Origin of the sequence: Streptomyces sp. NPDC020807 (genome assembly GCF_040641575.1) — a bacterium.
Classification (GTDB): Bacteria; Actinomycetota; Actinomycetes; order Streptomycetales; family Streptomycetaceae; genus Streptomyces.
Genome location: NZ_JBFADU010000011.1, coordinates 113,395 through 169,777 on the forward strand (window position 1 = coordinate 113,395; position 56,383 = coordinate 169,777).

At 73.6% G+C, this 56,383-nt stretch carries 54 protein-coding genes (1 of these 54 cut by a window edge); 41 read left to right on the plus strand and 13 right to left on the minus strand.

Going from position 1 to position 56,383, the window contains the following annotated elements; all coding sequences use genetic code 11:
* Positions 1-37 precede the first annotated feature (37 nt).
* Positions 38-1,846, plus strand: coding sequence for a hypothetical protein (locus AB0G79_RS18575; RefSeq protein WP_360807618.1), 1,809 nt, complete (start codon positions 38-40; stop codon positions 1,844-1,846).
* 15 nt (positions 1,847-1,861) lie between these two features.
* Here AB0G79_RS18575 and AB0G79_RS18580 read toward each other — a convergent pair whose 3' ends face one another.
* The 3 genes from AB0G79_RS18580 to AB0G79_RS18590 all read right to left on the minus strand — a co-directional run bounded on the left by AB0G79_RS18580 (position 1,862) and on the right by AB0G79_RS18590 (position 5,752).
* The gene (locus AB0G79_RS18580) at positions 1,862-3,010 is read right to left on the minus strand and encodes a GDSL-type esterase/lipase family protein (RefSeq protein ID WP_360807620.1); all 1,149 of its coding nucleotides are present in this window, start codon (positions 3,008-3,010) and stop codon (positions 1,862-1,864) included.
* 243 nt (positions 3,011-3,253) lie between these two features.
* Positions 3,254-4,876: a malate synthase A gene (gene aceB / locus AB0G79_RS18585; protein WP_360807623.1), complete on the minus strand. Its 1,623-nt coding sequence runs from the start codon at positions 4,874-4,876 to the stop codon at positions 3,254-3,256.
* Between the two features lie 225 nt (positions 4,877-5,101).
* Positions 5,102-5,752 carry a nucleotidyltransferase family protein gene (locus AB0G79_RS18590; RefSeq protein WP_360807625.1) on the minus strand — a complete coding sequence of 217 codons (651 nt, stop codon included), beginning with the start codon at positions 5,750-5,752 and terminating at the stop codon, positions 5,102-5,104.
* A gap of 141 nt (positions 5,753-5,893) precedes the next feature.
* Here AB0G79_RS18590 and AB0G79_RS18595 point away from each other — a divergent pair, with 141 nt between their 5' ends.
* The 7 genes from AB0G79_RS18595 to AB0G79_RS18625 all read left to right on the plus strand — a co-directional run bounded on the left by AB0G79_RS18595 (position 5,894) and on the right by AB0G79_RS18625 (position 12,609).
* A complete protein-coding gene (locus tag AB0G79_RS18595) occupies positions 5,894-6,211 on the plus strand; it encodes a DUF5955 family protein (protein WP_360807627.1) in 318 nt (105 codons plus the stop codon).
* Between the two features lie 137 nt (positions 6,212-6,348).
* Complete coding sequence (locus AB0G79_RS18600) at positions 6,349-9,030, plus strand: LuxR C-terminal-related transcriptional regulator (protein ID WP_360807629.1); 2,682 nt, start codon at positions 6,349-6,351, stop codon at positions 9,028-9,030.
* A 159-nt stretch (positions 9,031-9,189) separates the two neighbouring features.
* Complete coding sequence (locus tag AB0G79_RS18605) at positions 9,190-10,896, plus strand: MFS transporter (protein WP_360807631.1); 1,707 nt, start codon at positions 9,190-9,192, stop codon at positions 10,894-10,896.
* 106 nt (positions 10,897-11,002) lie between these two features.
* Positions 11,003-11,200 carry a hypothetical protein gene (locus AB0G79_RS18610; protein WP_360807633.1) on the plus strand — a complete coding sequence of 66 codons (198 nt, stop codon included), beginning with the start codon at positions 11,003-11,005 and terminating at the stop codon, positions 11,198-11,200.
* 58 nt (positions 11,201-11,258) lie between these two features.
* Positions 11,259-11,717, plus strand: coding sequence for an SHOCT domain-containing protein (locus tag AB0G79_RS18615; RefSeq protein ID WP_360807635.1), 459 nt, complete (start codon positions 11,259-11,261; stop codon positions 11,715-11,717).
* Between the two features lie 28 nt (positions 11,718-11,745).
* Positions 11,746-12,168 (plus strand): hypothetical protein, encoded by a 423-nt coding sequence (locus tag AB0G79_RS18620; protein WP_360807637.1) that lies wholly within the window; start codon positions 11,746-11,748, stop codon positions 12,166-12,168.
* Positions 12,169-12,348: 180 nt separating this feature from the next.
* Positions 12,349-12,609: a hypothetical protein gene (locus AB0G79_RS18625; RefSeq protein ID WP_360807639.1), complete on the plus strand. Its 261-nt coding sequence runs from the start codon at positions 12,349-12,351 to the stop codon at positions 12,607-12,609.
* On the opposite strand, the gene AB0G79_RS18630 is transcribed toward AB0G79_RS18625, so the two are convergent.
* Complete coding sequence (locus AB0G79_RS18630; RefSeq protein WP_360807641.1) at positions 12,599-13,237, minus strand: response regulator transcription factor; 639 nt, start codon at positions 13,235-13,237, stop codon at positions 12,599-12,601. The two genes, AB0G79_RS18625 and AB0G79_RS18630, sit on opposite strands and share 11 nt — an antisense overlap.
* A complete protein-coding gene (locus AB0G79_RS18635; protein ID WP_360807785.1) occupies positions 13,234-14,373 on the minus strand; it encodes a sensor histidine kinase in 1,140 nt (379 codons plus the stop codon). The genes AB0G79_RS18630 and AB0G79_RS18635 overlap by 4 nt, the downstream gene beginning before the upstream one ends.
* Before the next feature lie 256 nt (positions 14,374-14,629).
* Here AB0G79_RS18635 and AB0G79_RS18640 point away from each other — a divergent pair, with 256 nt between their 5' ends.
* On the plus strand, positions 14,630-15,715 hold the full coding sequence (locus AB0G79_RS18640; protein ID WP_360807643.1) for an ABC transporter permease: 1,086 nt from the start codon (positions 14,630-14,632) through the stop codon (positions 15,713-15,715).
* Positions 15,712-16,392 carry an ABC transporter ATP-binding protein gene (locus AB0G79_RS18645; RefSeq protein WP_360807645.1) on the plus strand — a complete coding sequence of 227 codons (681 nt, stop codon included), beginning with the start codon at positions 15,712-15,714 and terminating at the stop codon, positions 16,390-16,392. Before AB0G79_RS18640 ends, AB0G79_RS18645 begins: the two co-directional genes overlap by 4 nt.
* A gap of 25 nt (positions 16,393-16,417) precedes the next feature.
* Here AB0G79_RS18645 and AB0G79_RS18650 read toward each other — a convergent pair whose 3' ends face one another.
* On the minus strand, positions 16,418-16,945 hold the full coding sequence (locus AB0G79_RS18650; protein WP_360807647.1) for a DUF6223 family protein: 528 nt from the start codon (positions 16,943-16,945) through the stop codon (positions 16,418-16,420).
* A 112-nt stretch (positions 16,946-17,057) separates the two neighbouring features.
* On the opposite strand from AB0G79_RS18650, the gene AB0G79_RS18655 reads away from it, so the two are divergent.
* A complete protein-coding gene (locus AB0G79_RS18655; RefSeq protein WP_360807649.1) occupies positions 17,058-18,209 on the plus strand; it encodes a histidine kinase in 1,152 nt (383 codons plus the stop codon).
* Positions 18,206-18,880, plus strand: a complete 675-nt coding sequence (locus AB0G79_RS18660) for a response regulator transcription factor (RefSeq protein ID WP_360807651.1) — start codon at positions 18,206-18,208, stop codon at positions 18,878-18,880. The genes AB0G79_RS18655 and AB0G79_RS18660 overlap by 4 nt, the downstream gene beginning before the upstream one ends.
* Positions 18,881-18,911: 31 nt before the next feature.
* On the opposite strand, the gene AB0G79_RS18665 is transcribed toward AB0G79_RS18660, so the two are convergent.
* The gene (locus AB0G79_RS18665) at positions 18,912-19,721 is read right to left on the minus strand and encodes an IclR family transcriptional regulator (protein WP_360807653.1); all 810 of its coding nucleotides are present in this window, start codon (positions 19,719-19,721) and stop codon (positions 18,912-18,914) included.
* A 245-nt stretch (positions 19,722-19,966) separates the two neighbouring features.
* Between AB0G79_RS18665 and allB the strand changes: the two genes are divergently transcribed.
* The 3 genes from allB to AB0G79_RS18680 all read left to right on the plus strand — a co-directional run bounded on the left by allB (position 19,967) and on the right by AB0G79_RS18680 (position 23,547).
* Positions 19,967-21,301 carry an allantoinase AllB gene (gene allB / locus AB0G79_RS18670; RefSeq protein WP_360807655.1) on the plus strand — a complete coding sequence of 445 codons (1,335 nt, stop codon included), beginning with the start codon at positions 19,967-19,969 and terminating at the stop codon, positions 21,299-21,301.
* A 1-nt stretch (position 21,302) separates the two neighbouring features.
* Complete coding sequence (alc, locus tag AB0G79_RS18675) at positions 21,303-22,418, plus strand: allantoicase (protein ID WP_360807657.1); 1,116 nt, start codon at positions 21,303-21,305, stop codon at positions 22,416-22,418.
* Positions 22,419-22,617: 199 nt separating this feature from the next.
* Positions 22,618-23,547 (plus strand): DMT family transporter, encoded by a 930-nt coding sequence (locus tag AB0G79_RS18680; protein WP_360807659.1) that lies wholly within the window; start codon positions 22,618-22,620, stop codon positions 23,545-23,547.
* A gap of 4 nt (positions 23,548-23,551) precedes the next feature.
* On the opposite strand, the gene AB0G79_RS18685 is transcribed toward AB0G79_RS18680, so the two are convergent.
* Positions 23,552-24,499: a LysR substrate-binding domain-containing protein gene (locus AB0G79_RS18685; RefSeq protein ID WP_360807661.1), complete on the minus strand. Its 948-nt coding sequence runs from the start codon at positions 24,497-24,499 to the stop codon at positions 23,552-23,554.
* Positions 24,500-24,676: 177 nt separating this feature from the next.
* On the opposite strand from AB0G79_RS18685, the gene AB0G79_RS18690 reads away from it, so the two are divergent.
* The 12 genes from AB0G79_RS18690 to AB0G79_RS18745 all read left to right on the plus strand — a co-directional run bounded on the left by AB0G79_RS18690 (position 24,677) and on the right by AB0G79_RS18745 (position 37,516).
* Positions 24,677-26,092, plus strand: coding sequence for a 2-hydroxymuconic semialdehyde dehydrogenase (locus AB0G79_RS18690; RefSeq protein ID WP_360807663.1), 1,416 nt, complete (start codon positions 24,677-24,679; stop codon positions 26,090-26,092).
* Positions 26,093-26,097: 5 nt separating this feature from the next.
* A complete protein-coding gene (locus AB0G79_RS18695; RefSeq protein WP_360807787.1) occupies positions 26,098-26,919 on the plus strand; it encodes a fumarylacetoacetate hydrolase family protein in 822 nt (273 codons plus the stop codon).
* Positions 26,916-27,686: a fumarylacetoacetate hydrolase family protein gene (locus tag AB0G79_RS18700; RefSeq protein WP_360807665.1), complete on the plus strand. Its 771-nt coding sequence runs from the start codon at positions 26,916-26,918 to the stop codon at positions 27,684-27,686. The genes AB0G79_RS18695 and AB0G79_RS18700 overlap by 4 nt, the downstream gene beginning before the upstream one ends.
* Complete coding sequence (locus AB0G79_RS18705; protein ID WP_360807667.1) at positions 27,683-28,114, plus strand: RidA family protein; 432 nt, start codon at positions 27,683-27,685, stop codon at positions 28,112-28,114. The genes AB0G79_RS18700 and AB0G79_RS18705 overlap by 4 nt, the downstream gene beginning before the upstream one ends.
* On the plus strand, positions 28,111-28,683 hold the full coding sequence (locus AB0G79_RS18710) for a 3-hydroxyanthranilate 3,4-dioxygenase (protein ID WP_360807669.1): 573 nt from the start codon (positions 28,111-28,113) through the stop codon (positions 28,681-28,683). Before AB0G79_RS18705 ends, AB0G79_RS18710 begins: the two co-directional genes overlap by 4 nt.
* Positions 28,680-29,738 (plus strand): amidohydrolase family protein, encoded by a 1,059-nt coding sequence (locus tag AB0G79_RS18715; RefSeq protein WP_360807671.1) that lies wholly within the window; start codon positions 28,680-28,682, stop codon positions 29,736-29,738. The genes AB0G79_RS18710 and AB0G79_RS18715 overlap by 4 nt, the downstream gene beginning before the upstream one ends.
* Positions 29,735-30,667 carry an acetaldehyde dehydrogenase (acetylating) gene (locus AB0G79_RS18720; protein ID WP_360807673.1) on the plus strand — a complete coding sequence of 311 codons (933 nt, stop codon included), beginning with the start codon at positions 29,735-29,737 and terminating at the stop codon, positions 30,665-30,667. The genes AB0G79_RS18715 and AB0G79_RS18720 overlap by 4 nt, the downstream gene beginning before the upstream one ends.
* Positions 30,664-31,692: a 4-hydroxy-2-oxovalerate aldolase gene (dmpG, locus tag AB0G79_RS18725; RefSeq protein ID WP_360807675.1), complete on the plus strand. Its 1,029-nt coding sequence runs from the start codon at positions 30,664-30,666 to the stop codon at positions 31,690-31,692. Before AB0G79_RS18720 ends, dmpG begins: the two co-directional genes overlap by 4 nt.
* 5 nt (positions 31,693-31,697) lie before the next feature.
* Positions 31,698-33,020: a kynureninase gene (gene kynU / locus AB0G79_RS18730; protein ID WP_360807677.1), complete on the plus strand. Its 1,323-nt coding sequence runs from the start codon at positions 31,698-31,700 to the stop codon at positions 33,018-33,020.
* Between the two features lie 205 nt (positions 33,021-33,225).
* Positions 33,226-34,992, plus strand: coding sequence for a hypothetical protein (locus AB0G79_RS18735; protein WP_360807679.1), 1,767 nt, complete (start codon positions 33,226-33,228; stop codon positions 34,990-34,992).
* A gap of 36 nt (positions 34,993-35,028) precedes the next feature.
* Positions 35,029-36,447, plus strand: coding sequence for an amino acid permease (locus tag AB0G79_RS18740; RefSeq protein ID WP_360807681.1), 1,419 nt, complete (start codon positions 35,029-35,031; stop codon positions 36,445-36,447).
* Positions 36,448-36,613: 166 nt separating this feature from the next.
* Positions 36,614-37,516, plus strand: a complete 903-nt coding sequence (locus AB0G79_RS18745) for an NAD-dependent protein deacetylase (RefSeq protein ID WP_360807683.1) — start codon at positions 36,614-36,616, stop codon at positions 37,514-37,516.
* Here the strand turns inward: AB0G79_RS18745 and AB0G79_RS18750 are convergent.
* Positions 37,485-37,709 (minus strand): hypothetical protein, encoded by a 225-nt coding sequence (locus AB0G79_RS18750; protein WP_360807685.1) that lies wholly within the window; start codon positions 37,707-37,709, stop codon positions 37,485-37,487. The genes AB0G79_RS18745 and AB0G79_RS18750 overlap by 32 nt on opposite strands.
* 145 nt (positions 37,710-37,854) lie before the next feature.
* Between AB0G79_RS18750 and AB0G79_RS18755 the strand changes: the two genes are divergently transcribed.
* The 4 genes from AB0G79_RS18755 to AB0G79_RS18770 all read left to right on the plus strand — a co-directional run bounded on the left by AB0G79_RS18755 (position 37,855) and on the right by AB0G79_RS18770 (position 41,470).
* Positions 37,855-39,093 carry a histidine kinase gene (locus AB0G79_RS18755; RefSeq protein ID WP_360807687.1) on the plus strand — a complete coding sequence of 413 codons (1,239 nt, stop codon included), beginning with the start codon at positions 37,855-37,857 and terminating at the stop codon, positions 39,091-39,093.
* The gene (locus tag AB0G79_RS18760; protein WP_360807689.1) at positions 39,090-39,773 is read left to right on the plus strand and encodes a response regulator transcription factor; all 684 of its coding nucleotides are present in this window, start codon (positions 39,090-39,092) and stop codon (positions 39,771-39,773) included. The genes AB0G79_RS18755 and AB0G79_RS18760 overlap by 4 nt, the downstream gene beginning before the upstream one ends.
* A gap of 17 nt (positions 39,774-39,790) precedes the next feature.
* Positions 39,791-40,993 carry a cytochrome P450 gene (locus AB0G79_RS18765; protein WP_360807691.1) on the plus strand — a complete coding sequence of 401 codons (1,203 nt, stop codon included), beginning with the start codon at positions 39,791-39,793 and terminating at the stop codon, positions 40,991-40,993.
* Between the two features lie 84 nt (positions 40,994-41,077).
* Entirely contained in the window at positions 41,078-41,470 is a 393-nt protein-coding gene (locus AB0G79_RS18770; RefSeq protein ID WP_360807789.1) for a PaaI family thioesterase, read from the plus strand.
* Here the strand turns inward: AB0G79_RS18770 and AB0G79_RS18775 are convergent.
* On the minus strand, positions 41,459-42,493 hold the full coding sequence (locus AB0G79_RS18775; RefSeq protein ID WP_360807693.1) for a Gfo/Idh/MocA family oxidoreductase: 1,035 nt from the start codon (positions 42,491-42,493) through the stop codon (positions 41,459-41,461). The genes AB0G79_RS18770 and AB0G79_RS18775 overlap by 12 nt on opposite strands.
* A gap of 171 nt (positions 42,494-42,664) precedes the next feature.
* On the opposite strand from AB0G79_RS18775, the gene AB0G79_RS18780 reads away from it, so the two are divergent.
* The 5 genes from AB0G79_RS18780 to AB0G79_RS18800 are packed head-to-tail and all read left to right on the plus strand — an operon-like array spanning position 42,665 to position 47,392.
* Positions 42,665-43,684 carry a sugar ABC transporter substrate-binding protein gene (locus AB0G79_RS18780; protein ID WP_360807695.1) on the plus strand — a complete coding sequence of 340 codons (1,020 nt, stop codon included), beginning with the start codon at positions 42,665-42,667 and terminating at the stop codon, positions 43,682-43,684.
* A complete protein-coding gene (locus AB0G79_RS18785; protein ID WP_360807696.1) occupies positions 43,681-44,748 on the plus strand; it encodes an ABC transporter permease in 1,068 nt (355 codons plus the stop codon). The genes AB0G79_RS18780 and AB0G79_RS18785 overlap by 4 nt, the downstream gene beginning before the upstream one ends.
* A complete protein-coding gene (locus AB0G79_RS18790) occupies positions 44,745-45,554 on the plus strand; it encodes an ATP-binding cassette domain-containing protein (protein ID WP_360807698.1) in 810 nt (269 codons plus the stop codon). The genes AB0G79_RS18785 and AB0G79_RS18790 overlap by 4 nt, the downstream gene beginning before the upstream one ends.
* Before the next feature lie 57 nt (positions 45,555-45,611).
* A complete protein-coding gene (locus tag AB0G79_RS18795) occupies positions 45,612-46,817 on the plus strand; it encodes an ROK family glucokinase (RefSeq protein ID WP_360807700.1) in 1,206 nt (401 codons plus the stop codon).
* Positions 46,814-47,392: a hypothetical protein gene (locus AB0G79_RS18800; RefSeq protein WP_360807702.1), complete on the plus strand. Its 579-nt coding sequence runs from the start codon at positions 46,814-46,816 to the stop codon at positions 47,390-47,392. Before AB0G79_RS18795 ends, AB0G79_RS18800 begins: the two co-directional genes overlap by 4 nt.
* Positions 47,393-47,399: 7 nt before the next feature.
* Here the strand turns inward: AB0G79_RS18800 and AB0G79_RS18805 are convergent, their stop codons facing one another.
* The 3 genes from AB0G79_RS18805 to AB0G79_RS18815 form a co-directional block, all read right to left on the minus strand.
* On the minus strand, positions 47,400-48,272 hold the full coding sequence (locus tag AB0G79_RS18805; RefSeq protein ID WP_360807704.1) for a DUF4436 family protein: 873 nt from the start codon (positions 48,270-48,272) through the stop codon (positions 47,400-47,402).
* Positions 48,273-48,316: 44 nt separating this feature from the next.
* Positions 48,317-49,498 (minus strand): agmatine deiminase family protein, encoded by a 1,182-nt coding sequence (locus tag AB0G79_RS18810; protein WP_360807706.1) that lies wholly within the window; start codon positions 49,496-49,498, stop codon positions 48,317-48,319.
* 163 nt (positions 49,499-49,661) lie between these two features.
* Positions 49,662-50,213 (minus strand): TetR/AcrR family transcriptional regulator, encoded by a 552-nt coding sequence (locus AB0G79_RS18815; RefSeq protein WP_360807708.1) that lies wholly within the window; start codon positions 50,211-50,213, stop codon positions 49,662-49,664.
* A 142-nt stretch (positions 50,214-50,355) separates the two neighbouring features.
* Between AB0G79_RS18815 and AB0G79_RS18820 the strand changes: the two genes are divergently transcribed.
* From AB0G79_RS18820 to AB0G79_RS18840, 5 genes are all read left to right on the plus strand, one after another.
* On the plus strand, positions 50,356-51,921 hold the full coding sequence (locus tag AB0G79_RS18820; RefSeq protein WP_360807710.1) for a serine/threonine-protein kinase: 1,566 nt from the start codon (positions 50,356-50,358) through the stop codon (positions 51,919-51,921).
* Between the two features lie 197 nt (positions 51,922-52,118).
* Complete coding sequence (locus AB0G79_RS18825) at positions 52,119-53,279, plus strand: agmatine deiminase family protein (protein ID WP_360807712.1); 1,161 nt, start codon at positions 52,119-52,121, stop codon at positions 53,277-53,279.
* A 250-nt stretch (positions 53,280-53,529) separates the two neighbouring features.
* Positions 53,530-54,111, plus strand: a complete 582-nt coding sequence (locus AB0G79_RS18830; RefSeq protein ID WP_360807714.1) for a helix-turn-helix domain-containing protein — start codon at positions 53,530-53,532, stop codon at positions 54,109-54,111.
* A 377-nt stretch (positions 54,112-54,488) separates the two neighbouring features.
* Positions 54,489-55,502 (plus strand): agmatine deiminase family protein, encoded by a 1,014-nt coding sequence (locus AB0G79_RS18835; RefSeq protein WP_360807716.1) that lies wholly within the window; start codon positions 54,489-54,491, stop codon positions 55,500-55,502.
* 246 nt (positions 55,503-55,748) lie between these two features.
* Positions 55,749-56,383, plus strand: the start of a protein-coding gene (locus AB0G79_RS18840) for an ABC transporter substrate-binding protein (protein WP_360807718.1). Its footprint extends 1,060 nt past the window's final position; the window shows 635 of its 1,695 coding nt (coding positions 1-635); its start codon is at positions 55,749-55,751; its stop codon lies off the right edge, out of view.

Here is a 56,383-nt window from a genome sequence, read left to right on the forward strand (position 1 = left end):
CCGTCGGAATCGTGTCCCCGGAATTACCCTGGGAAGCGTGGCCGGGACCGTTCTCACCAACACCGGGCTCGACGGCTTCCTCGACGGAGCGGCCGAGCGCCGGGACCCCGCGTTCGTGCGGGCCGCCGAAGCGGTCCTCGGTCTGCTCGCGCTGCGCGGCGCCGACCGGACCTCCGGGGTGCCGGAGCCGACGCCCGCGCTCGTACGGCACCTGCTCGTCGAGGACCTGCCGACGTTCGTGTACGCGCCGCCGGGCGAGCTCGCGGCCTACCCCGCCGTGCTCCACCGCCTCGCCGCCCGCTTCGACGGGCAGGGCGGCGAGCGGGTCGCCGCCGTCGTCGCGGAGGCCGCGCCCGACTTCGAACGGGCCATGAACGACCCCGGCAACCTCACCTGGCACCGCTGGTACGCCTCCCTCCTGCGCACCTGCGGCACCGACCTCGCCGACCCCGACGACGTACGCCGCCGGCTCGCCGCCCTCGACGGCGCGCCGCTGCCCGACGGGGTCCGCCGGGCCGACCTCATGGGGCGTACGGCCCTCGCCGACGTCCTGCTCGCCGAGGCCCTCACCCGGGCGTACGTACGCGACGCCGAGAACGCCCCGGCCGCGGGCCCGCTCCTCACCGACCACGCCGTCGCCACCGGCGTCGGGCAGGTCGCCGCCGCGCTCCTCGACCGGTGGACCGCCGCCGGACTCGCCGAACAGCTCGCCGGTCCGTACGCCCGCTACGCCCCCGGTCCCGACGCCTTCCCCCACCTCGTCCTCGCCGACGCCCTCCTCGACGAACACCTCGACTACCACGGCGACCCCGCCGCGCCCGTGCCCCCGCCGTCCGTGCCGGAGCACCCGGCCGCGCCCGGGGCCGTCGAGGAGGACGCCGACGCGCTCACCGCCGCCGTCGAGGGCCTCGCGGACGGCGCGTTCGACCCGTACGGCGGAGAGGCGCCCCACCTGCTGTACGTCGTCTACCAGCGCGGCTGCTCGGCCGACTCGATCGCCCGCAAGGCCGCCGAGTACGAGGACTGGGCCGTCGACCCGGCTCTGGAGGACCAGCCCGTCGCCGTTCCCGAGAACGCCTCGGACGTCTCGCACGCGTACGCGCTGCCGCCCCTCGACGAACTCGGTCGCCTCCTGGGCTCGCCGGGGCTGACCGAGGACGACCGCGACCTGCTCGACGGGCACGCCCGCTCCCTCGCCGGCGTCGTCGACCGGCTCGCCTCCACCGGACTCCTCTTCCGCGCCGGGGACGCCTTCGGGCTCACCCCGCGCGGCACCGGCGTCCTGCGCTACCTCCTCCGCGTCCGCGGCATCGCCGCCCCCGACGCCACCGAGGCCGCGGCCTGGACCGCGCCGGAGCTGGTCGCCGCCGCCGCGGGCTGGCCCGCCGCGCCCGCCGCGCGCGTGCTCGCCGACTGGCTCCACGCGCGCGGGGACAGCCCCGAGGCCTGGTCCGCGCTCCTCGCCGCCCTCGGCACCGCCCACGGGGGCGGCTCCGACGCGGCCGACGCCCGGGCGCTGTTCGGCGTCCTGGACACGGCCGCCGCACCCGCCGACGCCCTGCGCGGAGCCCTCCGGGACCCCGCGATCGGGGCGTACGCCCACGAGGCCCTGCGCGCCAGGGGCGAACCCGCCGACCACCTCCAGGTCCCCCTTTCCGCCCGCGCCCTGCGCGTCCTCGACGGACTGCCCGGCAAGAAGGGGCCCCTGGAGTCCCGCCGCGCCGCCTTCGACGCGGAGGCCGCCGCCTGGCCCGGTGGCTCGGCCTCCCTCGTACGGGCGATGGCCGAGGCGGACCCGCACGAGACGGCGCGGGTCCTGGGCCCCCTCGGCATCACCGTGCCCTGAGGGACCGTACGAGGGTCACCCGGCGGTCAGGTACATCCCCGACGCCCCCGCGCCCGCCGTGTTCCGGCAGCTGTGGTTGCCCGTCGGCGCCGCGTGGACGAGCGCGAGGCACCGGCCGAGCGCCTGCTGCCCGTACGCGTTCGGGTGCATCGACTCCTGGACGAGCCCCTGCGTGCTCTGGCTGTCGATCCACCGCGCCCACTCGCTCGTCGTCGCCGACGCGGGCACGGTCGACGAGACCTGCTTGCTCGACTTCGCGCAGACCTCGCGGCCCTGGAGGGCGTCCCGCAGGTCCATGAACTGCACGCCCTTCGCCGCCGCGACGCCCTTCAGCCGGTTCGCGAGCTGCGGGACCAGGGAGTCGCGGGCCCAGTCGGAGTCCTTGTCCCAGAAGGGACATCCACCCGTGTTCGTACGGGACCAGCCGCTCTCGCCGTACCGGTTCTCGGCGGCGCGCGGGATGGGGGAGGGGTACGACTGGAGCACGATCCGGTAGTCCGATGCGGCATACCCCGCGCCCGTCATGACGGCCCTGATCTCGTCGATCGAACGGCCGACGTCGGCCATCACGCCGTTGATCCGGGAGTCGACCAGGGCCTGCTGGTCGTCGTGGCAGTACGAGTACCAGACGATGTAGTCGGTCGCGCAGGTGGTGATGATGTCGGCGAAGCCGAGGTCGTTGCCGCCGATGGAGAGCGCGATGAGCTTCACGTCGTTGGCCGCGGCGACGGCCGCCAGCTGGTCCGCCTGCGGGGCCTCGCCCCGGTAGGCCTGACCGCCCTGGGAGGCGCGGATGACGTTCTTGGTGGTCGCGCCCGAACAGGCGAGGTTGACGAGCGAACTCGCGAGCGCGCCCGCGCTCCTGACCTCGGCGGTGTCCGAGCGGTGGCAGCCGCCGGCGGTCGCTCCGTACACCCTGGAGGGGTCGTACCCGCTGCCCGTCCAGGCGCGGTCGGTGCCGTTGCGGCTGCCGGAGTTGGTGAGGCTGTTGCCGAACCAGCGCCCGGCCTCGCCGGAGATGTAGCTGTCGCCCATGGCGACGACGGCGCTGGGCCCGCCGCCCGGGGAGGCGTGGGCGGCGGGCGCGGTCGCGACGGCGGCTATCCCGGCGGCGGTACACAGAGCCAGGAGTGCGCGCAGCGCACGGTGGGGGGAAGAAGGCATGGCTGTGCTCCTGCGGTATGCGCGCCGCGAAGCGCGCAGTGACGTGGGGGACAGCCATCGGCGCCGGTGGCTTGGCCGAATTCCACATGCCGCGGCTTGTTACCGCTAGGTAGCCGACCGTCTCGGTTGTGTCACGTCACCTGTGGGCCGCCAGGGGCCGCCAGGACGCGACGCGGCCTCGCCCCCGGAGCTGTGCGTTCACCGGGGGCGGGGCCGTGAGCGTGAGGTGCGGCCGCTGTGCGGTCAGCCGACCAGCTGCTCGTAGGCGGGGAGCGTCAGGAAGTCCGCGTAGTCCGCGTCGAGGGAGACGTGCAGGAGCAGGTCGTGGGCCTGCTGCCACTTGCCGGCCGCGTAGGCCTCCTCGCCGACCTCCGCGCGGATCGCGGCGAGCTCCTCGGCCGCGACCTGGCGGGCCAGCTCGGGGGTGGCCGCCTCGCCGTTCTCGAAGACGACGCCGGCGTTGATCCACTGCCAGATCTGCGAGCGCGAGATCTCGGCGGTGGCCGCGTCCTCCATCAGGTTGAAGATGGCGACGGCGCCGAGGCCGCGGAGCCACGCCTCGATGTAGCGGATGCCGACCTGGACGGCGCTGACGAGGCCCGCGTAGGTGGGCTTGGCGTCCAGGGAGTCGATGGCGATCAGGTCGCCGGGCGCCACCGAGACGTCCTCGCGGAGGCGGTCCTTCTGGTTGGGCCTGTCGCCGAGGACGGCGTCGAAGGAGGCCATCGCGATCGGGACCAGGTCCGGGTGGGCGACCCAGGAGCCGTCGAAGCCGTCGCCGGCCTCGCGGTCCTTGTCGGCCTTCACCTTCTCGAACGCGACCTTGTTGACCTCGGCGTCCTTGCGGGACGGGATGAACGCCGCCATGCCGCCGATCGCGTGCGCGCCGCGCTTGTGGCAGGTGCGGACGAGGAGTTCGGTGTAGGCGCGCATGAACGGGGCCGTCATCGTGACCGCGTTGCGGTCCGGGAGGACGAACTTGGCGCCGCCGTCACGGAAGTTCTTGACGATGGAGAAGAGGTAGTCCCAGCGGCCGGCGTTGAGGCCCGCGGCGTGGTCGCGGAGCTCGTAGAGGATCTCCTCCATCTCGTACGCGGCCGTGATCGTCTCGATGAGGACCGTGGCGCGGACGGTGCCCTGCGGGATGCCGACGTAGTCCTGGGCGAAGACGAAGACGTCGTTCCAGAGGCGGGCCTCCAGGTGCGACTCGGTCTTCGGCAGGTAGAAGTACGGGCCCTTGCCGAGGTCGATCAGGCGCTGCGCGTTGTGGAAGAAGTACAGCCCGAAGTCGACGAGCGCGCCGGGCACCGGCCGTCCGTCGAAGGCGAGGTGACGCTCCTCCAGGTGCCAGCCGCGGGGGCGCATGACGACCGTGGCGAGCTCGTCGGCGGCCTTGAGCGCGTACGACTTGCCGGACCTCGGGTCCGTGAAGTCGATGTTCCGGGTGTACGCGTCGATCAGGTTGACCTGACCCAGGATCACGTTCTCCCAGGTCGGCGCGGAGGCGTCCTCGAAGTCCGCGAGCCAGACCCTCGCGCCGGAGTTGAGCGCGTTGATCGTCATCTTGCGGTCGGTCGGACCGGTGATCTCGACGCGGCGGTCGTTCAGGGCCGCCGGGGCGGGCGCGACCCTCCAGGAGTCGTCGGCGCGGATCGCGGCGGTCTCCGGCAGGAAGTCCAGGGTGGACGTGCGGGCGATCTCGGCGCGGCGCTCCGCCCGGCGGGCGAGGAGCTCGTCCCGGCGCGGGGTGAACCGCCGGTGCAGTTCGGCGACGAAGGCGAGGGCCGCCTCGGTGAGCACCTCCTCCTGGCGGGGGAGGGGCTCGGCATCGACGACGGCCAGGGGGGACGGCGCGGGTGCGGACATGAACTGTCACTTCCTTCGCGGACTTCACGGGCGGTGCCAGACGGCCGCCGGGCGTCACGGGACGGCACGGAGTGCCGCAGGCGCCGAGATACGGCCGTGAGCGCCGTTTCGGGAAACAAGCGCTTCTGAACAGTGGATACTAGTTTCCTCATGGTGGAAGTTCAATGGTTTGTTGATGTCGAGATTCTTCGGGTCGACAGACCATGGCGCCGCGTGCCAGGCCCTTCACCCAAGGTGCGCCAGATCCGCCGGCGTGTCGATGTCGTACGGCTCCGCCACGTCCCCGCACTCCACCGGCGTGATCTCCGCCCGGCGCGCCCCCAGGTAGTCCCGCGCGCCCCGGTCGCCCACCGCCCCCTCGGCGATCCCGGCCCAGTGCCCCGCGCCGAACAGCACCGGGTGGCCGCGCTCCCCGCCGTACGCGGCCGCCGCGAGCGTGTCGCGCGAGCGGTACGCGGCCAGGACCCGGGCCACCGCGGCGGGACCGATCCCCGGCTGGTCCACCAGGGAGACGAGGGCCGCGTCCACCCCGCGCGGATCCGCCGCGAGCGAGGCCAGCCCGACGCGCAGCGACGAGCCCATGCCCTCGGTCCAGTCCGGGTTGTCGACCAGCACGCACCCGGGCAGCTCCGCCCGCTCCCGCACGGTCGCGGCCTCGGCCCCGAGCACCACGTGCACCACCTCGCAGCCGCCCTCGCGCAGCACGCGCACCGCGTTCTCGACGAGCGGGCGGCCCCGGTGGGGGAGGAGCGCCTTGGGGCGGCCGCCGAGGCGGCGCCCGCCCCCGGCGGCGAGGAGGAGACCGGCGACGACGGGAGTGGCGGCGGGGGCGGCGGAGGGGCCCGATGCGGGAGAGGGGTTCTGATCCGGGGTCATGAGGGATGCATACCCCATGACCCGTGAAGGCGGCCCGAGCGGAATGACACGCTCGCCTGAATTCCCGTCGTGCGGGGTGGCGCGCCGGGGTGGCGGAGGAGTTAACTGACCCGCGCACAGAGGCGTGCGAGGGGGAGAACCGTGTTGCGAAGCGTGGGGCAGAGGCGAGTGACCGGCGAGGGCGTGGACCCCAGGGTGGCCGAACTGCGGTCCGCCGTGTCCCGGCTCCGGCGGGAACTGGCCGGACACCGCGCCGAGTTCGCCGACCGCGACATCGCCGAGAACGAACTCGCCGCGCTCGACGCCATGGCGCTCGGCGGCCCGCCCGAGATCCGTCGGCTGCGCCGCTCGCTGCTGATCGTCGCGGGCTCGGTGGGCTCCGTCAGCGCCCTCGCCGAGGGGCTCGCCGGGGTCCGGCGCGCCGTCGAACTCTTCGGCCCCCCGCAGGCGGGGCAGTAGCCGCCGCACCCCTCGACAGGGCCCTCGGGGATACCCCGGAGGGGTTTTCCCCGGGATCTGTGCGATGGCAGAACCGGGGTGAATGATCCCATCCTTGAGTCAGGCCCGCCCACCGCGGGTCCGACCGGAGGGTGGTGGTGGACGTGCAGGACACGGGCGAGGACGTGGTGCGGGGCGGCCCCGTCGCCGGCGGCGCCGACCCGCTGGGAGACCCGTACCTGAGCACACGGTTCGCCCTGCCGAGCCGCCCGGGCACCTTCCTCCGCCGCGACCGGCTGGCCGAGCACCTCGGACAGGGGCGGCTGACCCCGCTGACCGTCGTCAACGGCAGCGCGGGGGCCGGCAAGACCCTGCTCGTCGCCGACTGGGCCGCGAACCTGGGACAGCCCGTCGCCTGGCTCACGCTCGACGCGGCGGTCGAGGGCCCGGGGATGTTCTGGGCCCACCTGCTCCAGGCACTGAGCGCCGCCGGCGCGCCGGCACCCGCCGCCGTCGGCTCCCCCACCGACGCGACCGGCGTCCCCCGCACGCTCCTGAGCCGGCTCGCCTGGGCCCTCGCCGCACGCGACCGGCCCGTCACCGTCGTGATCGACGAGTTCGAGCGGATGACCGACCCCGAGGTGGGGCGGCAGCTGGAATTCGTCCTGCGCCACGCGCACCGGGGACTGCGCCTCGTCCTCGTCAGCCGCACCGAGCCGCTCCTCCCGCTCCACCGCTACCGCCTCGCCGGCGAGATGACCGAGATCAGGGACGCCGAGCTGGCCTTCACCACCGAGGAAGCGGTCGACCTCCTCGAACGGCACGGGCTGTCCCTGACCGCCCCCGTCGCCCGGGGGCTGGTGGAGCGCACCCGGGGGTGGGCGGCCGGCCTCCGGCTGAGCGCCCTCGCCGCCCGGTCGACACCGGACCCCGAGCGCTACCTGAAGGAGTTCGAGGCGGGCCGGGGCACGATCGCCGACTTCCTGCTCGCCGAGGTGCTCGACCGGCAGCCCCCCGAGACGCAGGACCTTCTGCTGCGCGTCAGTGTCCTGGACCGGTTCTGCCCCGACCTCGCGGACGAGCTGACCCGGCGGCACGACGCCGCGACGATCCTCGCCGCCCTGCACAGCGCCAACGCCTTCGTCGAGGACTTCGGGCAGGGCTGGTACCGGCTCCACCCGTTGTTCCGCGAGATCCTCCGCGCCCACCTGCGCCGCCGCGCCCCCGGTCTCGAACCGGAACTGCACCGGCGCGCCGCGCACTGGCTGCGGCGCTCCGGCACGCTCCCCGAGATGCTGGCGCACGGCGCCGCCGCCCAGGACTGGACCTACATGGCCCGGGCCCTGGTCGAGGACCTGGCGATCGGACAGCTCTTCACCGGCCTCGGCGCCGGGAAGCCGACGGACTGGTTCGCCGGGATGGAAGGAGAGACGCCCGACCCGTCCCTCGACCTCGTCCGCGCAGCGTGCGAGCTGTCCCGCTCCGATCTCGACGACGGCCTGGCGCACCTGCGCAGGGCGGACCGGCGGCTGGCGGAGGAGGACGGCGGCGGCTCTCCGGCGGCCCAGCTGAGCCGCGCCCTGCTCGAAGCGCTCGCCGGACGGCTGTCGGGCTCGGCGCACCAGGCCGAGCGCGCCACCCGGGAGGCCCGGCGGCTGATGCCGCAGATGCCCTCCCGCCTCCGGGACGGACACCCGGAACTCGCCGCCCTCCTGCTGACCCACGTGGGCTCCTCGCGCCTCTGGGCCGGCCGCCTCGACGAGGCCGCGGCCGCCCTCACCACGGTGATCCGCGGTCCCCGCACGGCGTCCACGGTCCTGCCGCGGATGGAGGCGCTCGAACACCTGGCCCTCGTCGAGCACCTCAACGGCCGGCCGGGCGCGGCGGAACGCAAGGTGTTCGCGATGACGGCCGAGGCCGAGCGGTACGGCCTCGCCGAGCCGTCCGGCTCAGGCCTCGGACGGCTGGTGCTCGCCGCCGTCGCCCTCGACCGGGACGAGGTGGACCGCAGCGAGGCCCTCCTCGCCGGGATGCCCGACCGGCCACCGGCGGACCCGGTGGCGGCCGCCGTCAAGCGTGCCGTGACGTCGGGCGTGCTCCTCGCCCGGGGCCGTACGCGGGAGGCGCTGGCGGTGACGGCCCGCCCCGTCCCCGCCGCGGAGGCCTCGCCCTGGGCGCAGGGCCGCGCCGCCCTGGCCGCCTCGGACGCCCACCTGGCCCAGGGGCGCCCGGACGCGGCCGTCGAAGTCCTCCGGCAGGTCGGGGGCGACCTGCCGGAGTGCACCGTCGGCGCGGCCCGGGCCCACCTCGCCGCCGGCGACCCGGCCACGGCACTCCGCCTGCTCGACGGGCTCGCCGCCCACGGGGGCGTCGGCCCGGCGGTGTCCGTACCGGCCGCGCTGGTACGGGCACAGGCGGCGGCACTGGAGGGGGACACCGCCACCGTTCGCAGGACGGTCGCCCAGGCCCTCGCCGAGGGCCGGCGCGAGGAGCTCAGACGCGCCTTCCGGGTCGCCGGACCGTGGCTCGCGCCCTTCCTGGCCGAGCCCGCGCTGCGGGCGCCGGCCGCCGGATGGCTCGTCCCCGCGTCCGGGGCGCACGCCGGAACGGAGCGCGGCAGACCCGGAACCGGGCCGGAAGCTCCCGTGGAGGAGCTCAGCGGGCGGGAGCTCGAGGTCCTGGAGCGGCTCGCCCGGGCGATGTCGACAGAGGACATAGCCGCCGACCTGTTCGTGTCCGTGAACACGGTGAAGACCCACCTCAAGAGCGCCTACCGGAAGCTGTCGGTGCACCGGCGCAACGACGCCGTCCGCCGCGCCCGGGAACTGCGGCTGCTGTGACCGGCCGGGGCGCGGCGGACGGCGCACCGGTCGCGCGGCGCCCCCTCACCCGTTCCGGGTGAGGCGCGCGGTGACCGTTTCGGATGTGATGGCGGCGAGGGTGGGCTCGACCTTCCGCTGCCGCTGACACCGGCGGCCAGTCCCGGCGAGGTGGCGACCGTGAAGAAGTGGCACGCTCTGATCGTGCTGGGGACGGCCCAGTTCCTGATGGTGCTGGACACCGCCGTCATGAACGTCTCCATCAGCCAGCTGGTCGAGGACTTCGACACCGAGGTCACCGCCATCCAGGCCGTCATCACCCTCTACGCCCTGGTCATGGCCGCCTTCATGATCATCGGGGGGCGGATCGGGGACGTCCTGGGCCGCCGCCGCGTCTTCCTGATCGGCATGACCGTCTACGGCGTCGGATCGGCCCTGACCGCCGTGGCGCCCCACCTGTGGGTCCTCGCCCTGGGATGGTCGGTCATCGAGGGACTCGGCGCCGCCCTGGTGCTGCCGTCCATGGCGGCCCTCGTCGCCGAGTCCTACCGGGGCCGCGACCGTTCCGTCGCGTACGGCGTCGTCGGAGGCCTGGCCGGTGCCGGCATCGCGGTCGGGCCGCTGCTCGGCGGCTGGGTGACGACGTACCTCACCTGGCGCCTCGTCTTTGCGGGCGAGGTCGTGGTCGTCCTGGCCGTGCTGCTCCTGCGGCGGGCGATCCCGGACACGCCCCGGCCGAGCCGCCGTCCCGGACTGGACGTCGTCGGCGCCGTGCTGTCGGCGGCCGGTCTCGGTCTCGGCGTGCTCGGCGTGCTGCAGAGCAGCAGCTGGGGCTGGGTGGAACCGCGCAACCCGCCCTTCACCGTCCTCGGCTTCGCCCCCACGCTGTTCGTGGTCGCGGCCGGCGTGGTCGTCCTGTACCTCTTCCGGATCTGGGAGGAGCGGCGGGAGGCCTCCGGCGCCGACCCCCTGGTCCATCTGGCGCTGTTCCACAAGCCGCCGCTGCGCTCGGGGCTGATGACCCTGCTCAGCCAGAACCTCATCCTGCTGGGACTGTTCTTCACCATCCCGCTCTACCTGCAGGTGGTGCAGGGGCTCGACGCCTTCGAGACGGGACTGCGGCTGCTGCCGGTCTCCGTCACCATGCTCGTGGCCTCCCTGGGCGCGGCGAAGCTCGGACGCACGCTGGGACCCCGCCGTATCGTGCGGACGGCCCTGGTGCTGCTCCTCGCCGCCATCGCCTGGCTCCTCGCCACCATCGACCCCGTCATCGACGACGCCCAGTTCTTCGGGGCCATGGCGCTCCTGGGCCTGGGCATGGGGCTGCTCGCCTCGCAGCTCGGCAACGTCGTCCAGTCGAGCGTCGGGGAGCGGGAGCGCAGCGAGGTCGGTGGCCTGCAGTTCACCGCCCAGAACCTGGGGTCCGCGCTCGGCACGGCCCTCATCGGATCCCTGCTGATCGGGGCCCTGGCCCAGGCCTTCACCACCCAGGTCGCGGACGACCCGAGGCTCTCGGACGAGGCGCGCCGGCAGACGAGCATCGCCCTGGAGTCCGGGATCAGCTTCGTCCCCACCGACCAGGTCCGTGCCGCGGCGGAGGACGCGGGGCTGCCGCCCAGGGAGGTGGACGCGGTCACCGACTCGTACGCCTCGGCCCAGCTGGACGGCCTCAAGGTGGCCGTGCTCGCGACCGGTGGCATCACCCTGGCGAGCCTCCTGGTGACCCGGGGACTCCCGGGCCCGGGAGGGGTCGGCGGCACGGCTGGGGCCGTTGGTGCGGGCGGGGCCTCTGGTACGGGCGGGGCAGCTGGTGCGGGCGGGGCAGCTGGTCCGGATGCGGCCCGCCGCCGGGACACGGGCACCGGCACCGGCACCGAGGAGCGCTGAGTCACCCGTGGAGGGTGAGGCGGACGGGGGGCGGGACGACGGACCATCGCAGCAGGGCCCCGACCGGCCCCGCGACAGCCACCCCCACCAACCGGAGGGGCAGACCATGCAGTACGAGATCCGGGTCGACGGACTCATGTCGGAGACGCTGATCGGATCCTTCCCCGAGCTGGAGCACGTGATGATGTCCGGTCAGACGGTGCTGTACGGCCCCCTCGTCGACGAGGCGCACCTCTACGGACTCCTGGCCCGTCTCCAGTCCCTCGGACTGCACGTCGTGGAAATGCGGCGGCTGCCGCAATGACCGAGACGGACCCCGGCGGAAGCCCGGCGGGAGAAGGAACGGGAAACGGAGCGGACACATGGAAACGCAGATGTATCTCGCCTACGACTATCCGCTGATGAGCATGTTCTGGACCATGCTGTGGTTCTTCCTGTGGGTCCTGTGGTTCATCCTGCTGTTCCGGATCATCGGGGACATCTTCCGTGACGACACCCTGAGCGGCTGGGGCAAGGCCGGCTGGATGATCTTCGTCATCCTGCTGCCGTTCCTCGGCGTGTTCGTCTACGTGATCGCGCGCGGCAAGAGCATGGGACGCCGCGAGGTCGACCACGCCCGTCAGAAGCAGCAGGCCTTCGACGACTACGTCCGCGAGACCGCCGGCGGTGGCAAGCCCGGCCCGGCCGCGGAGCTGCAGCGGCTCGCCGAGCTCCGCACGCGCGGCGAGATCAGCGAGGAGGAGTTCCAGCGGGCCAAGGCCCTCGTCCTGAACGACGACCGGCCGGCCTCGTCCGCCGGTACCACCACGGCCCCTCGCTGAGACGGGCCGGGGAGAAGGAGAGACCGACATGAACGCCACGCACACCTCCCACGCCTCGTCGACGAAACTCGCCTGGGCCGGAGGCCTGCGGATCTTCGCCGCCGTCATGCTCTCCCTCGCGGGACTGTTCGGCGTCTTCCGCGGGATCATGGGCATCGCCGAGGACGAGGTCTTCGTCACCACGCCCAACTACATCTTCAAGTTCGACCTCACCAGCTGGGGCTGGATCCATCTGATCGTGGGCATCCTCGCCCTGCTGGTGAGCTTCGGACTCTTCACGGCGTCCTCCTGGGCGAGGTACAGCGGCATCGCCATCGCCGCGCTCGTGATCATCGCCAACTTCCTGTCGCTGCCGTACTACCCGTGGTGGTCCGTCATCATGATCGTGATGTCCGGGTTCGTCATCTGGGCGCTGTGCGTCGACCGGGGCGAGGAGGCCGTGGGCCACTAGCCGGCGGTCCGTGAGTCGGTCCCCGCTCCCGAGTCGGTCCCCGCTCCCGAGCCGGTCCCCGCTCCCGAGCCCCCCGCTCGGGAGCGGGGTTCCCGTTTCACCCACTTGACCGGGCCGCCGTGCCGGTGCGGCCCGGCACGAGTTGGCTGGGAACCCCGACTCCCGAGAAGGGCGACCGCCGTGTACGAGATGCACATCGCTCCCGACGACTCCAGCGGACTCCTGGTCTGGCACGTGATCGCCAAGCAGGCGGGCAACAGCCTCTGCGGTCAGGCCGTCGACCGCGGCGCGGACGGGACGCGGACGGACCGGCACTGCCTGCCGTGCATGCGATCCTTCCAGGACCTGATGGCCGCGCAAGCCGCCCTCTCCGCGGACGGCAGGGCCGACGCCAGGACCGACGCCAGGTCCGACGGCCGGTCCGACGGCCTCACCGTCTGATCAGCCTGCGGGCCGTCGCCGCCGCCACCGCCGCCGTGCGCGAGTCGACACCCAGCTTCGCGAAGATGTGGACGAGGTGGGACTTCACCGTCGCCTGGCTCAGGAACAGCGCCTTGCTGATCTGCTGGTTCGACAGTCCCTCCCCGACCAGCTGGAGCACCTCCAGCTCCCGCTTGGTCAGCGCCTCCGCCGGGGTCCGCATCCGGTCCATCAGCCGGTGCGCCACCGCCGGGGCGAGCGCCGACTGGCCGGCCGCCGCCGTCCGTACCGCCGCCGCGAGCTCCTCCGGCGGCGCGTCCTTCAGGAGGTAGCCGGAGGCGCCCGCCTCCACCGCGGCCAGGATGTCCGCGTCCGTGTCGTACGTGGTCAGGACCAGCACCTTCGGGCCGCCGGGCACCGCCGTGATCGCCGCCGTCGCCTCCGAGCCGTGCATCCCGGCGCCGAACTGGAGGTCCATCAGGACCACGTCCACGCTCCCGGCGGCGGCGAGCTCGACGGCGAGCTCGACCGCGCGCTCCGCCGTGGCGGCCTCCGCGACCACGGCGAAGTCCGGCTCCGTGTCGAGGACCGCGCGCAGGCCGGCCCGTACCACCGGGTGGTCGTCGGCGAGGAGGAGGCGGATCGTCATGCGGAGTCTCCTGCCGGGAGGGGGAGGGAGACGGCGACCGCCGTCCCCTGGCCGGGCGCCGACTCGACCGTGAACGTGCCGCCCAGCGACTCCGCCCGCGAGCGCATCGCCGGGAGGCCGAACCCGCCGTCGGACGCGGGACGCGCGGGGAGGGGACGCACGGAGAGCGGGGTCACGGAGAGGGGGTCGAAGCCCTTTCCGTCGTCGACGACGTCAAGGGTCACCGAGGCGCCCATGAACGACAGCGTGATCTCGGCGCGTGAGGCCGAGGCGTGCCGCACGGTGTTCGCGAGCGCCGACTGCGCGATCCGCAGCAGCGCCACCTCGTACGGGGTGGGCAGCTCGACCGGCGTCCCGCTCACCGAGAAGCGGACCCGCGGTCCGCCGCCCGCCGCGACCGGCTCGCACAGCCGCTCCAGCGCCCCCGCCAGCGAACCGTGGTCCAGATCCGGTGGCGTCAGCGCCCGGACGAAGCGCCGGGCCTCCGCCAGGTTGTCCTGCGCCGCCCGCCGGGCCCGGTCGATGTGCCCGGCCGCGGGGGAGTCCGGCGGAAGCGCGCGCTCGGCGGCGCGCAGCAGCAGCTGGATGGAGGAGAGGCCCTGCGCGAGCGTGTCGTGGATCTCCCGGGCGAGCCGCTCGCGCTCCGCGAGCGTGCCCGCGTGCCGCTCGGCCGCCGCGAGCTCCGCCCGGGTCTCGATCAGCTCCTCGATGAGCCGCCGTCGCCGCTCGCTCTCCCGGTACAGGGCCTGGTAGCCGAGGGCGGTCGCCACGGCCACGGCCGCGCCGAGCAGGGGACCGATGAAGACCCCCGGGTTGAGCGGGGCGCCGTGACCCACGTACGAGAGGATCGCCGCGCCCGCCGTCAGGGCGACGGCCGGGAGCGACCAGCGCACGGGCAGCAGGTGCAGCTGGAGGAAGTACAGCGGGAACGCCACCCACAGCCCCTCCGGCGTCAGCCAGAGCAGCCCCAGCCAGGAGACGGCGAGCGCGACGAGCCACACGGCGGAGCCGCGCAGCGAGCGCTCCACCGAGGGCACGAACGACCCGGCCGCGTAGACCGCACCCACGAGCGCCGCCGCGACCGTGCCCGCGGCCGAGTGGGCCCGGACGGCGGCGAGCGCGAGGAGACCGGCCATGAGCAGGTGGAGGCAGAGGCGCACGGCCCGCGGGGCGGGGGTGAGGGCGCGCCCGGAGGCGGGTGCCGGGGCGCGTCCGGAGGCGGGGCCCGGCGCGCGTCCGGCGGCGGCGTGGGAGGAGAGCGGATCCATATCCCTACCAGCGTAGACAGCACCCGGCACCGCTTCGGACAAAACGGACTCAACCGAAAGTTTGATTACGGAGCCATCCGTGGCGCGATGCCAGGACCGGCCCCCTCCGACCACTCTGGTCAGCATGTTCGTGGCATGGAGAGACCTGAGATTCGCCAAGGGGCGTTTCGCCCTCATGGGCACCGTGATCGTGCTGATCACCCTGCTCGTGGGGTTGCTGTCCGGGCTTACCGCCGGGCTCGCGCGAGAGAACATCTCCGCGATCACCGGCCTGCCCGCCGACCGGCTCGCCTTCGCGGCGCCGCCGGCCGGGCAGTCGGTCTCCTTCACCAACTCGACGGTGACGGAGGAGCAGTGGACCGCGTGGGAGGAACGGCCAGGCGTCGCGGAGGCCGCGCCGCTCGGCATCCGCACCCTCAACGCCGCCGCCGGTGACCGGACCGCCGCCGTCTCCGCCTTCGGCTCCGAGCCGGACGCCGGGCTCGCGCCCGCACCCGTCGGCCCCGGCAGGGCCGTCCTCTCCGAGTCGGCCGCCGAGGAGCTCGGCGTCGGCGTCGGCGACGCGCTGAAGCTCGGCCCCCTGGACGCCACCGTCGCAGCGGTCTCCGGCGACGCCTCGTACAGCCACACGCCCGTCGTCTGGACCTCCCTCGACGACTGGCAGGCGCTCGGCCACAACGGCACCGGCCCCGAGGAGCAGGCCACCGTCATCGCCCTCAGCGGTGGGAAGGGCGCCGACGTCGACTGGGCGGCGGGCGACAAGGCCGCCGGGACCGAGGCGCGGACCGTCGACGGCGCCCTCACCGCCATAGGGTCCTACCAGGCCGAGAACGGCTCGCTCCAGCTCATGCGCGGCTTCCTCTTCGCGATCTCCGCGCTCGTCATAGGGGCCTTCTTCACCGTCTGGACCATCCAGCGCAGCGGCGACGTCGCCGTCCTCAAGGCGCTCGGGGCCTCGACCCCGTACCTCCTCAAGGACGCGCTCGGACAGGCCGTCCTCATGCTCACCGCCGGCACCCTGCTCGGCACGGGCCTCGCGGTCGGCATCGGCGCCCTGGTCAGCGGCGGGAACGTGCCCTTCGTCCTGGAGCCGCTCACCGTCCTCGGGCCCGCCGCCGTGATCATCGTCCTCGGCGTCCTCGGCGCGGCCCTGTCCATCCGGCGCATCACCGCCGTCGACCCCCTCACCGCCCTCGGGAGCGCCCGATGAGCCTCGTCCTCGACGCCGTCACCCTGACCTACCCGGACGGAGACAGCCGGCTCACCGCCCTCGACTCCGTCTCCCTCACCGTCCCCGCCGGTACGCTCACGGCCGTCGTCGGCCCGTCCGGCTCCGGCAAGTCCAGCCTCCTCGCGGTGGCCGCGACCCTGGTCACCCCGGACGAGGGCCGGGTCGTCGTCGCCGGTACGGAGACGGGTCCGCTGTCCGCCGCGGCACGCGCCGAACTGCGGCGCGAGCACATCGGGATCGTCTTCCAGCAGCCCAATCTGCTGCCCTCGCTCAGCGCGGCGGAGCAGCTCCAGGTGATGGCGCACCTGTCCGGGCGCGCGCCGAAGACGGTACGGGCACGGGCCCTGGAACTCCTCGACGCGGTCGGCCTCGCCGACCGGGCGCACCGCAGGCCGCACCAGCTGTCGGGCGGTCAGCGGCAGCGGGTCAACATCGCGCGGGCGCTGATGAACGAGCCGTCCGTCCTCCTCGTCGACGAGCCGACGAGCGCCCTCGACCACGAGCGGGGCGCGGCCGTCATGGAGCTGCTCGCCGGCCTGACGGCGGAGCGCGGCACGGCGACCGTCCTCGTCACCCACGACCGCACGCACCTGGCGCGCACGGACCGCATGGTGACGGTGACGGACGGGCGTCTGAAGGAGTCGGTCGGGGCCTGAGCCCCCTCCCGGGCCCGTTTCGGCGTCAGGCCCGCGACCGGGACCGGGACCGGGCCTGACCGAGGGCGCCCAGGGCCACCGCGACCGCGCCGACGGCCATGGCGACGTACGCGCCGCCGAGCCCGTTTCCCGTGCCGACGGCGCCCTCGGCGGTGGCCGCGACCACCGCGCCGCCGACCAGGGCGACGAGCCCGGCGACCAGCGCCGTGACGGCGCCGTTCCGCCGGACCCAGGCGCCGACGTGGCCCCCGCCGGCGCGGCCGGCGAGGACGAGGCCGCCGTTGACCGCGCCGAGGAGGCCGATGACGCCGGCCACGGCGGAGGTCACCCGGCCGACGCCGAAGGTGTAGACGTTCGCGGCGACGGGAGGGACGGCGGGGTCGGCGGCAGCCGGTACGGCGAGCACGAGGGCGCCGACCAGGACGGTGGCGGCGGTGCCGGTCACGGCGAGCGCGGTGCGGACGGACATGAGGTGCTCCTTCTCCTCGGGACGACGGGACGTTCCGAGGATCTCCGTACGGACCGCCGCCCGTCGTCCGGCGGACGCGGTCATTTCCCCCTGCCACGGGCGCGGCAGCGGAGCCCCCGACTACCGCGCCCGCGGTAGTCGGGGGCTCCTCCGCGAGCGGGATCCGCCGACGGCGGACAGCGCCTAGGGTGCGCGCATGGACAGAGCACGGGACGGGGCACGGGGCAGGGCGCGGTTCGGGCTCCCGCCCGCCGCCGTCGACGCGGCGATCGCCGTCGGCGTCGCGGCGACGCTGCTGCTCACCGGCGTCTCCGGAGAGCACCCCACCGCCCGGCCGGCCCCGCTCGGTTACGCGCTCCTCGCCGTCGGCGGTCTCGCCCTGGCGGCCCGCCGCCGCGCCCCGGTCACGGTCCTGGCCGTCACCGGCCTCTGCGCGGTGGGCTACCAGGCGACCGGCTTCGACGTCCCCGCCGTCGCCTACCTCTTCGCCGTGTACGCGGCGGTACGGGCCGGCCGCCGTGCCGTCACGGTCGCGGTCAGCGTCGCCGTACTCGCCGCGCTGCCCGTCGCGGCCCTGGTCTCCGGCACGCACGACACGGGCGAGGCCCTCGCCCGTGCGCGGGGCGCCCTCGAGATCGCCTGGCTGGTCGCCGCGGCCGCCGCGGGGGAGGCGCTGCGGCAGGCCGAGCGGCGGGCGGACGAGGCCGAGCGCACCCGCGAGGAGACCGCACGGCGCCGGGCCGACGAGGAGCGGCTGCGGATCGCGCGCGAGCTGCACGACTCGCTCACCCACCAGATCTCGATCATCAAGATCCAGTCGGAGGTCGCCGTCCACGTGGCCCGCCGGCGCGGCGAGGAGGTCCCGGAGGCCCTGCTCGCCATCCAGGAGGCGGGCAGGGAGGCGACCCGGGAGCTGCGGGCGACCCTGGAGGCGCTCCGCGACGACGACACGGCCCCGCCGCGCGGACTCGACGACGTGCGGGGGCTCGTGGAACGGGCCCGGCTGACCGGTCTCGACGCCACCCTGACCATCGAGGGCCGCAGGGACGGCGTACCGGTCGCGGTGGACAGGACGGTCTACCGGATCGTGCAGGAGTCGCTGACCAACATCGCGCGCCACGCGGAGGCGGCCACCGCTTCGGTACGGATCGACTGCCGCGCCGACGCCCTGACCGTACGGGTCGACGACGACGGGAAGGCGGCGCCGGGCACCGCGCCGACGCCGGGGACGGGCCTGCTCGGGATGGGGGAGCGGGTGACCGCGCTCGGCGGGCGGCTGAGCGCGCGGCCGCGCGCCGAGGGCGGCTTCTCCGTCCTGGCGCGGCTGCCCCTGGAGCGGGCCTCGTGATCCGGGTCCTGCTGGTCGACGACCAGCCGCTCGTCCGCAGCGGGTTCCGCGCGCTCCTCGACCTGGAGGAGGACATCGAGGTGGTCGGCGAGGCGGGGGACGGGCGGCAGGGGCTCGAACTGGCGGCGCGGCACCTGCCCGACATCGCGCTCGTCGACATCCGCATGCCGGTGATGGACGGTGTCGAGACGACCCGGCGCATCGCCGCCGATCCGGCGCTCGCCGGGGTGCACGTGGTCATCCTGACCAACTACGGCATGGACGAGTACGTGTTCCACGCGCTGCGCGCGGGGGCCGCGGGGTTCCTCGTGAAGGACGTCCTCCCGGAGGACTTCCTGCACGCGGTGCGCGTGGCGGCCCGGGGTGAGGCGCTGCTCGCCCCGTCGGTCACGCGCAGGCTGATCGACCGGTTCGTCGCGGAGCCGTTCGATTCGGGTGAGACCGCCGGTGGGCTGGAGGAGCTGACGAACCGTGAGCGCGAGGCGGTGGTCCTGGTGGCGCGGGGGCTGTCGAACGACGAGATCGCCGCGCGCATGGTGATCACCCCGATGACCGCGAAGACCCACGTCAACCGGGCGATGACGAAGCTGCGGGCCCGTGACCGGGCGCAGCTGGTCGTCCTCGCGTACGAGTCGGGCCTGGTGACACCGCGCGGTGTCACCAGGCCCTGAGGAAGAGGAGCGGGGGCGGGCTGCCGGGGCGTCAGCCCTGGCCGTTGCCCGAGGTGTTCGCCAGTGCGGCGGACAGCTCGCGGGCCACTTCCTGGAGGATCGGCACGATCTTCTCGGTGGCCGCCTCGGTGACCCGGCCGGCCGGGCCCGAGATGGAGATGGCGGCGGCGGTGGGGGAGTCGGGGACGGAGACCGCGAGGCAGCGGACCCCTATCTCCTGCTCGTTGTCGTCGACCGCGTATCCCGCGTCGCGGACGACCGCGAGCGCGTCGAGGAAGCCCTCGGGGGTGGTGATCGTCTTCTCTGTGGCGGCGGGCATGCCCGTACGGGCGAGGAGCGCGCGCACGTCCTCGGCGGGGGTGTGCGCGAGGAGCGCCTTGCCGACGCCGGTGGAGTGGGGCAGGACGCGGCGGCCGACCTCGGTGAACATGCGCATCGAGTGCTTGGACGGCACCTGGGCGACGTACACGATCTCGTCGCCGTCGAGGAGCGCCATGTTCGCCGTCTCGCCGGTCTCCTCGACGAGCCGCGCCAGGTAGGGGCGGGCCCAGGTGCCGAGGAGGCGGGCGGAGGACTCGCCGAGCCGGATGAGGCGGGGGCCGAGCGCGTACCGGCGGTTGGGCTGCTGGCGCACGTAGCCGCAGGCCACGAGGGTGCGCATGAGGCGGTGGATGGTCGGGAGGGGCAGTCCGCTGCTGGCGGAGAGCTCGCTCAGGCCGACCTCGCCTCCGGCGTCGGCCATCCGCTCCAGGAGGTCGAAGGCGCGCTCCAGGGACTGGACGCCACCGCTCGCGGCGGCGGGCTTGGCGGCGTCGGTGGTCCTAGCGCTGGACGTCGGCACGTCTCGGTCCTTTCGAGGCAGGCGGGCAAGGCAGCAGCCTACCGGGCCGTTCTCCCGCCGACCCCCCTGTGGAGAGCTACATTCTACTCTACGGAATTCCACTTTCGTCTTGTGGAATGACCCAAGAGCGGGTCTCGGTGTGCCCGGCGGGGGGAAGTCACCTCTTGACGGCATCTCTCCTCGACGTAAGACTCCTTCAACAGTTCGTTGAAGTTCCTGCTGGAGTACTTGAAGAAGGGGTACGGGTGGACGTCAACCTGGTCCTGCGCTCGACTCGCGTCATCACCCCCGAGGGGACGCGCCCGGCGTCGATCGCCGTCTCCGGCGAGACGATCGCGGCCGTCCTGCCGTACGACGCCGAGGTACCCGCCGGCGCCCGCCTGGAGGACGTCGGCGACGACGTGGTCCTCCCCGGCCTCGTCGACACCCACGTCCACGTGAACGACCCCGGCCGCACCGAGTGGGAGGGCTTCTGGACCGCCACCCGCGCCGCGGCCGCCGGGGGCATCACCACCCTCCTCGACATGCCGCTCAACTCGCTGCCCCCGACCACCACCGTCGGGAACCTGCGCGTCAAGCAGGACGTCGCCCGCGCCAAGGCCCACGTCGACGTCGGCTTCTGGGGCGGCGCGCTCCCCGACAACGTCAAGGACCTGCGGCCCCTCCACGACGCCGGCGTCTACGGCTTCAAGTGCTTCCTCTCGCCCTCCGGCGTCGACGAGTTCCCCTCCCTCGACCAGGAGCAGCTGGCGACCTCGCTCGCCGAGATCTCCGGCTTCGACGGCCTGATGATCGTCCACGCCGAGGACCCCCACCACCTCGACGCCGCGCCCCAGCGGTCCGGCGGCGCGTACGCCGACTTCCTCGCCTCCCGCCCCCGGGACGCCGAGAACACCGCGATCGAGAACCTGATCGCCCAGGCCCGCCGCCTCGACGCCCGCGTCCACGTCCTGCACCTCTCCTCCTCCGACGCGCTGCCGCTCCTCGCCGCCGCCAAGGCCGAGGGCGTCAAGGTCACCGTCGAGTCCTGCCCGCACTTCCTCACCCTCACGGCCGAGGAGATCCCGGACGGCGCCACCGAGTTCAAGTGCTGCCCGCCGATCCGCGAGGCCGTCAACCAGGACGCGCTGTGGCAGGGCCTCGCGGACGGGACGATCGACTGCATCGTCTCCGACCACTCGCCGTCCACGGCCGACCTCAAGACCCCCGACTTCGCCTCCGCCTGGGGCGGCATCTCCTCCCTCCAGCTCGGTCTGCCGGCCATCTGGACCGAGGCGCGCCGCCGCGGCTTCGACCTGACGGACGTCGTCCGCTGGATGTCCGAGGGCCCCGCCCGCCTCGCCGGACTGACCCGCAAGGGCGCGATCGAGGCCGGCCGCGACGCCGACTTCGCCGTCGTCGACCCCGACGCCACCTTCACCGTCGACCCGGCCGAGCTCCAGCATCGCAACCGGATCACCGCCTATGCGGGCCGGACCCTCAGCGGCGTCGTCACCTCCACCTGGCTGCGCGGGGAGCGGATCGCCGACCGCGGCACCCTCGCCGAGCCCTCCGGCCGCCTCCTCGAAAGGACCAACTGACGTGTCGTCCCTCCCCAGCTTCACCGGTGACGCCAGCCCCTACGGCGGCGGCGACCCGTACGCCGACTACCGGACGGCCGACTTCCCCTTCACCCAGTACGCCGACCTCGCCGACCGCCGCCTCGGCGCGGGCGTGATCGCCGCCAACGACGAGTTCTTCGCCGAGCGCGAGAACCTCCTCAAGCCCGAGGCCGCCGAGTTCGACCCCGAGCACTTCGGCCACAAGGGCAAGATCATGGACGGCTGGGAGACCCGTCGCCGCCGCGGCGTGTCGGCCCGGCAGCCGCACCCCACCGAGGACGACCACGACTGGGCGCTCGTCCGGCTCGGCGCCCCCGGCGTCGTCCGCGGCATCGTCGTCGACACCGCCCACTTCCGCGGCAACTACCCGCAGGCCGTCTCCGTCGAGGCCACCTCCGTCGCCGGTTCGCCCTCGCCCGAGGAGCTCCTCGCCGACGACGTGAAGTGGACGACCCTCGTCCCGCGCACCGCCGTCGGCGGCCACGCCGCCAACGGCTTCGCCGTCGACGTCGAGCAGCGCTTCACGCACCTGCGCGTCAACCAGCACCCGGACGGCGGCATCGCCCGCCTCCGCGTGTACGGCGAGGTCGCCCCCGACCCGCGCTGGCTCGGCGTCCTCGGCACCTTCGACCTGGCCGCCCTGGAGAACGGCGGCCAGGTCGAGGACGCCTCGGACCGCTTCTACTCCCCGGCCACCAACACCATCCAGCCGGGCCGCTCCCGCAAGATGGACGACGGCTGGGAGACCCGCCGCCGCCGCGACAAGGGCAACGACTGGATCCGGTACGCGCTCGTCGCCGAGTCCGAGATCCGCGCCGTCGAGATCGACACCGCCTACCTCAAGGGCAACAGCGCCGGCTGGGCCGCGCTGTCGATCGCGGCCGAGGGCTCCGAGGACTGGACCGAGATCCTGCCCCGCACCCGCCTCCAGCCCGACACCAACCACCGGTTCGTCCTCGACGCCCCGGCGGTCGGCTCCCGGATCCGGATCGACATCTACCCCGACGGCGGCATCTCCCGCCTCCGCCTCTTCGGTTCCCTCACGGAGGCCGGTACGGCGCGGCTGACCGCCCGCCACCAGGAGCTCGGCGGCTGAGCCACCGACCCCCACGACCTGGGCGGGCACGACACCCCGCCCGGCCCGCGAGGGCGCACCGGAACCCGACAGCACCGGTGCGCCCTCGCGTCCCCCCCTTTTTTTGTTGTAGCCACCACGGGTCCGACCCGCTACCGTGATCACTCCGCGTGCGAGCCGTCGAAGTCTCCACCCCATGACGAGAGTTGGAGACGGCCCCGTGTCTGCCTCACCGGCCATTGCCGCCCCCCTGCCCCTCGGCGCCCCGCGCCGCGCCTGGCTGACCGACCTGCCCGTGCTGCTCGTCGCCGCCGTCTGGGGCGCCAGCTACCTCGCGGCCAAGGGCATCACCACCACCCACACCGTCATCGCGGTCCTCGTCCTGCGGTTCGCCGTCGTGCTGCCCGTCCTCGTCGTCGCGGGATGGAGCAGGCTCCGCGCGCTGAGCGCGGCGCAGTGGCGCGGGGCCGCCACGCTCGGGCTCGTCCTCAGCGGGATCTTCCTCCTGGAGACGTACGGCGTCGTCCACACCTCCGCCACCAACGCGGGCCTGATCATCAGCCTCACCATGATCTTCACCCCGCTCGCCGAGGCCGCCGTCACCCGCGTCCGACCGCCCCGCGCCTTCCTCGCCGCCGCCGGGCTCTCCGTCGCGGGCGTCGTCCTCCTCACCCAGGGCGGCGGCTTCACGACCCCGTCCCTCGGCGACCTGCTGATGCTGCTCGCCGCCCTCGCCCGTACCGTCCACGTCCTGGCCATGTCCCGGATCAAGGCGGTCGCCTCCGCCGACTCGCTCTCCCTCACCACCGTCCAGCTCGGCTCGGCCGTCGCCGTGTTCGCCGTCATCGCCGCCTTCCCCGGCAGCGGCGCCTCGCCCTGGGCCGTCGCGCTCGACTTCGGCCCCCGCGAGTGGGCCGGCCTGCTCTTCCTCTCCGTCTTCTGCACGCTCTTCGCCTTCTTCGTGCAGATGTGGGCCGTCCGCCGCAGCTCCCCGTCCCGGGTCAGCCTCCTCCTCGGTACGGAGCCGCTCTGGGCCGCCGCCGTCGGCATCGCCCTCGCGGGCGACCGCCCCGGCGTCCTCGGTCTGGTCGGCGCGGTCCTCGTCCTCGCGGGTACGGGCTGGGGCCGCCGCGCGGCCGACGGGGCCTGACCGGTCAGTTCTCCGTCCGCAGCCCGCCGAGGGAATCGCGCAGGACGGCCGCCTCCTCGTCGAGGTGGTGGAGCAGCGCCTGGAGGGCCGGGCTGCGGGTGCGGTGGGCGACCTCGGTGGTGCCCACGGTGCGCCCCACCGAAGGGAGCTCGACGGGAAGCGCGGCGAGCTGTTCGTCCTCGCGGAGGACCAGTTCGGGGAGGAGGGCGACCATGTCGGTCTGGAGGAGCAGGGCCCGCATGGTGAGGATGGACGTGCACTCGACCCGGTCGGCGGGGAGCGCGAGCCCCCGGTCGGCGAAGAGCGCGCCGAGCTCCTGGCGCAGCGCGGTCTGCTCGACGGGCAGGATCCACGGATGGTCGAGGGTGTCCGTGAGGGCGGCACCTGGTGCGTCGAGCAGGGGATGGCCGGAGCGGACGGCGAGCCGGATGCGCTCGCGGTAGAGGCGGTGCTGGCGGAACACGTCGCCTTCCTTCGGGGCGGGGCCCACCCGGCCGACGATGACGTCGAGTTCGCCCGCGAGGAGCGCCGGGTGCAGGACGTCCGGGGTGCCCTCGCGGACGACGACCGTGAGCCCGGGCCGTTCCCGTTTCAGCCGGGCGACGGCCCGGGGCAGCAGGACGTTGGTGCCGGCGAGCAGCGTGCCGACGGTGACCGTGCCCTCCCGCCCCTGGCGGAGCCCGGTGAGGTGTTCGGCGGCGCGCCGCATCTCGGCGAGGACGGCACGGGCGTGCTCCGTGAGGGCCCGGCCGTAGAGCGTGGGCCGCATGCCGCGCGGGACGCGGACGAAGAGCGGCAGGTCGGCGATGCCCTCCAGCTCGCGCAGGGTGCGCGTGGCGGCGGGCTGGGTCAGGTGGAGGCTCTCGGCGGCCCTCGCCACGCCGCCGTGGTCGACGATCGCGACGAGCAGCGTCAGGTGACGGAACTTCAGCCGGCCGTCCAGAAGGTCCATCGGCGGGGGCTCCTCGCGACTGCGACAGTGCACATACCCAACTCGGTATATGAGTCGTGGTTTTTGGCATTGGTTCGGCATAGATCGATGGGCGCATGATACCGGCACACGCCGGGACGCCTGATCCGAGGACCCCGGCCCGGCAACGCAACGGAGGTCTGCAAGGTGCGCTCACCTGTGCGGCATTACGTAGGGGGCGGGTTCGACACCTCGGGCACGCCGTTCCCGCTCGTCGACCCGGTCCGGGGCATCGCCGTGGGCGAGGCCCCCGAGGCCCCCCGTGCGCTGGTCGACCGCGCGGTGGACGCGGCGCGGGCCGCCCTGCGCGGACCCTGGACCTCCTGGAGCCCGGCCGATCGCGCCCGGCTGCTGCACCGGATCGCCGACGGCATCGAGGCGCGGTTCGAGGAGTTCGTCGACGCCGAGTGCGCCGACACGGGCAAGCCCCGGGAGCTGGCCTCGACGGTCGACATCCCCCGCGCCGTCGCCAACTTCCGCTCGTACGCGGACCTCCTCGTCGGCCGTTCCGAGCGGTCCTGGAGCACACCCACCCCGGACGGCCGCGGCGCCCTGAACTACACGGTGCACAAGCCGCTCGGCGTGGTCGCGGTGATCTCGCCGTGGAACCTGCCGCTGCTCCTGCTCACCTGGAAGGTGGCCCCGGCGCTCGCGACGGGCAACACCGTGGTGGCCAAGCCCTCCGAGCTCACCCCGGGCACGGCCTGCCTCCTCGCGGAGGTGATGGCCGGGGCGGAGCTTCCGCCGGGCGTCTTCAACCTCGTGCACGGAGGTGGCGGGGACGCCGCCGGACAGTGGCTGACCGAGCACCCGGGCGTGGACGCCGTCGCGTTCACCGGGGAGTCGCGCACCGGTTCGACGATCATGCGGGCCGCCGCCGGGCGGCTGGCCCCGGTCTCCTTCGAACTGGGCGGCAAGAACGCCGGCCTCGTCTTCGCCGACGCCGATCTGGAGCGGGCCGTCGAGGGCACCCTCCGCTCGGCGTTCACCCACAGCGGGCAGGTCTGCCTGTGCACCGAGCGGGTGTACGTGGAACGGCCGGTGTTCGACAGGTTCGCCGAGGCCCTGGCGGCCGGGGCGCGCGAGCTGACCGGATACGGCCCGATGGTCTCCGCCGCCCACCGGGACAAGGTGCTCGGCTACCTCGGCGAGGCGGCGGCCGACGGCCGGGTCCTCGCGGGTGGCGGGGTGCCGTCGTTCGGCGACGAGCGGGACGGTGGGTTCTGGGTGGAACCGACCGTGCTGACCGGACTGCCCGAGGACCACCCGGCGGTACGGGAGGAGATCTTCGGGCCCGTCGTCCACCTGGCACCCTTCGACACCGAGGAGGAGGCCCTGGCGCTCGCCAACGCCGGACCGTACGGGCTCGCCGCCACGGTCTGGACGGGCGACGTGAGCCGGGCGCACCGGGTCGCCCCGGCCCTCGACGTCGGCATCGCCTGGGTCAACACCTGGAACCTGCGGGACCTTCGCACCCCCTTCGGCGGCGTCAAGGCGTCCGGCATCGGCCGCGAGGGCGGCGACCACTCCCTCGACTTCTTCTCCGAACCGATGAATGTGTGCGTGAAGCTGTGAGCGGGATCGTCACGAGCCAGGTCGACCGGACCGTGGCCCTGGCCGCCGAGCGGCTCGACACCGCGCGCCGGACAGGCGTGCCGTGCGCCCCGGTCCGCGACCTGCTGCCGCCCGGGGACCTGGACGCCGCCTACGCCGTCCAGAGCCTCCTGCACGACCGGCTGATCGCCGCAGGGCGCCGGGTCACCGGCTGGAAGATCGGGCTGACCTCGCCGGCGGTGCAGGCACAACTCGGCGTCGACACACCCGACTTCGGTGCCCTGTTCGACGACACGGCCGTCCCGGACGGTGCCGAGATCCCCTGGGGAGCGGTGCTCCAGCCCCGGGCCGAGGCCGAGGTCGCCCTCGTCCTCGGCCGCGACCTCACGCACGAGCGGCACACCGTCGCCGACGTGATCCGGGCGACGGACTTCGCGCTGCCCGCCGTCGAGGTCGTCGGCAGCCGGATCCGCGACTGGGACATCACGGCCGTGGACACCGTCGCCGACAACGCCTCCAGCGGCGTGTACGTCCTCGGCACCCGTCCCGTACTCCTGCGCGAACTCGACCTGAGGACCGCCGGGATGGTCCTCGAACGGCGCGGCGAGCCCGTCTCCACCGGGGCGGGCGCGGCCTGCCTGGGCCATCCCCTCCACGCGGCCGTCTGGCTCGCGGACACGCTGGCACGGCTCGGCCACCCGCTGCGGGCCGGGGACACCGTCCTCACGGGGGCGCTCGGTCCGATGACGGCCGTCGCGCCCGGAGACGTCCTCGAAGCCCGCGTCGACGGTCTCGGTTCGGTCCGCGCGGCCTTCGGCCGCCCCTCCATGGAAGGAGACGCCCGATGAACACCGGCACACTGGCCGACGCCCTCGACATCGCGGCACGAGGCGGCCGTCCGCTGGCCGGCGGCCGCAGCGGGCTGACGGACACGGTCCAGGCGTACGCCGTCCAGGAGGCCCTGGTCGCGCGGCGGCTGGCCCGGGGGGAGCGGCTCACCGGCTTCAAGCTGGGCTTCACGAGCGTGGCGAAGATGCGGCAGATGGGGGTCTCCGACCTGATCCACGGACGCCTGACGGACCGGATGGAGGTCCCGGACGGGGGCCGGCTCGACGTCTCCGGGCTGATCCACCCCCGGGTCGAGCCCGAGGTGGCGTTCCTGCTCGGCTCCACGCTGCTGCCGGGCGGGGACCCGATGGCGGCGGTCGCCGCCGTCGCCCCGGCCCTGGAGGTCATCGACTCCCGCTACGACGGCTTCCGCTTCTCGCTGCCGGAGGTCATCGCCGACAACACCTCGGCGGCGCACTACGCCGTGGGCGCCTGGCGGGCCCCGCGCGACCTGTCCGGGCTCGGGGTCCTCCTGGAGCTCGACGGGCGTCCCGTCGAGACCGGGTCGACCGCCGCGATCCTCGGACACCCCCTGCGCGCGCTGGCCGCCGCGGCCCGGCTCGGCGGTCCGCTGGAGCCCGGCACGGTGATCCTCGCGGGCGCGGCGACGGCCGCCGTGCCGCTGCCGCCGGGGACGTACGTACGGGCCGCGGTCGCCGGCCTCGGCACCGTCGCCTTCACGACGGAACCGGCCGAAGCCGCGCCGACCACGAGGGAGGACGCGTGATCGTGCCCGGTGCCGCACCGCCGCGCGGCCGCTTCCCGCACATCAGGCGCGCCGGTGACTTCGTCCACGTCTCCGGCACCAGCTCCCGTCGGCCCGACGGGACCTTCGCGGGGGCGAGTGCCGACCCGATGGGGGTCACGGACCTCGACATCCGCGCCCAGACCCGCGCCGTCATCGAGACCATCGGCCGCCTCCTCGCCGCCGCCGGCGGCGGCCTGCGGGACCTGGTCTCCGTGACGACGTACCTGGTCAGCATGAACGACTTCGGCGGCTACAACGAGGTCTACGCCGAGTACTTCGACGAGACCGGCCCGACCCGCACCACCGTCGCCGTGCATCAGCTGCCCCACCCGCACCTGCTGATCGAGATCAGCGCCGTCGCCCACATCCCGCAGGGCCCTGCGCAGGACAAGGAACCGTCCCGATGACCATGAAACCCTTCAACCTCCAGGCCTGGATCGAGGAGCACCGCCACCTGCTGAAGCCGCCGGTCGGCAACGTCCAGATCTGGCAGGACGCCGATCTGATGGTGACGGTCGTCGGCGGCCCCAACCGGCGCACCGACTTCCACGACGACCCGATCGAGGAGTTCTTCTACCAGCTCAAGGGCGACATGGTGCTCCGCGTCATGGACGAGGAGGGCCGGCCGCCGCGCGACATCCACATCCGCGAGGGCGACGTCTTCCTGCTCCCGCCGCACGTGCGGCACTCCCCGCAGCGGCCGGAGGAGGACAGCGTGGGCCTGGTCGTCGAGTTCGCCCGGCCGAGGGGGCAGCGGGACGCCTTCGAGTGGTACTGCGTGGAGTGCCACCACCTGGTCCACCGGAGCGAGGTCCAGCTCACCTCGATCGTCGACGACCTGCCGCCGGTGTTCGAGGCGTTCTACGGCGACGAGACCGCTCGCACCTGCCGGAAATGCGCGGCCGTGCACCCGGGCAAGGACTGGCCCGAGGCGCTCCGTCCGCGCACCCGCCGCGACGAGGAGGACCCGGCGTGACCGTCGTCGACATCCACGCGCACGTCTTCCCGGAGATCGGACGGGCCGAGGCCCGGCGCCTGACCGGCATCGAGGACGCCCCCTGGCTGCGGACCACGGACGGCCCGGACGCCGGGATGATGATGGCCGGGTCCACCGAGTACCGGCCTGTCCGGCGCACCCTGTGGGATCCGGCGGAACGCGTCGCCGACCTGGACCGGCTGGGCGTGGACATCCAGGTGCTGTCCAGCACACCCCTGCTCTTCGGCTACCACCTGGAGGCCGGACGGGCCGCCGACTGGTGCCGTACCGTCAACTCCCACCTCCTCGCGTACGGTGCCCACGCCCCGCAGCGCCTGGCCCCCCTGTGCCAGGTGCCGCTCCAGGACACCGAAGCGGCCTGCGCGATGGTCACCGAGGCCATGGCACAGGGCTTCCACGGCGTCCACATCGGCAACCACCTCGGCGACCGCGACCTCGACCACGGGGCGCTCGTCGAGTTCCTCGCCCACTGCGCCGACCAGGACGCGGCCGTCCTGGTCCACCCCTGGGACCTGCCGTCCGGCCCCCGCTACTCCCGCTACATGCTGGCCTGGCTCGCGGGCATGGCGGGCGAGACCCACCTGACCATCCTCTCGCTGATCCTCTCCGGCGCCTTCGAACGGCTCCCGGCCTCCCTGCGGCTGCTCTTCGCCCACGGCGGCGGCAGCTTCCCCTACCTCCTGGGCCGGGCCGACAACGCCTGGCACCGCCGCGACCTGGTCCGCGCGGACAGCCCGCACCCGCCCTCCCACTACACCGACCGCTTCGCCGTCGACTCGGCCGTCTTCGACCCCGGCGCGCTCCGCCTCCTGGTGGACGTGATGGGCGCGGAGCGGGTCCTCCTCGGCTCCGACCACCCCTTCCCGCTCGGTGAGGAGGAGATCGGCCGGCTCGTCCGGGAGAGCGGCCTCACCCCGGCGGAACGGGACGCCGTCCTCGGCGGGAACGCCGTCCGCTTCTTCGGTCTCACCCCCGCACGAGTCCCCGCTGACGTCCCCGCAGAAGTCCCCGCAGTGAAGGAGGCCGTCCGATGAGGGCCGCCGTGATCGGGTCGGGCAACATCGGCACCGACCTCCTCGTCAAGATGATCCGGGGGTCGGGGGCGGTCACCGCCGCCGCCATGATCGGCATCGACCCGGAGTCCGACGGGCTCGCCCGGGCCCGCAGACTGGGCGTTCCGACCAGCTCGGACGGCGTCGAAGGACTCATCGCCCTCGACGAGTTCGACTCCCTCGACCTCGTCTTCGACGCCACGTCCGCCGCCGCCCACCACCGCAACGCCGCCGCGCTCGCCCCGTACGGCAAGCGGATCGTCGACCTGACCCCGGCGGCCGTCGGCCCGTACGTGGTCCCGCCCGTCAACCTCGACGAGCACCTCGACGCCCCCACCCTCAACATGGTCACCTGCGGCGGCCAGGCCACGGTCCCGGTCGTCGCCGCCGTCTCGGCGGTCACCCCCGTGCACTACGCGGAGATCGTCGCCTCGATCGCCTCGCGGTCGGCGGGCCCCGGCACCCGCGCCAACATCGACGAGTTCACCGAGACCACCTCCCGCGCACTGGAACAGGTCGGCGGCGCGGCCCGGGGCAAGGCGATCATCGTCCTCAACCCGGCGGAGCCCGCACTGCTCATGCGGGACACCGTCCACTGCGTCGTCGACGACTGCGACACCGAGCGCGTGGCCGACTCCGTGCGCGCGATGGCCGACTCCGTCGCCGCGTACGTCCCCGGCTACCGGCTCAAGCAGGAACCGCAGTTCCGCCGGATCACCGGTGACGACCCGCTCGCCCGGCTCGCCGGCGGCGCACCGCCCACCGGCGGCGCGCAGCTCCTCGTCTCCGTGTACCTGGAGGTGGAGGGCGCCGCCCACTACCTCCCGGCCTACGCCGGAAACCTCGACATCATGACCTCCGCCGCGCTGCGCACCGCCGAGCGCCTGGCCGAACGGAGCCCGGTCCGATGACCTCGGTCTACGTCCAGGACGTCACCCTGCGCGACGGCATGCACGCCGTCTCGCACCGCTACACCCTCGACCAGGTCAGGGCCATCGCCGCAGCCCTGGAGGCCGCGGGCGTCGACGCCGTCGAGGTGGCCCACGGCGACGGCCTCTCCGGCTCCTCCGTCACCTACGGACCCGGCGCGCACACCGACTGGGAGTGGCTGGAGGCGGCGGCCGAGGTGCTCGACCGCGCCCGGCTCACCACGCTGCTGCTCCCCGGGGTCGGCACGGCGGAGGACCTCCGCCGCGCGCACTCCCTCGGCGTCACCTCCGTGCGGGTCGCGACGCACTGCACCGAGGCGGACATCGCCGCCCAGCACATCGGCCTCGCCCGGGACCTGGGCATGGACGTGTCGGGCTTCCTGATGATGTCCCACATGGCCCCGCCGGCCGAACTGGCCGCGCAGGCCCGCCTCATGGAGTCGTACGGCGCCCACTGCGTCTACGTCACCGACTCGGGCGGCCGGCTGACCATGGACGGCGTACGGGACCGGGTCCGCGCCTACCGCGACGTGCTCGACCCGGCCACCGAGATCGGCATCCACGCCCACCACAACCTCGGCCTCGGCGTCGCCAACAGCATCGTCGCCGTGGAGGCGGGTGCCCACCGCGTGGACGCCTCGCTCGCGGGCCAGGGCGCCGGGGCGGGCAACGCCCCGCTCGAACCGACGGTCGCCGTCCTCGACCTCCTCGGCTGGGAGCACGGCTGCTCGCTCTTCCCGCTGATGGACGCGGCCGAGGAGCTCGTACGGCCCACCCAGGACCGGCCCGTGCGGGTCGACCGGGAGACGCTCACCCTCGGCTACGCGGGCGTGTACTCCAGCTTCCTGCGGCACGCGGAGACCACCGCCCTGCGCCACGGCCTCGACACCCGCGACCTGCTGGTCGAGGCGGGCCGGCGACGACTCGTGGGCGGCCAGGAGGACCTGCTCGCGGACATCGCGCTGGACCTCGCCGCCGCATCCCCCATCGACGTCACGACGGAGTGACCGCCATGCAGACCGACACCACCGACACCACCGACACCACCGACACCACCGACACCCCAGACACCGCCGACACCGCCACGGCCACGACGGCGGACCTCGACGGCCGCGCCGCCGCACTCGACGCCGCCGACCCCCTCGCCCACGTCAGGGACCGCTTCCTCCTCCCCGAAGGGGTCGTCTACCTCGACGGGAACTCCCTCGGCGCCCTCCCCGCCGCCGTGCCCGCCGCGATCGAGGACGCGGTGCACCGCCAGTGGGGGACCGACCTCATCCGTTCCTGGAACGCGAACGGCTGGTGGGAGGCGCCCGTGCGGACGGGCGACGCCATCGGCCGCCTCGTCGGCGCCGCCCCCGGGCAGGTGGTCGCCGGGGACTCCACCAGCGTCCAGCTCTTCAACACCCTGCTCGCCGCCGCCCGGCTGCGCCCCGGCCGCCGCCTGCTCCTGACCGACCCCGACCACTTCCCCACCGACCAGTACATCGCGGACTCGGTGGGCCGGCTGCTCGGGCTCGACGTCCGCCGGGTGCCGGCCCGCGAGGCCGCCGCCGTGCTGGCCGCCGAGGGCGCGGACGTCGCCGTCGCCGCGTACGCCCCGGTGGACTACCGCACCGGTGAGCTGTACGACATGGCCGCGCTCACGGCCGCCGCGCACGCGGCCGGGGCCCTGGTCCACTGGGACCTGTGCCACGCGGCGGGCGCCCTGCCCGTGCGACTGGACGCGATCGAGGCCGACTTCGCGATCGGCTGCGGCTACAAGTACCTGTCCGGCGGCCCGGGCGCGCCGGCGTTCGCGTACGTCGCCCACCGCCACCAGGCGGAGTTCGACCACCCGCTGACCGGCTGGCACGGGCACGCGGAGCCGTTCGCCATGTCCGGCACGTATGCCCCGGCCCCCGGGGCGGCCCGCGCCCGGATCGGCACGCCCCCGCTGCTCTCGCTCCTCGCCCTGGAGGCCGCCCTGACGGCGTACGAGGGCGTGGACATGGAGACCCTGCGGGCCAAGAGCCTCTCCCTGACCGGCTTCTTCCAGGAGTGCGCGGACTCACTCCTCGACGGCCTGGGCTTCACGATGGCCACCCCGCGCGACCCCGGCCGCCGGGGCAGCCAGGTCGCCCTGCGGCACCCGGAGGCCTACCCCCTGATCGCCGCGCTGACCGCGCGTGGCGTCATCGGGGACATGCGCGCTCCCGACCTGCTGCGCTTCGGGTTCAACGGCCTCTACCTCAGCCACGCGGACGTCCTGCGCGCGGTGTCCGAGCTGCGGTCCGTCGTGACCTCCGGCGCCCACCTGGCCGCCGAGTACCAGCAGCGCCCGACGGTCACCTGATCCCTCCCGTACCCCCTTCGCCGCGGGTCCGCGCGATCCCCGGGCCGCCGCCGCCTTCCGCGGCGGTCGGCCGCCGCGCGGACCGGACCTCTCGCACGTCCCTCTCGCACGTCCCTCTCGCACGTCCCTCTCGCACGTCCCTCTCGCACGTCCCTCTCGCACGTCCCTCTCACCCGTCTCTCACCGCCGAGAACCGAGGACTCCCATGCGATCACTCCGTACGAAGGCCGCCCTGGCCACGGCCGTCGCCGCCGCGACCACCGCGACCCTGCTCGTACCCGGCAGCTCCGGCGCCACGACCGCCGTCGGCGCGACCGACCCGGACATCCCCCGGGTCTGCGCCGACCGCCGCCCGGGCCAGGCCGACCCCGGCGCGTACGGCATGCAGCTGGACGGGTCCTTCCGGCACCCCGCCCTCACCCCGGTCGACGAGGAGCACGAGCACACCTTCCCCGGCCGCAACGCGGAGTACGACACGCGCTCGTACATCAAGAACATGAAGGTCGAAGCCGCCTACGAGGGGGCGGACTTCACCCCCGACTACTTCCACACCTGGCAGAACATCGTCGACTTCGACGGCCGCCGGTACATGTTCCAGTACGACCGTTCCGAGGGCCGTGTCTACGACATCACCGACGTGAAGAAGGTGCGGGTCGTCGAGCGGGTGAGCCGCGAGGACGTCGGCGGCGACGAGACGAAGGCCAACGGGGACTGGGCGGCGAACGACTACTGGGGCGCCTCCACCATCCAGTGGAGCAAGAAGCTCGGCGCGTACGTCATGGTCCAGAGCTTCGAGAACAAGCGGCAGATCCGGGAGCTCACCGACGATCCGGCGGAGGACAAGTACGCCAACCCGGAGGGCGTCCGGAAGCTGCGCGAGAAGCCGGGACTGAAGGGCTTCAAGGTCTTCCGTCTCGACGGGCCGCTGAAGAAGGACTGGAAGCTGCTCGCCACGGTCTCCACCGACGCCACCCAGAAGGACCCGCTGCGCAGCGACCCGAACGCGGCGCAGCAGGGCTCCGGATCGCTCGACACCCCGTACTGGACGGGCGACCGGTACATGTTCATCGCGACGGCGCCGGACGACACGTACTCCCGCACCGAGTACCCGACCAACCTCCACTCGGCCGGCTACCAGTCCTGGGACATGGCCGACCCGGCCCACCCCAGGCTGCTCGACACCTGGCACCTGCCGGGGCAGCGGACCGGCGAGGACGCGGAGTACCGGGAGAACCCGCGCTGCGGCAACCGCACGAGCTGGATGGGGGCGCGCATGCCGCTGTTCGTGCCCAAGCCCGTGGAGAAGGGCGGGCGTTACGCCTTCGCCGCGATGGGCGGCTACGGCCTGACCGTGCTCGACATCTCGGACCCGGCGAACCTCCGGACCGTCTCCCACCTGGACCTGCCGCCGTCCGTCGCGGGCACCGAGGGCGACAACATCGACGTCTCGCAGTACGAGCGGACCGGGATCATCTACTACTCGGGCTACCCGCTCACCGAGGACTGCTACGAGCCGTACAAGGACGTCTACCAGATCGACGCCAAGGACCCGAGGAACCCGCGCGTCGTCGGCGCCCTGCCCCGCCCGGTCCCGCCGAAGGCGTCCGGCATCACGGACTTCTGCCAGCGGCGCGGCAGCTTCGGCCCCAAGCGCACCGGTTCCTACACGAACCCGGGCCGGCACACCCCCGGCGTGCTCGGCTACGGCTTCTACAACGCGGGCGTGCAGTTCTTCGACGTCTCGGACCCCGCCGAGCCGGAGATCGAGGCCTACTTCGTCCCGAAGGCGTACGGCCCCGGGACCCCGGACTACGCCTACGGCAACCAGACCCACGGCGTGTACGTGGAGTGGGACCGGAACATCGCCTGGGTGCTGACCAACCACGGCATCTACGCGCTGTCCTCGCCGAAGGTCCTGGGCAAGCCCGATCTCGACCGCCCGGCCGAGCCGTTCCGCAACAGCGAGTTCTGAACCTCCCCCTCCCCGCACCAGTAAGGACACCCAGGCATGGCCACTCAGGAAAGACCCGCCCAGGCCTCCGCATCCGCGACCACGGAGGGCGGCCTCGTCCGCTCCCTGACCCCTCGCCAGACCACGATGATCGGCCTGGGCTCCGCGCTCGGCACCGGTCTGTTCCTCGGCTCCGGCACGGCGATATCCGTCGCCGGACCGGCCGTGATCCTCTCGTACGCCATCGGAGCCGTGCTGGTCGCGATCATCGCGGTCCTGCTCGGCGAGATGTCGGCCGCGCACCCCGTGCAGGGGTCGTTCGGCGCCATCGCGCACACGTACCTGGGCCCGTGGGCCGGATTCGTCACCCGCTGGACCTACTGGTTCAGCGCCGTCGTGGTCATCGGCACCGAGGTCGTCGCCTCCGCGCTCTACATCCGCTGGTGGTGGCCGCAGGTGCCGATGCCGGCGGCGATCCTCGTCATCGCCGCGGTGGTCCTCGCGGTGAACGTCATCAACGTGAAGTCCTTCGGGACCACCGAGTTCTGGCTCTCCACGATCAAGGTCACCGCACTGTGCGCCTTCATCCTGTGCGCGGCGCTGCTGGTCTTCTTCGGGCTCCCGGGCACGGAAGCCACCGGATTCGCGCACCTCACCGACGACGGCGGGTTCATGCCGCACGGTGCCGAGTCCGTCTGGATCGCCATGTCGGTGGTCATGTTCGCGTACGCCGGCTTCGAGGTCGTCGCCATCGCCTCGGCCGAGGCCACCGACCCGCAGCGCTCCATCAGGACCGCGATGCGCCAGCTCGCCTGGCGGCTCAGCGTCTTCTACGTCCTCGCCATCACCCTGGTCGTGGCGCTGATCCCGTGGCGGCAGCTCGCCGACAGCGACGGCAGCGTCGAGGCGAGCCCGTTCGTGCGGGTCTTCTCCGAGGTCGGCGTGCCGGCGGCGGCGACCCTGACCAACCTCGTGGTGCTCATCGCGGCGATCTCCGCCGCCAACGCCCACCTGTACGGCGCCTCCCGGCTCCTGCACTCGCTCGCTGACGACGGCCTCGCCCCGGCGCCGATGGCCCGGCTCACCTCCCGCGGCGTCCCCGCCGCGGCGCTGGCCGCCTCCACCCTGGGCATCGCGGCGGCGGCCCTGCTCGCCTTCTACGAGGTCGGCGGAATCTTCGGCATCCTGATGTCGATCGCCCTCTTCGCGGTGCTCCTCGTGTGGCTCCTGATCCTCGCCTCGTACGTGGCCTTCCGCCGCCACCGGGACGCGCACCCGACGGAGTTCACGGGCTTCAGCGTCCGGGGCGGCAGCAAGCTCGCGCTGGTGGCCGGCGCGGGGGTGCTGGCCGTGGCCGCCACCGCGGTCGAGGTCCCGGACATGCGGCAGGCGGCGGGCATCGGCCTGGCGTTCACCGCCGTGCTCCTGGTCTGCTACTTCCTGACGGCGCTCCGCCGCGGGAGGCGCCGGAGCTGAACAGAAGCCGCCGGAGGAGACCGGCGGAGACCGGCGGAGACCGGCGGAGACCGGCGGAGGGGGAGCGGCGCCGTGCCCGGCCGAGGGTCCGTGGCACGGCGCCGTCGTGCGCCCCGGCGTGCCCGGGGGAGGGGCGATCCCGGTCCGGCATCCGTACCCTGGCAGCATGCGCATGCGTCCCACGCTCACCTGGACCCCGCCCGCCGGTCTGCCGCCGGGCACCACGGATCCGCGGCCGGTCGCGGAAGCGCTGGGCCGGGGCCGGGTGCTGGTCCTGAGCGGCGCGGGGATCTCCACGGAGTCGGGGATCCCCGACTACCGGGGCGAAGGCGGCAGCCTCAGCCGCCACACCCCGATGACCTACCAGGACTTCCTCGCCGCCCCGCAGGCCCGCCGCCGGTACTGGGCGCGCAGCCACCTCGGTCTGCGGACCTTCGGCCGGGCCCGCCCCAACGCCGGGCACCGGGCCGTCGCCGCGTTCGGCCGCCACGGCCTCCTCTCGGGCGTGATCACGCAGAACGTGGACGGCCTGCACCAGGTCGCGGGCAGCGAAGGAGTCGTGGAGCTCCACGGCGGCCTGGACCGGGTCGTGTGCCTCGGCTGCGGTGCCCGCACCCCGCGCCACGAGCTGACCCGGCGACTGGAGGAGGCCAACCCCGGCTTCGCCCCGGTGGAGGCGGGGATCAATCCCGACGGCGACGCCGACCTCACCGACGAGCAGGTCGCGGACTTCCGGGTGCTGCCCTGCGGGGACTGCGGCGGGCTCCTCAAGCCGGACGTGGTGTTCTTCGGGGAGAACGTCCCGCCGGAACGCGTCGAGCACTGCCGCCGTCTGGTCCGCGAGGCCGCCTCGGTGCTGGTCCTCGGCTCCTCCCTGACCGTGATGTCGGGGCTCCGCTTCGTCCGTCAGGCCGCCGACGAGGGGAAGCCGGTCCTGATCGTCAACCGGGACCCGACGCGCGGGGACGCGCACGCGGTCACCCGGGTCGCGCTCCCCCTGGGGGAGACGCTCACCGGGGTGACGGAGCTCCTCGGCCTCACGGGGACTTCGGCACCCGGGTCGACATGACCACCAGCACCACGCCGAGCGCGGCGATCACGATGTTGACGAAGACCTCCCGGCCCTCCATGAACGCCACGCTCTCGGTCAGGTAGCGGGTCAGGCCCATCAGCCGGAACCAGCCGTCGGTGAGCTCGCGGATCACCCCGGACACCCCGAACAGGACGAGCAGGACACCGGCGGTCTCCAGGAATCGCTTCATGCCCCGATCATGATCGTGCCGCGGCCCCGGCCGCGTCAGCCTTTCGTCCCTCCTCCCCGCGACGTAAGTATCGACCCGCGCGACTTCGGCACCGCCCGGCCCGCCGTTCCTCCGTTCGTGGCCCCCGCCTGCGTACATTGCCGACATGACCCGTACGGAGCGACAGAGCCGGTTCCTCCCCTCCCACCTGGTCGAACCGGGCGAGAGCGGCGACACCCGGCCACGCCGTACCGTCCGCGACTGGATCGTCGACACCACGCTCTTCCTCCTCGCGGCCCTCGTGGGGCTCGTCGCGGCCGACTCCGCCGCCGACTACTCCAGCGAGCCCGCCATCCTCTTCGACCAGCTCGCCGGCGCCGCCGCCTGCTGCGCCCTGTGGCTCCGCCGCCGCTGGCCCGTCGGCCTGTCCGTCGGCCTCTCGCTGCTCAGCGTCGTCGCCCCGGTCGCCGGCGGTGCCGTCCTCGCGAGCCTCTTCAGCGTCGCCGTCCGCCGTCCCTTCCACGAGGTCGCCTGGCTCGGAGCGCTCGCCGCCGCGGCCTCCACCGTGCAGGTCTTCGTCCGCCCCGACCCCACCCTCAACGTCGCCGTCGCCATCGCCCTCGGCTTCGTCCTCATCCTCCTCGTCACCGCCTGGGGCATGCTCGTGCGCTCCCGGCGCCAGCTCTACGCGGCCCTGCGGGAGCGCGCCGTCCGCGCCGAGGCCGAGGCCGAACTGCGCGCCTCCCAGGCCCAGCGGCTCGCCCGCGAGGCCATCGCCCGCGAGATGCACGACGTCCTCGCCCACCGGCTGACCCTGCTCAGCGTCCACGCGGGCGCCCTGGAGTTCCGGCCCGACGCCCCGCCCGAGCAGATCGCCCGCGCGGCCGGTGTCATCCGCGACAGCGCCCACGAGGCCCTCCAGGACCTGCGCGAGATCATCGGCGTCCTGAGGGACCCGGGCGAGAACGGCGCGAACGGCGGCCACGGCGACGGTGAGCGGCCCCAGCCCACCCTGGACACCCTCGACGCGCTCGTCGCCGAGTCCCGCGAGGCGGGCGCGGACGTCGACCTGCTGCTCGACGTCGGGACACCCGAGGGCGCGCCCGCGGTCCCCGCCTCCACCGGCCGCACCGCCTACCGCATCGCCCAGGAGGCCCTGACCAACGCCCGCAAGCACGCCCCCGGCACCCGGGTCACCCTCACCGTGGAGGGCAGCCCCGGCGAGGGCCTCACCGTCACCGTGCGCAACCCGGCCCCCACCGGCCCCGTCCCGCACGTCCCCGGCTCCGGCCAGGGCCTCATCGGCCTCACCGAACGCGCCACCCTCGCGGGCGGCCGCCTCGACCACGGTCCCGCCCCCGACGGGGGCTTCGTCGTACGCGCCTGGCTACCGTGGCCCTCATGACCATCCGGCTGCTCCTCGTCGACGACGACCCCCTGGTCCGCGCGGGCCTCATCCTCATGCTCGGCGGCGCCGAGGACCTGGAGATCGTCGGCGAGGCCGCCGACGGCCGCGAGGTCCCCGACCTCGTCGGCCGGCTCGCGCCGGACGTCGTCCTCATGGACATCCGCATGCCCGGCGTCGACGGACTCACCGCCACGGAACGGCTCCGCGCGCTCCCCGACGCCCCCGAGGTCGTCGTCCTCACCACCTTCCACGCCGACGAGCAGGTGCTCAGGGCCCTGCGGGCGGGCGCCGCCGGCTTCCTCCTCAAGGACACCAAGCCCGCCGGGATCCTCGCCGCGGTCCGCCGGATCGCCGCCGGGGACCCGGTGCTCTCCCCGGCCGTCACCCGCCAGCTGATGACCCACGTCGCGGGGGAGGAGGACGGACGGGGCCGGGGCGAGGAGGCCCGCCGCACCACGGCCGCCGCGCGCCTCGCCGAACTCGCCGCACGCGAGAGGGAGGTGGCCGTCGCCGTCGGCAGGGGCCGCTCCAACGCCGAGATCGCCGCCGAGCTCTACATGGGCGTCCCCACGGTCAAGACCCACGTCTCGCGCGTTCTCGCCAAACTCGGCCTCAACAACCGGGTCCAGATCGCGCTCCTCGTCCACGACGCGGGCCTCCTGGACACGGCGGAGTAGTCGGATAGTCTGCCGGGATGTCCGTCATCGAACTGGGTGAGTACGGCGCGGACTTCACCGTGAACCCGTACCCCCACTACGCCAGGTTGCGCGCCCGGGGACCCGTCCACGAGGTCCGCATGCCGGACGGCTTCCAGTTCTGGCTGGTCGTCGGCCACGAGGAGGGGCGCGCCGCGCTCGCCGACCCCCGGCTCGCCAAGTCGCCGTCCGTGGTCGGCGTACGGCCGCCGGAGGAGGAGCTCATCGGCGTCCACCTCCTGTCGGCGGACGCCCCGGACCACACGCGGCTGCGCCGCCTCGTCACCGGCGTCTTCACCGGCCGCCGCGTCGAGAGCCTCCGCCCGCGCGTCGAGCGCCTCACCCACGAACTCGCCGACGCGATGGAAGGCGTCGAGGGAGCCGCCACGGAACCGGCCCGCCGCGCCGACCTCGTCGACGCCTTCGCCTTCCCGCTCCCGATCACCGTCATCTGCGAACTCCTCGGCGTCCCCGTCGAGGACCGCGACTCCTTCCGCGCCTGGTCGAGCCAGCTCGTCGCCCCCACCGACGAGCGCGGACTCGTCGGCGCGCTCGAAGGCTTCGCCGCCTACCTGGACGCGCTCATCGAGGACAAGCGGGCCGCCGGACCCTCCGACGACCTCCTCTCCGGACTCCTCGCCGCCCGCGCCGAGGACGGCGACCGGCTCTCCGGGCCCGAGCTGCGCGCCATGGCCTACCTGTTGCTCGTCGCCGGGCACGAGACCACCGTCAACCTGATCTCCAACACCGTCCGCAACCTGCTCGCCCACCCCGACCAGCTCGCCGCCCTCCGCGCCGACCCCGCCCTCCTCGACGGGGCGATCGAGGAGACCCTGCGGTACGACGGGCCGGTGGAGACGGCCACCATCCGCTTCACCACCGAGCCCGTCGTCATCGGCGGCACCGTGATTCCGGCCCGGCAGAACGTCCTGGTCGGACTGGGTGCGGGCGACCGCGACCCGGACCGATTCCCCGACCCCGACCGCTTCGACGTCCGCCGCGACACCCGGGGCCACCTCGCCTTCGGCCACGGCCTGCACTACTGCCTCGGTGCCCCGCTCGCCCGCCTGGAGGCGAGGATCGGGCTCCGGACGCTCCTCGACCGCTTCCCGGGCCTGGAACTCGATCCGGATTCCGGTTCGTTGGACTGGCTGCCCGGCATGCTCATGCGCGGGACCCGTCATCTCCCCGTCCGGTGGTGAACCGTGAGCGATCAGACCCCCGACCGTACCCCCGACCGTGCCGCCGCACCCGACTCCGCACCCGACCCCGATCTCGACCTCGATCTGGCCCGGAAGGTCCTCGACGCCCAGCCGTTCAGCCGGCTCGTCGGCGCCCGCCTCACCGAGTTCGGCGCCGGCCGGGCGGTCCTGGAAGTGGAGCCCCGCGACGAGCTGAGACAGCAGAACGGCTTCCTGCACGGCGGCGTGCTGTCGTACGCGGCGGACAATGTGATCACCTTCGCCGCGGGCACCGAGCTCGGCCCGGCGGTGCTGACGGCCGGCTTCTCCATCCAGTACGTCCGGCCCGCGGCGAGCGGCGTGCTGCGCGCCCGGGCGGAGGTGGTCCACGCCGGGCGGCGGCAGGCGGTGGTGCGCTGCGACCTGTCGACCGTCGACGAGGAGGGCGCCGAGACGCTGTGCGCGGTCGCCCAGGGCACGGTGCTGTCAGCCGGCTGAGCCGGTCCCGGCACCCCCGGCAGGGCCACCCGTGATGTCGAGACGCACCGGAACCCGTTCCCGCCGCGACCGCTCGCAGGCCTCCGCGACCCGCAGCGCCGCCAGGGCCTCCCGCCCGTCGCACGGGTTCGGCGCCCCGTCCCGTACGAGCCGGACGAAGGCGTCGAGCTCCGCCTCGTACGCCGGGGCGAACCGCTCCAGGAAGCCGGCCCACGGCTTGCCCGGGGCGGGCGGTCCCATCGGCTCCACCGAGGCCAGCGGCGTACGGTCGTCGAGGCCCACGGCGATCTGGTCGAGCTCCCCGGCCAGCTCCATCCGCACGTCGTACCCGGCGCCGTTGCACCGCGTCCCCGTCACGGTCACGAGCGTCCCGTCGTCCAGGGTGAGCAGCGCCGCCGCCGTGTCCACGTCGCCCGCCGCGCGGAACATCGCCGGGCCCGCGTCCGACCCCGTCGCGTACACCTCGACGACCTCCCGGCCCGTCACCCAGCGCACGATGTCGAAGTCGTGCACCAGGCAGTCCCGGAAGAGCCCGCCGGACAGCGGCAGGTACGCGGCGGGCGGCGGCTCCGGATCGGACGTCGCCGCCCGTACGGTGTGCAGCCGTCCGAGCCGGCCCGAGCGGACGGCCTCCCGCGCGGCCGCGTACCCCGCGTCGAAGCGGCGCATGAACCCGAGCTGGAGCTCGGTCCCCGCCTCCGCCACCGCGTCGAGCGCCGCCAGCGTCCCCGGCACGTCCAGGGCGATCGGCTTCTCGCAGAAGACCGGGAGGCCCGCCCGCGCCGACCGGGCGATCAGCTCCGCGTGCGCGGCCGTCGCCGAGGCGATCACCACGGCGTCCAGCGCGTGGTCCAGGAGCGCCGCCACGTCGGGTGCGGCCTCCGCCCCCAGCGCCCCCGCGACCCCGGCCGCCCGCGCCGCGTCCGCGTCCGCCACGACGAGCGACGCGACCTCCGGATGGCGGGCCAGGACCCCCGCGTGGAAACTCCCGATCCGTCCCGTACCGATCAGTCCGATGCGCATGGCCCCACCGTGAAGCGGCCCGATGCCCCTGTCAAGGACGGTTCAGGACGCCACCCGCGCCCCGTGGGCACCGCCGACCCGGACACCGTGGGCAGCCCCCTGACGAACACGGAGACCCCCATGACCGATACTGCAATGCACGCAGAAGGAGACAAAGGAGGGCACGGCCTCGTGACCAGGCTTCGTTCAGGAGGGGTGCGGGCCGTCGTCGGCACCGTGCTCGCGCTCGCGCTCACGGGAGCGCTCGCCGGGTGCAGCAGCACCGGTGGCAAGCGGGCGGAGGACGCCCGCAAGGCCGCCGCCGCCCAGGGAAGGGCGGCCGTCGACACCCCCCGCTGGACCTTCGCCATGGTCACCCACTCCGGTGACGGCGACACCTTCTGGGACATCGTCCAGAACGGCGCCAAGCAGGCCGCCGTCAAGGACAACATCAACTTCCTCTACGCGCACAGCGACGAGGCCCAGCAGCAGGCCCAGCTCATCGACTCGTACGTGGCCAAGGGCGTCGACGGCCTCGTCGTCACGCTCGCCAAGCCCGACGCGATGAAGGCCTCCGTCGAGAAGGCGGTCAAGGCCGGCATCCCGGTGATCACGGTGAACTCGGGCGCCGAGCAGTCCAAGGCCTTCGGCGCCCTCACCCACATCGGCCAGGACGAGGCCGTCGCCGGCGAGGCCGTCGGCGACGAGCTGAACGGGCGCGGCAGGAAGAAGGCCCTCTGCGTCCTGCACGAGCAGGGCAACATCGGCCACGAGCAGCGCTGCGCCGGGGCGAAGAAGACCTTCGACGGCGAGCTCGTGAACCTGTACGTCGACGGCACCAACATGCCCGACGTCAAGGCGTCCATCGAGGCGAAGCTCCAGTCCGACAAGGCCGTGGACGCCGTCGTCACCCTCGGCGCCCCCTTCGCCGACGCCGCCGTCCAGGCCGCGAAGAGCGCGGGCAGCAAGGCCGAGGTCGACACCTTCGACCTCAACGCCAAGGTCGCCGCCGCCCTCCAGGCCGGGACCCTCGGCTTCGCCGTCGACCAGCAGCCGTACCTCCAGGGGTACGAGGCCGTCGACCTGCTCTGGCTCTACCGCTACAACGCCGACGTCCTCGGCGGCGGCAAGCCCGTCCTGACCGGCCCCCAGATCATCACCAAGGACCAGGCGGCCGAACTGGAGCAGTACACCGAGCGGGGTACCCGATGAGCAGCTCCACGGCGCCGCCGCCCGCACCCTCGGACGGCGTCGACCACGTCGACGAACGGCTCCTGCGGACGACCCCGCTGAAGAAGCTCCTCGCCCGCCCCGAGCTCGGCTCGGTGGTCGGCGCGATCGCCGTCTTCGTCTTCTTCGCGGTCGCCGCCGACAGCTTCCTGCGCCCGGCGAGCCTCGGCACGGTCCTCTACGCGGCCTCGACGATCGGCATCATGGCCGTCCCGGTCGCGCTCCTGATGATCGGCGGCGAGTTCGACCTCTCCGCGGGCGTCCTCGTCACCAGCTCGGCGCTGGTCTCCTCGATGTTCAGCTACCAGATGACGGCGAACGTCTGGGTCGGCGTCGGCGTCTCGCTGCTCGTCACCCTCGCCATCGGCGTCTTCAACGGCTTCATGCTGACCCGCACCAAGCTGCCCAGCTTCATCATCACGCTCGGCACCTTCCTCATGCTGACCGGCCTGAACCTCGGCCTCACCAAGCTGATCAGCGGCACCGTCTCCACGAAGTCCATCGCCGACATGGAGGGCTTCCCCTCCGCCCGCAAGGTCTTCGCCTCCCAGCTCACCGTCGGCGGCGTCGAGCTCAAGGTCACCATCCTGTGGTGGCTCGGCCTCGTCGCCCTCGCCACCTGGATCCTCCTGCGCACCCGCTTCGGCAACTGGATCTTCGCCGTCGGCGGCGGCGCCGACGCGGCCCGCGCGGTCGGCGTCCCGGTCTACCGGACCAAGATCGGCCTGTACATGGCCGTCGCGTTCTGCGCCTGGATCGCCGGACAGCACCTGCTCTTCTCCTTCGACGTCGTCCAGTCGGGCGAAGGCGTCGGCAACGAGCTGATCTACATCATCGCGGCCGTCATCGGCGGCTGCCTGATCACCGGCGGGTACGGCTCCGCCATCGGCTCGGCCGTCGGCGCCCTCATCTTCGGCATGACGAGCAAGGGCATCGTGTACGCCGAGTGGAACCCGGACTGGTTCAAGTTCTTCCTCGGGGCGATGCTGCTTCTCGCGACGCTCCTGAACGCCTGGATCCGCAAGCGAGTGGAGGCCACCAAGTGACGACGCGACCCGTGGCCGAGACCGCAGCGCCCCTCGTGGAGCTCGTCGGCGTCAGCAAGTACTACGGCAACATCCGCGCCCTCGAAGGCGTCTCCCTGGAGGTCCGCTCCGGCGAGATCACCTGCGTCCTCGGCGACAACGGCGCCGGCAAGTCCACCCTCATCAAGATCGTCGCCGGGCTCCACCGGCACGACGCCGGCACCTTCCGCATCGAGGGCGAGGAGGTCACCCTCGCCAACCCGCGCGACGCCCTCGACCGGGGCATCGCCACCGTCTACCAGGACCTCGCCGTCGTCCCCCTCATGCCGGTCTGGCGGAACTTCTTCCTCGGCTCCGAGCCCACCAAGGGCGCGGGACCCTTCAAGCGGCTCGACGTCGACCTCATGCGCACCACCACCCGCGAGGCCCTGCTCCGCATGGGCATCGACCTGCGCGACGTCGACCAGCCCATCGGCACCCTCTCCGGCGGCGAACGGCAGTGCGTGGCCATCGCCCGCGCCGTCCACTTCGGTGCCAAGGTCCTCGTCCTCGACGAGCCGACCGCCGCCCTCGGCGTCAAGCAGTCCGGCGTCGTCCTCAAGTACGTCGCCGCCGCGCGTGACCAGGGCCTCGGCGTGGTCCTCATCACGCACAACCCCCACCACGCCTACCTCGTCGGCGACCGCTTCGTCCTCCTCAAGCGGGGCGTCATGGCCGGCAGCCACACCAAGGACTCCGTCACGCTCGACGAGTTGACCCGCCAGATGGCCGGCGGCAGCGAGCTGGAGGACCTCCGCCACGAGCTGGAACGGCCCGCCGCGACGTAGCCCGGCTCCCGGCGACAGCACGGCCCCCGCACCCCCCACCTGGCAGAATCGGAGCCGATGAGTACCTACCGTGACCGCACGCTCCCCCAAGCTCTGCGAGCAGGGGGCACCCCCGGCGGCTCCGCCCGCGGCACCGTGCTGCGCACCGTCGGGACCCGGGAGCGCCGCTCCCACCTGACGGCGCCCCGCGTACCGACCGTCGGCATCGACATCGGCGGTACGAAGGTGATGGCCGGGGTCGTCGACGCGGACGGCAACATCCTGGAGAAGATCCGCACCGAGACCCCCGACAAGTCCAAGAGCCCCAAGGTCGTCGAGGACACCATCGTCGAGCTGGTCCTCGACCTCTCCGACCGGCACGACGTGCACGCGGTGGGCATCGGCGCGGCCGGCTGGGTCGACGCCGACCGGGCCAGGGTCCTCTTCGCCCCGCACCTCGCCTGGCGCAACGAGCCCCTCCGGGACTCCCTCCAGGGACGCCTGGCCGTCCCCGTCATGGTCGACAACGACGCCAACACGGCAGCCTGGGCCGAGTGGCGGTTCGGCGCGGGACGCGGCGAGGACCACCTCGTCATGATCACGCTCGGTACGGGGATCGGCGGCGCGATCCTGGAGGACGGCCAGGTCAAGCGGGGCAAGTTCGGCGTCGCCGGCGAGTTCGGCCACATGCAGGTCGTCCCCGGCGGGCACCGCTGCCCCTGCGGCAACCGCGGCTGCTGGGAGCAGTACAGCTCCGGCAACGCGCTGGTCCGCGAGGCCCGCGAGCTGGCCGCCGCCGACTCCCCGGTGGCGTACGAGATCATCGAGCGGGTCAAGGGGCACGTCCCCGACATCACCGGACCGCTCATCACCGAGCTGGCCCGGGAGGGCGACGCCATGTGCGTCGAGCTCCTCCAGGACATCGGCCAGTGGCTCGGCGTCGGCATCGCCAACCTCGCCGCCGCCCTCGACCCCTCCTGCTTCGTCATCGGCGGAGGCGTCTCCGCCGCCGACGACCTGCTCATCGGGCCCGCGCGGGACGCCTTCCGCCGCCACCTCACCGGCCGCGGCTACCGTCCCGAGGCCCGTATCACCCGGGCCCAGCTCGGTCCCGAGGCCGGGATGGTCGGCGCCGCCGACCTCGCCCGGCTCGTCGCCCGCCGCTTCCGCCGCGCCAACCGGCGCCGGGTGGAGCGGTACGAACGGTACGAGCGGTACGCCCAGGCCCTGCGCAGCGGGACCCAGGGCAAGGCCCCCCGTACCCCCGAGGAACCTTCTTCATGACCACGCAGCACCCGTCCCCCCAGCCCCGACGACGACCCGAGAAGATGCCGGAGGACCGGCGGCACATGATCCGACGCCGCTGGCTGACGGCCGTCACGATCGTCCTCCTCGTCGGCATCCCCGCCGGCTACCTCGTCATCTCCGCGGGCCAGAGCCGCGACAGCGGGCGGGTCAAGGAGCTGGAGGCCTCGGCCTCCGGGCTCCAGACCAACCGGCCGTCCTCCATGAAGCGCCGGATCTTCGAGGTCCCGGTCCCGTGGGACGCCTGGGCGGTCAAGTACTACGAGACGAGCAACTGGAAGACCAGCCGCTTCTACGCCGAGTTCACGACGGACGCCGTCGGCCTCGACGTCTTCCTCGGCGAGGCCGGCACCTCGCGCTCGGCGCTGACGCCCGGCCTCAACCCCATCGGGGAGAAGGCCGTCGAGATCACCGGCTGGAAGTTCGCCGAGGGCGCGGTCTGGCAGGGAGTCACCGTCAACCGCGAGAAGCCGCGCCCGACCACCGACATCGCTGTCGACATGACGGACCCGGCTTTCCCGAAGGTCTACGCGGTCTCGACGACCAGCCCCTAGGGGGTGTCTAGACGGGGTCGGCCGCTTCCGCGCGCTCGGCGCGGAAGCCGGTGACGACCACCGTGACCAGGCAGAACGCGACGACCGTCTCCGCCCAGAGGAACGCGATCCAGTCCAGCAGGCTGCCGATCGGCGGCTGGCCGGGGGCGGTGTTGCGGAAGGCCGCGAGGGCGAAGAGCGTGGCGGCCATCCAGCCGAGTGCGGGCCAGGTCAGGCCCTTGCGGCGGGTGACCAGGAACCAGGCGCCGGTGAGCACCGCGATCGCGAGCGCCCACATCGCCAGCATCATGAAGACGGCGAAGACGAGCACGCTGTTGGACCGGCCGAGGCCGACGTCGAAGACGGCGGTCCCCTCGTCGGCCGTGGCGTCCACGGAGGCGGCGAAGAGCGCGTCGTTGTTCTTCAGCGTCATGCGGACCGGGACCTCCCGGCCGCCCTGGGTCGCGCTGAACTCGATCGCCGCGTCGTAGGCGTCGAAGGGGTAGTCCGTGATCGAGCCGCCCGTCAGCGTGACGGGCAGGTCCCGGCTGGAGATCCGGCTGTGCGCGGGGAAGGACAGGTCGCCCTTGATCGAGGCCGAGGTCTGGAGCGTCAGGTCCTCGGTGGGGGAGAGGCCCCCCGCCTCGGCCAGCTCGCCGCGCGGGGTGACCTGGACGCGCAGGAGCAGCTCCCGGGCGGCGGCGTCGACGCGCTGGACCGTGGCGGCGACGTCCACCCGGTCGGGAGCGGTGCCCCCGGCCTCGTACACCGTGTCGAGGGCCTGGCGCTCGCCGTACTGGAGCCAGGCGCCCAGGACGACGGCCGCCATGATCGCGCAGCCCGCGAGCACGGCGGGGAAGCGCCGGGCGCGGGTCGACTTCTGGCGTCGGCTGGTGGACACGGGACTCCTCGGGTTGTTCGGTGGGGTGCGGGTGGGCGCGGCGGTCAGTCGACCGGCCTGCCGGGCTCGTCGTGGGTGGCGCAGTGGATGCCGCCGCCACCGGTGGCGATCGTGTCGATGGAGATCTGCACGACGTCCCGCTTCGGGAAGTGCTCCTGGAGGATCCCCCGCGCCCGGTCGTCGGCCTTCCGGTCGCCGAACTTCGGCATGTAGACGGCGTCGTTGCCGATGTAGAAGTTGGCGTACGTCGACAGGAAGTCGTCGCTGTAGCCGGTGATCCGGTCGGGGTCGGGCTGCGGCAGGTCGATGACCTCGAAGGACCGGCCGCGGGCGTCGGTCGCCTCGGCCAGGACGTCCGCGGCCTGGTCGGAGGAGCGCGACCAGGAGTCGGCGGGCGTACCGGGGAAGGCGCGGTCGAGGAGGACGACGCCGGGGGCGGTGAACCGCACGAGGCTGTCGATGTGGGCGTCCGTGATGTCCTCGCCCCGCACGCCCTTGAACCAGATGACCTTCTTGACGCCCAGCGTCTCCTTGAGCTCGGCCTCGATCCGGTCGCGGCTCTTGCCGGGGTTGCGGTTGTCGTTGACGAGCGAGCTCTCGGTGACGAGGAGCGTGCCCTCGCCGTCGGTCTCGAAGGAACCGCCCTCGGCGACGAGGGGCGCGTCGATCCGGGGGACGCGGTAGCGCTTGAGGAGCCGCTCGCCGACGGTGGCGTCGTTCGTGTGGACCTGCTTGCCGCCCCAGCCGTTGAAGTGGAAGTCGACGCCCTCGACCCTGCCGCCCTGCTCGACGAAGACCGGGACGGTGTCCCGGGCCCACAGGTCGTCGACGGCGAGAGGGATGACCTCGACGTCGTTCCCGCAGGCCTTCTGGGCGGCGCGGAGCTGGTCGGGCCTGGCCATCATGACGACGTACTCGTACCCGGCGACGGCCCGCGCGACCCGCGCGATGTCCTGGCGCACGTACGGGAGGTCGTCCTCCCAGACGGACTCGAGCGCGGGCCACGACATGAACGTACGGGCGTGGCTCTCCCACTCGGCGCCGAAGCGGCGGTCCGTCCCGGGGGAGGAGGACGGGCGGGTCGGGGTCGGGGTCGTGCCGGCGCCGGTGCCGGCGGCCGAGGCGTCCGGGTCGCCGGGACCGCAGGCCGCGGCGCCGAGGGCGAAGGCCCCGAAGCCGGCGAGGGCGCGCAGCGCCGTGCGGCGGGAGGGCGGGAAGTCGAGCATGGGGGGTCTCCGATCGTGAGCCTGCGGGACCGCGGGGTCGTGGGGAGCGCGTGGCCCGGTAACAGCGTGCACGCACCGGCCCGGGAAACCCGGGCACCGTCAGGGCGGATACGGCCTTTCGTGTCCACACTCTGGCACTGACTGAAAATTCAGTCAACTTTGGTCACCGGGTGAGGCGGTCGATCTCCAGGGCGACGGCCTCGCTCACCAGCTCGCGCGCGTGGGCGAGCGGCAGCGCCCCGCTCAGCCAGCGCGTGCTGAGCCCTTCGAGCAGGCCGGTGAGCCGCTCGGCGGAGGCCGTGAGCTCGGGCGCGGGGATCGTGGGCTCGATCCGGCCGAGGAGGTCGGCGACGTCGTGGATCCAGGCGAGCGTGGCGCGGGCCAGGTCGGCGCGGAGCCCGGGCTCGAAGATCGCGCTCGCGCGCAGCTCCCCCCAGGCGGTGCTGTTCTCGCGGACCTCGGGGGCGTCCTGGAACTCCAGGAGCAGGGTCTGCTCCAGATCCTGCCGGGCGTCCCCCTCCGCGCCCTCCTCCTCGCCCGCCGTGTACCGGTCGGCGCGGTCGCTGATGAACTCCAGGGTGTGCCGCAGGGTGCCGGCCCGGTCCTTGAAGTGGTAGTAGATCAGGGCGGTGGACACCCCGGCCTCGGCCGCCAGTTCCTCCATGCGCAGTCCGCGCACCCCGCGCCGGGCGATGACCCGGGCGGCGCCTTCCAAGATGGCCGTTCTGCGGTCCGTCCCCACGTGATCCCCTCCTGGTGGTCTCTATCGGCAGTGTCGCATATTGACTGAATCTTTAGTTAGATACACGATGCGGCCGATGCTTTCCGGCCGGTCTCCTCGTCGAAAGAGCCCCCGCATGTCCGCTCAGCTCCCCGGAACCCAGCCCGCGCACACGGCGCTGACGGCCGACGACCCCCGCGAGATCGGCGGCTACCGCCTCCAGGCCCGCCTCGGCGCGGGCGGGATGGGGGTGGTGTACCTGGCCCACACGCCCGGCGGGCGGCCGATCGCGCTGAAGGCGGTGCGGGACGAACTCGCCGGCGACCCCGAGTTCCGGATGCGCTTCGCGCAGGAGGTCGCGAGCGCCGAGCGGATCCACGGCCTCTTCACCGCGCAGGTCGTCGCCTCGGGCGTGGACGCCCCGACCCCGTGGCTCGCCACCGCGTACGTCCCCGGGCCCTCGCTCCAGCAGGTCGTCCAGCGGCACGGCCCGCTCCCCGTCCGCACCGTCCTGCTCCTCGTCGCCGGGATCGCCGAGGCCCTCCAGGCCATCCACCGGGCCGGGGTCGTCCACCGCGACCTCAAGCCGGCCAACGTCCTCATCGCGGAGGACGGCCCCCGGGTCATCGACTTCGGCATCGCGCGCGCCGCCGACGCCGGAGCGCTGACCGGCACCGGCCTCCGGGTCGGCACCGCCGCCTTCATGGCGCCCGAGCAGGCCCTCGGCCGACGGGTGTCGGAGGCGACCGACGTCTTCGCGCTCGGCGCCCTCGTCGCGTACGTGTCGAGCGGGCAGGCCCCCTTCGGCGCGGGCCCGGAGTCGGCGGCGCTCTACCGGGTCGTCCACGAGCAGCCGGACCTCGCGGGCATCCCGTACGAGCTGCGCGACCTGGTGGTCTGGTGCCTGGCCAAGCGGCCGGAGGACCGCCCGACCACGGACGAGCTGATCGCCGCCGTGCACCGGCACCCGCTGGTGGGGCCGCGCCCGGAGTTCGGCGAGGGGTGGCTCCCGTCGCCGGTCAGCAGCGAGGTCGCGGGCAGGGCCGCACCGCCGGTCCCGGTCCACGCGCAGCCGACGGCGGCGACGCCGGCCCCGGTCCCCGGCCCCACGCCGACACCCACGTTGGCGCCGACCCCGGTTCCGAGTCCGGTTCCGGTCCCGGCACCGGGGTCGGCCCGGGCCGTGCCGGCGCGAAGAGCGCGCAGGCGCGGGCGCCGGAGGGCCCTGACCGTCGTCCTGGCCGTCTCCGCCCTGGCCCTGACCGGGGGAGCGGTGCACTACGTCGCCTCCCCGTCGGGGGAGTCCGCCGCCGAGGCCCCGGTGACGTACGTCCCCGGCCGGGCTGAGGTCGAGCTGACCGCCCCCGACAGCACGTACGAGTTCGACCTCGGGACCGGGAAGGTCGTCCCGGCGGACACGGCGACCTGGTACCTGGCCCGCGACCGCGCCGAGTTCGTGCTGCCGGAGGACAGCGACGCCTTCGTCGCCACCGGGTACGAGCTCGGCCCCGCCGACTGCGTCAAGGGCGTCGAGACCGAGCCGGTCACCTCCGTCGCCTTCGCGGACGTCGCCGACGAGCGCCCGTTCTGCCTCCGCAGCGCCGACGGCAAGGAGCTCGTCGTCGTCCACCTCGTCGAGGCGCGGCCCGACGGCGGCGCCGTGACGGCGGTCTTCACCCACTACCGCGCCGCGACCCCGTGACGGCTCCCAGCGGGTGACACGCCGGTCGGGCCGGGCTCGCGGTGTCCGGCCCGAGACACCCCCTAGGAGCTTCCTCCACACCTCGCCACGCCACCCGCGTAGACCATGCCGCAGCATTGACTGAATTTTCAGTCTGCGACAGCATGCGGCACAGCGGAGGACTTCCCGCCTCCCCCTCCCCCCCTCAGGAGAGTTCCATGGACACGCCCATGACGTCCCGGCGCCGACTGCTCCAGGTCGGGGCCGCGGCGCTCCCGCTCGCGGCCCTCGGCGCGGCGCTCCCCACGGTGGCCCGTGCCGCCACCAGCCCCTCCGGCGCGACCCTGCGGATGCCCGCCGAGCACGACCGCCACGTGCGCACCTTCATGGCCTGGCCCGCCCTGTCGTCGATCTGGTCCACGCAGCTGACCGGCGTCCGCCGCGACATCGCGCGGGTCGCCCACGCGCTCTCCCGCTACGAGCCCGTCACCGTCCTCGCCCGGCCGACCCAGGCCGCCGACGCCCGCTACGAGTGCGGGCCGGGCGCGTACTTCGGCATCGAGGTCGTCGAGATCCCCGTCGACGACCTGTGGATACGGGACTTCGGCCCGACCTTCGTGGTCGCCCCCGGGGCCGTCGCCGGTGTCGACACCAACTTCAACGGCTGGGGCAAGACCGGCACCCCGTACGCCCAGCCCTACGCCAACGACGCCGCCGCGGCCGCGACCCTCCTCGCCGAATGGGGCCTCCCGCGCGTGCGGGCCGGGTTCGTCGGCGAGGGCGGCTCCCTGGAGACCGACGGAGAGGGCACCGTCCTGGCGACGGTCAGCTCGCTCGTCAACGCCAACCGCAACCCGGGCATGAGCCAGGCCCAGGTCGAGCAGGCGATGAGGTCGGCGCTCGGCGCCGACAAGGTGATCTGGGTGCCGGGCCTCGCCGGCCAGGACATCACCGACTGCCACATCGACTGTCTCGCGCGCTTCGTCGGCCCCGGTCGCGTCATCCTGGACCAGCCCGGTCCCCGCACCGACCCCAAGTGGGTGGCCGTGTACGAGGAGACGAAGAGGATCCTGCAGGGCGCGACCGACGCGAAGGGCCGACGCCTGGCGATCACCGAGCTGCCCGGCCCGGACCGCCGCTACATCCGCGGCACCGGCACCGCCTTCCTCTCCAGCTACACCAACTACTACACGGCCAACGACGCCGTGCTCGTGCCGCACTTCGGCGACTCGTACGCCGACGACACCGCGTACAACATCCTGCGGGCCGCGTACCCCGGCCGGACCGTGGTCCAGCTGAACATCGACAACATCGCGAGCGGCGGTGGCGGCATCCACTGCGGCACCCAGTCGCAGCCGGTCGTCCCGCCCGCGGTCTGACGGACCGCCGCCGAACCGACGTGCCGGCCGCCGCACCCCAGGCGGAGGCCGGCACGTCCCCCCGGGCCCGGCCCGCGTCCGATCCCCCGCGGCGCGAGCCGGGCCCTTCCGTACACCCAGGAGTCCCCGGAGTCCTCGGAGCCCCGGAGTCCCCGGAGTCCCCGGAGTCCCCGGGGTCCCGGAGTCACGCGGTCCTTGATGGCGGGGGGAGGCGCGCCACCCGCGCGGGAGGCCCGGTAGGGTGCGGACCATGGCGTCTCGCAGCACTCAGATCCTCGAAGCCGCCGCCCGGGTGATCGCCCGGCGCGGGGTCCGCGGCCTGCGCGTGGAGGAGCTGGCCGCGGAGGCGGGCGTGTCCACCGCGCTGATCTACTACCACTTCAAGGACCGGACGGGCATCCTCCGAAAGACCCTGGAGTTCATCAGCGACCGCGCCGACCGCTACACGACCGAGCGCGTTCCCGGCGCCGAGCCGCTCAGCCCGCGCGAGGAGCTCGACCAGACGCTCCTGCTCGAACTCCAGGACACCACCGAGGTCCGCGAGAACAGCAGCGCGTGGGGAGAGCTCCGGGCCAGCGCCGTCTTCGACGAGGTCCTCCGCGAGGACCTCGCCCGCGCCACGCTCACCTGGGTCCAGGAGGTCGCCGCCCTCCTCGGCCAGGTCAGGCCGATGGCCCCGGCCGTCGGCCTCGCCGCCGCCGCCGAGCGCCTCACCGCCCTCCTGGAGGGCCTCAGCATGCGCTGGCTCAGCGGCACGCTCCAGATCTCCCACGCCAGGACCCTGATGAGCGAGGCGATCGAGGCGGAACTCGACCGCCTCGCCAAGCAGTAACCGCCTCGCCAAGCAGTAGCGGCCTTCCCCCTTCCGCCGCCGCCGGGGGACCCGCGCCCCCGCCGGGGTCCCTCGCGGCGATCGGGGGACCCCCGCCGCCGTCGGCGGCCCCGGCGCGGCACCTCGACCCGCGCTTTCGGTCGGCCCGACCCCGTGTTCCTTCGCGCTGCGGTGACGCCACCACTCCCAACTGATGTTTCAGTCGGTGTGCGGCTCGAATCGGCCCAGCGCCTGAGATCCCGGCACGTCCTGCCTCTTGACTGAATTTTCAGTCGGGAGGAGGATGCTGTTCACACCGCGTACCCGTCCCGCGCATCACGCCAGGCAGAGCCGGCCACGCCGACGGGTACTTCTGGCGAAACGAAGAGAGACCCGAGATGACTGCATTCCGTATGCCCGCCGAGTGGTCCGCGCACGAGGGGACCCTCATGGCCTGGCCCGTCAGGGAGGACCTGTGGGCCGGCGTGCTGGACGACGTCAAGGAGGAGTACGCGAACGTCGCCCGCGCCGTCGCCGCGTTCGAGCCCGTGACCATGGTCGCCCCGCCCGGCCACGGCGACGACGCCCGGAAGCACTGCGGCGACGGCGTCACCGTCGTCGAGCTGGCCCAGGACGACTCCTGGTTCCGCGACTCCGCCCCGCTCTTCGTGCTCGACGCCGCGGGGAACCGCGCCGGCGTGGACTTCCGCTTCAACGCCTGGGGCCGCAAGCACCACCCGTACGACTCCGACGACCACGTCAGCGCCCTGATCCTGGAGCACCTCGACATCGACCGGATCGCCTCCGACATGATCCTCGAAGGCGGCGCCGTCACCGTCGACGGCGAGGGCACCCTGATCACGACCGAGCAGTGCCTCCTCCACCCCAACAGGAACCCGGGGATGGACCGGGACGCGATCGAGACCGAGCTGAGATCCCGCCTGGGCGTCGAGAAGGTTGTCTGGCTTCCGTACGGAGGTCTGCTCGACACGGAGACCGACGGCCACGTCGACGGCGTCTGCGCCTTCGCCGCGCCCGGCAAGGTCGTCGTCTCCCTGCCCGACGACCCCGCACACCCCGACTACGCCCGCATGCGCGCCAACCGGGCGGTCCTGGAGGCCTCGACCGACGCGCGGGGCCGGTCGTTCGAGATCGTCGACGTCCCGCAGACCGCCTTCGCCGAGGTGGCCGGCACCGAGGTCGAGGTCTCGTACCTCAACTACTACGTGGCCAACGGCGGCGTCGTCGTCCCGGTGGCCGGCGTGCCGCAGGACGAGGAGGCCCTCGCGGTGATCGCCGCCGCGTACCCGGGCCGCGAGGTCGTCGGCGTACGGGCGCACGCCATCGCGTACGGCGGTGGCGGGGTCCACTGCATCACGCAGCAGATCCCCGGGGTCCCCGCCACCGCCTGACCCGGGCGGCCGTCGACCCCGGATCCCTCCCCGAACCAGCCCCCTCCCGGGGCCGGCGACCCCCCACCCCGTACGTCTCACCCCGTACGTCCCCACCCCGTACGTCCCGACCGGGTCCGTCCCCACCAGGTCCGTCCCGACCGGGTCCGTCCCCACCGGGTCCGTCCCCACCGGGTCCGTCCCGACGGATGTCCTGCCCCCTCGATCGACCCGCCCCGACCCCTCCCACGGAAAGCGAGCGCGACGATGACCACGCCCCCGCCCCCCGGCGCCAGACGCCCCCGCAGCAGGCGCGCCGCACGCGCCCGGATCGCCGCGACGACGGCCGCCCTGACCGCCCTCGCCGCCCTCGCGGCCTGCGCGGGCCCGCCGAAGAGCGGCGGCACCGGCACCGGCACGAACCCCGAGGCGAAGCTCTCCGCCACGACGCCGAAGGCCCGCGGCGAGATCGACTCCTTCACCTGGGCCCTCTACGCCGAGCCGCCCACCCTCGACTACACCCTCGCCTTCGACTACCCGCAGAACACCGTCCTCTCCAACGTCTGCGAGAGCCTCATGCGGTGGACGCCGCGGCTCACCCTCGAACCCGGCCTCGCCCGGAAGGCGTCCAACCCCGACCCGCTCACCTGGGTCTACGACCTCCGCGAGGGCGTCCGCTTCCACGGCGGCGGGACGATGACCGCCGACGACGTCGTCTACAGCCTCGGCCGCCAGACCGACCCGGACAACGCCGCCGCCTGGGCGCAGAACTTCCAGAACGTCGCCTCGGTCAAGAAGACCGGACCGCTCCAGGTCACCGTCAGGCTCAGGAAGCCCGACTCGCAGTTCCCCCAGTACATGGCCACCGCCGCCGGCGTCGTCGCCTCCAAGGCGGGCGTCGA

Bases quoted from the DNA above. Each gene is read 5' to 3' on its own strand.
- AB0G79_RS18755 (WP_360807687.1), top strand. From the start codon at position 37,855: ATGACCCGTACGGAGCGACAGAGCCGGTTCCTCCCCTCCCACCTGGTC.
- aceB (WP_360807623.1), bottom strand. From the start codon at position 4,876: ATGTCCGCACCCGCGCCGTCCCCCCTGGCCGTCGTCGATGCCGAGCCC.
- AB0G79_RS18650 (WP_360807647.1), bottom strand. From the start codon at position 16,945: ATGACCGCGTCCGCCGGACGACGGGCGGCGGTCCGTACGGAGATCCTC.
- AB0G79_RS18655 (WP_360807649.1), top strand. From the start codon at position 17,058: ATGGACAGAGCACGGGACGGGGCACGGGGCAGGGCGCGGTTCGGGCTC.
- AB0G79_RS18640 (WP_360807643.1), top strand. From the start codon at position 14,630: ATGTTCGTGGCATGGAGAGACCTGAGATTCGCCAAGGGGCGTTTCGCC.
- AB0G79_RS18685 (WP_360807661.1), bottom strand. From the start codon at position 24,499: ATGGACCTTCTGGACGGCCGGCTGAAGTTCCGTCACCTGACGCTGCTC.
- AB0G79_RS18830 (WP_360807714.1), top strand. From the start codon at position 53,530: ATGGCGTCTCGCAGCACTCAGATCCTCGAAGCCGCCGCCCGGGTGATC.
- AB0G79_RS18825 (WP_360807712.1), top strand. From the start codon at position 52,119: ATGGACACGCCCATGACGTCCCGGCGCCGACTGCTCCAGGTCGGGGCC.
- AB0G79_RS18735 (WP_360807679.1), top strand. From the start codon at position 33,226: ATGCGATCACTCCGTACGAAGGCCGCCCTGGCCACGGCCGTCGCCGCC.
- AB0G79_RS18645 (WP_360807645.1), top strand. From the start codon at position 15,712: ATGAGCCTCGTCCTCGACGCCGTCACCCTGACCTACCCGGACGGAGAC.
- AB0G79_RS18785 (WP_360807696.1), top strand. From the start codon at position 43,681: ATGAGCAGCTCCACGGCGCCGCCGCCCGCACCCTCGGACGGCGTCGAC.
- AB0G79_RS18620 (WP_360807637.1), top strand. From the start codon at position 11,746: ATGAACGCCACGCACACCTCCCACGCCTCGTCGACGAAACTCGCCTGG.
- AB0G79_RS18760 (WP_360807689.1), top strand. From the start codon at position 39,090: ATGACCATCCGGCTGCTCCTCGTCGACGACGACCCCCTGGTCCGCGCG.
- AB0G79_RS18610 (WP_360807633.1), top strand. From the start codon at position 11,003: ATGCAGTACGAGATCCGGGTCGACGGACTCATGTCGGAGACGCTGATC.
- dmpG (WP_360807675.1), top strand. From the start codon at position 30,664: ATGACCTCGGTCTACGTCCAGGACGTCACCCTGCGCGACGGCATGCAC.
- AB0G79_RS18795 (WP_360807700.1), top strand. From the start codon at position 45,612: ATGAGTACCTACCGTGACCGCACGCTCCCCCAAGCTCTGCGAGCAGGG.
- AB0G79_RS18720 (WP_360807673.1), top strand. From the start codon at position 29,735: ATGAGGGCCGCCGTGATCGGGTCGGGCAACATCGGCACCGACCTCCTC.
- AB0G79_RS18810 (WP_360807706.1), bottom strand. From the start codon at position 49,498: ATGCTCGACTTCCCGCCCTCCCGCCGCACGGCGCTGCGCGCCCTCGCC.
- AB0G79_RS18745 (WP_360807683.1), top strand. From the start codon at position 36,614: ATGCGCATGCGTCCCACGCTCACCTGGACCCCGCCCGCCGGTCTGCCG.
- AB0G79_RS18700 (WP_360807665.1), top strand. From the start codon at position 26,916: ATGAACACCGGCACACTGGCCGACGCCCTCGACATCGCGGCACGAGGC.
- AB0G79_RS18710 (WP_360807669.1), top strand. From the start codon at position 28,111: ATGACCATGAAACCCTTCAACCTCCAGGCCTGGATCGAGGAGCACCGC.
- AB0G79_RS18765 (WP_360807691.1), top strand. From the start codon at position 39,791: ATGTCCGTCATCGAACTGGGTGAGTACGGCGCGGACTTCACCGTGAAC.
- AB0G79_RS18750 (WP_360807685.1), bottom strand. From the start codon at position 37,709: ATGAAGCGATTCCTGGAGACCGCCGGTGTCCTGCTCGTCCTGTTCGGG.
- AB0G79_RS18630 (WP_360807641.1), bottom strand. From the start codon at position 13,237: ATGACGATCCGCCTCCTCCTCGCCGACGACCACCCGGTGGTACGGGCC.
- AB0G79_RS18740 (WP_360807681.1), top strand. From the start codon at position 35,029: ATGGCCACTCAGGAAAGACCCGCCCAGGCCTCCGCATCCGCGACCACG.
- kynU (WP_360807677.1), top strand. From the start codon at position 31,698: ATGCAGACCGACACCACCGACACCACCGACACCACCGACACCACCGAC.
- AB0G79_RS18580 (WP_360807620.1), bottom strand. From the start codon at position 3,010: ATGCCTTCTTCCCCCCACCGTGCGCTGCGCGCACTCCTGGCTCTGTGT.
- AB0G79_RS18820 (WP_360807710.1), top strand. From the start codon at position 50,356: ATGTCCGCTCAGCTCCCCGGAACCCAGCCCGCGCACACGGCGCTGACG.
- AB0G79_RS18775 (WP_360807693.1), bottom strand. From the start codon at position 42,493: ATGCGCATCGGACTGATCGGTACGGGACGGATCGGGAGTTTCCACGCG.
- AB0G79_RS18800 (WP_360807702.1), top strand. From the start codon at position 46,814: ATGACCACGCAGCACCCGTCCCCCCAGCCCCGACGACGACCCGAGAAG.
- AB0G79_RS18835 (WP_360807716.1), top strand. From the start codon at position 54,489: ATGACTGCATTCCGTATGCCCGCCGAGTGGTCCGCGCACGAGGGGACC.
- AB0G79_RS18615 (WP_360807635.1), top strand. From the start codon at position 11,259: ATGGAAACGCAGATGTATCTCGCCTACGACTATCCGCTGATGAGCATG.
- AB0G79_RS18635 (WP_360807785.1), bottom strand. From the start codon at position 14,373: ATGGCCGGTCTCCTCGCGCTCGCCGCCGTCCGGGCCCACTCGGCCGCG.
- AB0G79_RS18590 (WP_360807625.1), bottom strand. From the start codon at position 5,752: ATGACCCCGGATCAGAACCCCTCTCCCGCATCGGGCCCCTCCGCCGCC.